We start from the raw sequence: 57,671 nt of genomic DNA on the forward strand, positions 1-57,671 counted from the left end.
GTCGCCGCCCCGCCCCGGCGCGCGGGGCGGTACGCGGGCCCGCCGCTCCGGCGTGGGGGCGAAGTCCCCGGTCTCGGGGGTGCATTGGACGATTTCCGTGCCGAGCCGTTACCAAGGCGGGCCGCGTGCTCGGCGAGCAGATCGGCGAATACCTCGTTCAGCGGACCGACGAACACCCCGTTCGCTGGTGGCGGATGGCCACCGATCCGGTCCGCCGGGCCGGTGGCCATCCGCCACCGCACTCACACCGCGAGCGGCCGGCGGATTCCCGATGCTGGAGCGCCCCGCCATCTTCGTGGCCGATGGCACACCCAGCGAGTCGGCCGCGCACAGCATCGCCGCGGCCGGCTGGTCCTCGGGGCCGAGCTGAAACGGCGTCGGCTCGCGACAACGGCCACATCCGCCGGAGCAGGACCCGGCATCTCAGCATCGAGCTGCCGGGCCGCGCTGTGCAGGAGAGCTGCGGCGTCGGTGTCGTTGAAGGCGGACGCCAGGCGCGCATCGACGCGGTCGGGGAGCGCGGAGCACCCCGAGCCGCCGGAGATCGCCGTCACGCTCACCTTGGCCGGCAGCGGGAAACGGGAGTCGGCGCCGGGCAGTTGCGCCTGGTCGAGGAGACCGACCAGGCGGGCGGCGCGGGAGATCACGCCGGTGACGCTCCTGCTGAAGCCGGAGCGCCAGGGCCGAGATCGCTCCGGCCGCCCCGTACGGGCAGCCGACGCAGCTCGTACGGGGGCTCCACACCGTCGCGGCGTTCCGCCGGATCGCACGGCTCCAGCAGACGATTCAGCTGCTCCCGCAGCACGCCTCGCGCGGAGGCCCGTACAGGACCCGGTAAGGGACGAGGCCGGTCAAGCAACCCCGATTGCCGAGGTCCTACCCGGCCTTCCGGATGCGCCCCGGCGAAACGCTCGACGCGCTGATCTCACCATAAGGAACTCACCATAAGGAAGGGCGGGAAGAACGTAGTTGTGCGATACCCGGCTCTGCGCTGGGAAAATTCGCCCGTGACGTACCGTCGCAGAGAAATGCGAGGGCGAATCCCGGTGCAGGGCCGGGTACGACGACCGTTTATCAGTCAGCCGACGTCCGCCGACTGTGCTACTTGGGCTTCTTGAAGCCGAAGGTCGTGGCGTCCTTCTTCGTGTAGATGGTCCCGTCCGTGTCCTTGTTGAAGTGGCCGACCTTGGCGACGGTGGGAGCCGTGTAGCGCTCCGGCAGCTGCTTGTTCCTGGTCATGGCTTTCTCCCATGCAACTCGGTTGAGCCTGGAATGACGCTGAATCATGTAACCGGCTTCCCTCCGGGGTGTCTACGTGAGCGTGCCGGTTTCCGCCATCTCCGAGTCGGCCTTCTCCCGCACATGCGGATCAGCCAGAAAAAGGACGACCATTCATGTGTGCATCGAACATGCCGTGAAGTGGGCGCGAGTGCGGGCCCCACTGAGCAAAGTGCGGCATGTGGAGAGCGCCGTGGGCGGCGACCGGGAAAGTCTGTGCTACCGCGCCCCCTGGCCTGCAAATTCGCCCGAACGGGACGAGGAGGAAGAGGTTCGATGGATGTCCGGATGACGAATTTCATGGAATTTGAATTATTATCCACATGCGAGCCATTGCCGTGGATCCGTTGTAATTGGCCATCAAAAAACTGACCCCTCAACTCTCTTTCCGTCACAGCAGTGGGCGGCGCCAACCGCCTTTTCCGTCAAAGCAATGGCGCGATGTCAACTGTGCCCAGTTGCACGTCCTTTCTCCGGTGGTGCACGGTTCTGCGGCGGCCGTTGTGCGCAGGCCGAAGCGGTGATCGACCGGGATCGCCGCGCCGGTCGATCGCGTCGGCCAGCTCGGCGGCATGCCGGTCGCAGGGGGCACTCCCTGCGCCGTCGCCAGGCCGGATGCGGCGTTCGTTGCTCAGTACGGGGCAGAGCCGCATCCGGGCACCGTGCTCGTGCGGGGTGCAGGTGTCACTTCCTACGGGTGAGGTGCCGGCGGGGCAGCCGTCCGGTCGGTGGTGCCGGTGCGCGGGCAGGGGTGGACGCGATGCCGACGGCGCGGATGTCGCCTTGATACCTGATGGTGAGGCTGTGCAATTGCTGAACGACAACCTTGTGGTCTTTCCGGACTCCCCGGGCGGCGCGTGGGCTCACCGCCAATTCGGTGCCGAGGCGCCGCAGATGGTGCCCCATGCTTCCGGGCGGCCGTGGCTGGCCGGCTCGTGGGCACCGGAGGATCTGGTGGTGGCCGAGGCGGGCCGGGTACGGGTGGCGGTGTTCGGTTTGAGCGCGATCACGCCGGAACGTCTGGCCGCGTTGATCTCCCCGGTACGCGGCCTGCCGGACGTGGACAGGGTGGCCCGCCGGCTTCCCGGCAGTGCTCATGTGGTGGCATCGGTCCACGGCCAGGTCCGGTTCCAGGGCACCGTCACCGGAACCCGCTGCGTGTTCGCCGCCTGTGTGGACGAGGTGCCGGTCGCCGCCGACCGGGCCGACGTGCTGGCCCGCATGACCGGAGCGGAGCCGGATGAGGAGCTGCTCGCGGCGGGTGTGACGCACGGGATGTTCTTCGCGCCGCTGAGTGAGCGCAGTTGGTGGCGCGGGGTGCACCAGGTGGCTGCGGACTCCTATCTGGCGATCCCCGGCAACGGCGCGGCCCGCACGGTGCGTTGGTGGAACCCTCCGGAGCCGGATGTCCCCCTGGCCCAGGGTGCGGCCCAGGTGCGCGAGAGCCTGCGGGAGGCCGTGGCCCAGCGGCAAACCCACCAAGGCAGGCTGTCGGCGGACCTGTCGGGAGGCATGGATTCCACCTCGCTGTGCTTTCTCGCCGCTGAGCACCACCCCGACCTGCTGACCTTTCGCTGGAACGGCGGCAGTGCGATCAACGACGACCCCCGGTACGCCACCCAGGCCGAGCGTTCGCTGGCGCACGCCGAGCACCTGACCGTGCCGGAGACCGACGCACCGCCCGTGTTCGCCCCGCCGTACTCACTGCCGGACACGGAAGCCCCGCGGGCTCTTACCCGTGGGATGAATGCGATCCGCTCCGAGATCCGGCTGCTGGTCGAGCACGGCGCCACCCGGCACATGGCCGGGCACGGGGCCGATGAGCTGTTCACCGGCAGTGCCGCCTACCTGCACACGCTCTTCCGCCGCAGCCCGTTCGCCGCCCTGCGGCAACTGCGCGCCCACCGGGCCCTGTACCGCTGGCCGCTGGCGTCCAGCCTGTCCGGGCTGCTGCGCGGGGAAGACCTTGGTGCATGGTGGCGACGGTGCGCCGATGGCCTCGGACGTCCCGCGCCGCCGAGCCCGGCTCCCGCCCTGGACTGGGGGGTACAGGTCCCGGCGACTCCGTGGGCCACCGGGGACGCGGTGAAGACCACGCAGACGATCTTCTACGGTGTAGCGGATCAGGTCGCCCCGCTGGCACAGGACCGGGGGCAGCACGAGGCCCTCACGGCGCTGCGCAGCGCAGGGCCCGCGCTCCGGTTGCTCGGCCGCGAGTTCGCCGCCGAGGGGCTGCGCCTGGAGTTGCCTTACCTGGACGACCGGGTGGCCGAGGCCGCGCTGTCGATCGTTCCCCACGAGCGCTACACCCCCTGGCGGTACAAGCCGGTGCTGGCCACGGCGATGCGCGGTCTCGTGCCCGACGTGATCCTGGACCGGACCACCAAGGGCGACTGCGAGGAATCCGTCGACCGCGCCCTGCAGGAACACATTCCCGACCTGCTGGAGCTGTTCACGGACTCGCTGCTGGCGCGTCGCGGCCTGATCGACCCGGCCCGTCTGCGGACCACCTTGCTGACGCCGCCCCGGTCCGGAGACGTCTGGTCCGCCCAACTGGAAGCGACGCTCGGCGCCGAGCTGTGGCTGCGGGAGATCGCGGCCCGCACCACCACGTCGGCACCCGCCGGTCCTGCCCGCGACGACTCCCACCGCCTCCACCGAGTGCCCGACCCCGAGGAGAGGTCATGACCAGTCCGCCCTGCGCGCTGCCGCCCCGCACCCGGCTGCCCCTGCACCGGCGTCTGCTGCCGCTGACCGCCGTGGCCCTCGCCCTGCCGCTGGCCAAACTGCCACCCAGGTACCTGCGCGCCACACTTGAGGCGCTACGCCTCGGCGCCCGTCCGGGCACCGCCGCGCAGGCATCCGCGGCCCGCAGCGCAGTCGTCGCGGTCAGCCTGCACTGCGCCGTCCACAACTGCCTTCAGCGATCGGTCGCAGCAGCCCTGCTGTGCCGCTTCAAGGGAGTGTGGCCCACCTGGCAGACCGGCGTGCGCACGACGCCGTTCGCCGCCCACGCCTGGATCGAAGCCGACGGCCGGGTGATCGACGAGCCGTACCCCGACGGCTACTACCGGCCGCTGCTCACCGTCGCCCCCCGCCCGCCCAAGCGAGCGGCCCGATAGCCGCTCCCCCGCCCGGAGGACCACATGACGCTACGCCTGACCGCCCACACGGTCGCCACCGACACCGACGACGGCGCAGTGCTTCTGAGCCAGCGCACCGGGCACTACTGGCAGCTCAACCGGACCGGCGCCTACGCGCTGCAGCGCCTGCTGGCCGGATGCACCACGGATCAACTCGCCGAGGAGTTCGCGGCCCGGTTCGACATCGCGCCGACGCAGGCACGCGAGGACCTCACGGCGATGACCGAACAGCTCCAGGCATCCGGACTGGCGGAGGCCGGCTGACAACCGGCCCGGCCTACAGCGCCCCGCGCGGTGCCGGTCGTCCTGCCTCGAACCCGCTCGTCGTGACAGCCCGTGCGACGGGCCTGAAAAGGAGCCGCGCGCGCGATGCTTCGACAGCTGTGGATCCTGACCCAAGGGCAGCGGCGCCCCTTGGGGGCCGCCCTGCTCCTCACCTTGACCGCGGCCGCCGTGGGCGTCGCCCAGCCCCTGGCAGCCAAGGGGGTGATCGATGCACTCACCGCACACCGGCCGCTCCTGCTCCCCGTCGCCGTCCTTGTCCTGCTGTTGCTGGCCCAGGCGCTGATCGGTGCCTTCGCCGCCTTCCTCCTGGAGCGCACCGGCGAACGGTTCGTGCTGGGCATGCGCACCGGACTGGTCTCGCACCTGCTGCGGATCCAGATGCGGGCCTTCGACCACCTGCGCGTGGGCGACCTCATGGCACGCGCCTCGACGGACGTGGCCGTCCTGCGCGAGGCGCTGACGCACGTCTCGGTCCAGATCGCCACCAACCTGTGCGTCGCTCTGGGAAGCGTCGGCGCCATGTTCGTGATGGATCCGGTCCTGATGCTGCTCATCCTGGGCGTACTGCTCACCGCCAGCATCGTGATCAACGGGCTGGCGGCGAGGGTCGGCCGCGCGTCGATGACACTGCAGACCGCCGTCGGGGCGATCTCGGCCGGACTGGAACGAGTGCTGTCGGCGCTGCGCACCGTCCGCGCCAACCGCGCCGAACAACGGGAGATCGACCACCTCGCCGCACTGGCCCACCGCGCCTACGACGCCGCGGTGCACAGCGCACGGCTCACGGCGACGATCGCTCCCGCGGCCCAGATGGCCATCAACGCCGCCTTCGTCCTGATCCTCCTGGTCGGTGCGGCCCGTGTCGACCAAGGGGCGCTCTCGCTCGGCGCCCTCGTGGCGACACTGCTGTACGCCACCCAACTCACCGGACCCGTCACCGAGTTGATGGAGGGCATCGCCTCTGTCAACCGGGCCAAAGGCGCCATCGAGCGCATCCAAGAGGTGTACGCGCTCCCCACCGAAGACAGCACCACCCTCACACTCGGCCGCGGCACACCGGGGTGGCAGCCATCCCCGCGCCCGCCCGCGCCCGCAGCGCTGGAAATTCGTGATCTGCGGTTCGGGTACAGCCCCGATTCGCCGGTGCTCCGGGGGCTGTCGCTGACCGTCCCTCCCCACGCGCTGGTCGCCCTGGTCGGCCCGTCCGGAGCCGGCAAGTCGACCGTCCTCGCACTGATCAACCGGTTCTACGAGCCGTGGAGCGGCAGCATCCGCATCGACGGGCGGCCTGCCGCGGAACTCAGCCTCAAGGAGTGGCGCTCACACATCGGCTGGGTCGAACAGGACTGCCCGATCCTGCACGGCACCTTGCGCGACAACCTCTGCTACGCCGCCCCGGACACCACCGACGACAGGCTGTGGCAGGTCCTCGGCCTCGTCAACCTCACGCACAAGATCCACCACCTGCCCGCAGGGCTCAACACCGAAGTCGGTGAGCGCGGAGTGCGCCTGTCCAGTGGCGAACGCCAAAGAATCGCCATCGCCCGAGCGGTCCTGGCCCGCCCCCGGCTGCTGCTGATGGACGAACCCACCGCCCACCTCGATCCCGCCAACGAGGCCGCCCTGACGGTCAACATGCACGACCTGCGCCAGGAATGCGCCCTCCTGGTCATCGCCCACCGGATGTCCACCATCGAAGCGGCGGACACCGTCGTCATGCTCTCGAACGGCACGGCACACGCCACCGGAACGTACGCCGAACTCCTCCGCACCCACCGCGGATTCCAGCAACTCACCGGCCGCTCCCCCGGTATCAACGGAACACGTCGTCCCTAACCGTCAGACATACGCAGAGGCAGCCTGCACATGATCCACCGCGGTGCTGCCGACGCACCAGTTGCACCAAAAATTCTTGGTCTTGCTCACGGGGAGCATCAAGATTCGCAGCGCCTCACCGCGCGGGCGCGAAGATCCGCCGGTTGCGCCCACCGATGTGCGCGTTACCGTGAAGAGGTGACCTCCGACACAGTGCCGCAGGTCCTCGCAGGTGACGCCGCGATCGAGTCCGTCAGCGTCCTCGGCGAGGACTCCCGGCGGCAGATGTTCGCGTTCATCCGGCGTCAGGGCCGCCCCGTGACCCGGGACGAGGCCGCCGCCAGCGTGGGCATCTCGCGCAAGCTCGCCGCCTTCCACCTCGACAAGCTCGTGGACGCCGGCCTGCTGCGCGCCCGGTACGAATCACCCGGCGAGATCCGGAAGGCCGGCCGCCGGCCCAAGGTCTACGAACCGACCGACGGCCACATCCACGTCAGCATCCCCGACCGCCGCCACGAGCTGCTTGCCGACCTGCTGCTGGAGGCCGTCCTGACCGAGGACGACGGCGAATCCGCGACCCACGCCGCCGTACGCACAGCCGACCGGCGCGGACGGGAACTGGGCGAGAGGGAGCGGGAGCGGACACGTCCCGGCCGGCTCGGTGCGGAACGTGGACTGAGCGTCTGCGAGCGGATGCTCGGCCGGCACGGCTTCGAGCCCGTCCGCGAAACCCCCACCCAACTGCGGCTGCGCAACTGCCCGTTCCAGCCCCTGGCAGCCAAGGCTCCCGAGCTGGTGTGTCACATGAACCGCGCCTTCATCGCCGGATACCTGCAGGGCCTGGAGGTCAGCGGCGTGGAGGCGGTCCTCGCCCCGCGCCCCGGGGAATGCTGCGTCCGGCTGGGCCCCACAAGGAGTGATGCGCGACCCTCTTCACCACAGTGACGTCGTCGAGCTGCCGACCGAGGACGTCGCCGACGCCGCCACCGAGCGTGGCCGGCAGGACCAGGACCAAGGTCACGGCGCCGAGGTGGCCGTGGGCGACGCCCACGGGGACCGGCCCGGCGTTCTTGACCGGAGTATTCACATGCCTATCAACCGCACCACGCACCGACCTTCGGCTACGGCAGAATCGACAGCGCAGAACGCCGTCACGGCGACAACGTCCGCATCCGACTGGGGACTTCTGCTGATCAGGCTGTCATTCGGACTGCTGATGGCGGGGCACGGATCTCAGAAACTGTTCGGAATTTTCGGAGGCCAGGGGCTGACGGAAACCGGAAAGGGTTTCGCAGCCCTCGGCTACCAGCCCGGAAAGCTCTTCGCCCTGATCGGAGGTCTGTCCGAATTCCTCGGCGGCCTCGGCCTGGCCTTCGGGCTGCTCACGCCGCTCGCGGCCGCCGCCCTCATCGGCGTAATGATCAACGCCATGGCAACCGTCACCGGGGCCCACGGCCTCTGGGAGACAGACGGCGGAGTGGAGTACAACGTCTGCATCGCCGTGGTCGCCCTGGCCGTCGCCGCCATCGGACCCGGGAGGCTGGCCGTGGACCGGTTCTTCCGCTGGGGCACGGGCGGCTGGCCCGAGGCCGCTGTCGCCCTCGGCCTGGGCGGAATCGCCGCCGCGATCTCCCTGAGTCTCTGAACCTCCGTACCCACGCCCGCCACGGCACAGTTGACACCCGGCACGAGCGGGTGCGGGCTCCGAGGCCGGCAGATCGAGCGGTCGCGAGAGTGGGAGCCCCGCGATACCGGTAGGTGTAACACCCTGGCACCTTCCCGGTAGCGGACCGTTCCCGCAGGTCACAAAGGGTCTGACATGGCTACGTCCACCCTCACGCGGTCCACCGAGCAACCTTCGCTCCCCACAGAAAGTAGGAGGGGGAAACGGTCGAACTCACCGCACGGTGACAACGTCCCCCCTTCCACTACTTCCGAGAGCGGGATTACCGCACCCACCCAACGGGGGAACCTGGCGGTCTGAGTGCCCGCTCTCGGAAACCGGCGCTGCCCGTGCACCACGCACCCTCGCGTTACTCGGGGGTGGCCGCTGGGGTCGTGTGGCACCGCTGCGGGGTCGTACCGCCCATCAGTAACCCACTCCTGCGGGAGTGCGCCGAACGGGGTTGAAAGCCGTACGGCCCCCACGTTGTCCGTCCTCGCCGGCGAGGACGACGACCAGCCCGCCCAGCCCAACGGGGCGAGAGGCACGCGGCCTAGACCCGCGGTGTTCCCGGTTCGAGTCCGGGGGCGGGCACGCAACAACAACGAGCGCCAGGACAACGACCACCAGGGGGTGACCAGGCGCTGTATCGACTGCACCGAGCCCGCGACCCATCGGGGCCGCTGCACGACGCACCACGGGGCGTACGAGGGGCGGGCCAGTGTCCGCACCCGGCGTGCACGGGGCCGGCGACGGGCGGACCGGCGCGCTGCTGCTGCTCGGCTTCGGCGTCGCGTGGATGAGCGGGGGCACGGGTGGTGTGGCTGGTGCTTGGCCACGTTCGCCGCGTGGGCTGTGGACATAGACCACGTGCGGCCGTTGTCGCTCGGTGGTGAGGACGTGGACGGGAATGTTCAGGTGCTGTGCCGCGGGTGCCACGCGCTGAAGACGGCGACGGAGTTCACGAGTTGAAGCAGACCTATTTCGACCGCCTCTAATGCTGCTCAAGCTGGGCAGCTTGATTATAATTTCCGTTCTGATTGCTTTGGTTAGCCTGGTTAATCAAACCGAACTGGTAGGTAGTATTAGATTGCGTCGGCAGATCTGCTCCGCCACAGTGGTTGAGAGGGCTGCTGAGAGGGATTTGCCCGACCAGTCCGCTGATTCCTCCGGAACCGTGTGTGGTGGGTCCGGATGCGCCGCTGCTGTGCCCGTTGGCGCAGGTGTTGTCGTGCGACGGACTAGCGACAACGATGATTCCGCCTGCTGCTGCCGGTGCGGCGGTTGCGAGTCCGGTTGCAAGTACCGCAGCCGTGATCCCGAGAGTGGCGAGTGCCCTGTGTGTGGCCATGCTCAGATAACGACCGGCGGGCCACTGCGGTAACGATGTGTGCGAAGTAGGGGAAGTTAGACCCTCCCTGGGCCTACGGCCAGCCTTTCGCCCTCTTGGGGACTTTCTTTAGGGGTATCGGGGATTTCGAGCCCTTTTTGCAATGGGAGATCCGCGCCCCAGTTGTTCAGCGCAGTTGCTACAGGAACTGCTGCCAAGAGTCCGCCGGCGGTTCCTGTGCCGTACCTTGTTCCACCCGCGCTTTGCGCTGCGGTGCCAAGGTTGGCACAGGTGTTGTCGTGCGACGGGGATGCGATGACGATGATTCCGCCTGCTTGAGCGGGTGCTGCTGTTGCGAGTCCGCTTCCGATGGCTGCTGCGGCAACGGCTAGCGCTGTGACTGTCCTGCGAGCGGTCATGTCCTGCGAACGACAATCAGCGTGCTAGGTCACCCTGTTCCCCCTTGGGTATGGACCACGTGCGGCCGTTGTCCCGCGGCGGTGAGGACGTGGACGGGAACGTTCAGGTGTTGTGCCGGGAGTGCCACGGGCGGAAGACTGCAACGGAGTTCGGGGCTTCTGCCTCTCGCTGACACCGCCTCGCACGGACGCTGACCCGGTCCGTACGGCGCGGAAGGCGTGCGGTGTAGGTGCGCACGTTGCCGTAGTAGGCCCTGCGTTGTTCTGGGGCTGAACACGGCGGTAGAGACGGTTCGTTTCCGTCCGCCCCGCTATCGGTGTTGCCGGCCCGTACTGGCACCTCACCTGAACAACTAGGAGTGTTCCGCATTCAGGCGAGCTATCCCAGCAGGTTATCGAGTAGGCCGTTCTACCCAAGAAGTGCAAGGGACTTCAGAAGCACCCCCACTGTACCGCCGATGTACGCAAGCGCGCTCGCGACAGGAGTAACGGTTCCTTCGATTGCGTTCGATCCCAAAAGGATGTTCAGCACTAAATCCATTTCTCGCCCTTCGGGTGATTTCGCCACTGGTGATGCAGCGATTTATAGATGTCCACTTCTTAGGTCATTACGCACCCATCACTCGAAAGAGGGAACTGTCAGGGCTCACTCAGACCTGAAGATCACGAGGGGGATTACGCCCCGTCTCCGTCAGGAGGTGCCCCATGCCGCGTAAGCCCCGCCCCCGTGCTCGATCCCCGGGTGCCCCGAGTTGACCCGGGCCGGCGGTCACTGCCCCCAGCACGAGCGTGAGGCGAACCAAGACCGTGCATCACGTGGTGGCGCCGTCTACTCGACTCGGTGGCAGCGCATCCGGCGTGCGTACCTGTACGCGAACCCGTGGTGCGTGCTGTGCGGCGCCGGGGCGAACGTCGCCGACCATTTCCCTTTGAGCCGGCGTGAGTTGATCGCAAAGGGTGATCCGAACCCTGACGCTGCTGAGCAGCTTCGGCATTTGTGTGTCGCTTGCCATAACAAGGAAACGGCGAGGAATCAGCCCGGTGGCTTTGCTGCTGAAGCTGTTTCGCGTCGTGAATCGGGTGAGCGTCCGCCTTTTTGACCAGGGGGTAGCCCCCTCCCCTCCTCGCCGTTGAGCGGCAGGGAGGCAAAAGACTCGCATGGCTCATTAGGGCAATCCTGCGGCCCGCAATTCCTTACCAGAGCCGCCCCGAATACTTGACTGGCATTCCCTCAACATCAATTTCGGATAGCGTTTCCGAAATGACAGCGATAGAAATTCTTTCCGGTCCGGAGTTCGATTCTCCGCGCAGGACTACGGGCAGTCGAACCATACCCACATTAAAGATGTGTGCTATCGAGTATTGCGTGACGGTCGCCCGACTGTGGCAGGCCGAGCGCGAGTTGAGTCGTACCGGCCTGGTGGTCGAGACGGAGCGCGGGAACGTCAAGCCTCGCCCGAGAAGGCGCCGAGCGCGACATCGACGGCGGCGTGCAGGGCCAAAAGGCGTCACAACTGGTGTTACTGAGCGCCCAGTTGGCCAATTGAACGGGAAGGCGGCGCCCAGGATCAAGGGATCAACAAGATGAAGCTGTACCGGCCGGTGGCCGGCCAACCGGACGCCTGCCCGCAGCTGATTCCGGCGCTGCCCCGCCCGATCCGCTGGGAGCTCATCGCTCAGCAGTACCACCAGATGATCAAGTATGCGACCGCGATCGTCGCCCGGCGCGGCCTGCCCCCGCCGTTCCGGTCCTGTGTACGTCCGTACGGCTAGGTGGACCTCGGTATGGCGGCCCGCCTCGATCTCGCAGCGGCAACGGCGCCCGGCCCCCGCACCGCAGGCAGTCGGGCACCGGCTGAGGGCGTGTGGACCGTCAGCCCATCCGAGCGGTGAGCACCGGCCCAACCCCCGGCCCGCACCGGGCAATTGCGAGGCGACCGGCCGGTGACATCGGACGCTTTCCGCAGCACGCGCCGCAACCCTTCGCGCCGTTCATCCCACCCGGCCTCGGAATCACCGGCAGAGCAGCACTTCGGCACCGGGAGTCCGGCTCAGATCACGAGGTGGAGATCTTGTGGACGGTGGTGTCGTCGGGGTTCAGCTGTCGCCCATCCGCGGACAGCACTTCCAATGCGCGGAGGCGATGTCCCTGTCGGCGGTCGACCAGCTGTGAGTGTGGTTCGCCGGGGGCGAAGAAGTTCTGTTCGCCCCACTGCCGCAGCGCCACGATGACGGGGAAGAGCGCCTTGCCCTTCGGAGTCAGTACGTACTCGCGGTAGGCGCTGCCGTCCGAGGCGGGGACGGATTCGAGGACGCCGCCGGCGACGAGGGTGCGCAGGCGCGCGGTGAGGATGTTCTTCGCCACGCCGAGGCTTCGCTGGAACTCCCCGAAGCGCCGGCTTCCGTCGAAGGCGTCCCGCACGATCAGCAGGGACCACCAGTCGCCGATCGCGTCCACCGACCGGGCGACGGGACATTCACTGTCGTCGAAGCGCGTTCTGGTCACCATGACGCCTCCCTCACTTTCACATCGGTTGCAACATGCTACCAAAAAGGTTACCGTCACCGTCATTATTGGTAGCAAGATGAAACCAGATATGTGGAGGTGTGCTGATGCCCGGCAACCGTGAGGCTGTGACACGACGGACCGAGGCCCGAAGCGAGGAAGGTTCCGCGTTCGTCCTGTCCCGTGGCGTCGTCATACTGTTCGCCGTCGCCTGCGGGGCCGCGGTGGCCAACGTCTACTTCTCCCAGCCGCTCCTGGTGACCATGGGCCACGACCTCGCCATGAGCCCGGCACTTGTCGGCAGCGTGGTCACCCTCACGCAGGTCGGATACGGGCTTGGGCTCTTCTTCCTCGTGCCGCTGGGCGATGTGACCGACCGCAGGCGGCTCATCGTGGCCCAGTTGCTGCTCCTGGTGGTGGCGCTGGCCGTGGTGGCCGTCGCCCACACCGCAGCGATCCTGCTCGCGGGCATGGCCGCGACGGGGCTTCTCGCGGTCGTCACGCAGACGCTGGTGGCCTTCGCGGCATCTCTGGCCCCTCCCGCCGGGCGCGGACGGGTCGTCGGTCTGGTCACCAGCGGCGTGGTCATCGGAATCCTGCTCGCCCGCACCGCATCCGGCCTCATCGCCGATCTTGCGGGCTGGCGCGCCGTCTACCTCGCCTCGGCATCGCTCACCGCTCTGCTCGCCCTGGTCCTGTACCGCGTGCTGCCCCGCCACAGTGCCGCTCCGCCGACGGCCCTGCGCTACGGACAGCTCCTGCGCTCCACGATCACCCTGTTCGCACGGGAACCACTGCTGCGGCTCCGTGCCCTGTTCGGACTGCTGATCTTCGCCGCCTTCAGCACCCTGTGGAGCAGCATCGCGCTGCCGCTCAGCGACGCCCCGTACTTCATGTCCCACAGCGCGATCGGGGCGCTGGGGCTGATCGGTGTCGCCGGCGCCCTGGCCGCGACCATGGCGGGCCGCCTCAACGACCGTGGACTCTCCCGGCGGACCACCGGCATCGCCCTGGCACTGCTCGCCGCCTCGTGGCTGCCCTTGGCCTTCACTCGCAGCTCGCTCTGGGCCCTGGTCGTCGGGGTGATCCTTCTCGACCTCGCCGTGCAGGCGGTCCACGTCACCAACCAGACCCTGATCTACGCGCTGCACCCGGACGCGGGCAGCCGGCTGATCGGCGGATACATGATCTTCTACTCGATCGGCAGCGCCACCGGCGCCATCGCCGCGACCACCCTCTACACGGTGGCCGGCTGGGGCGCCGTATGCGCACTGGGTGCCGCGTTCAGCTGCCTCGGACTCGTGCTGTGGGCGTTCACTCGACACAGCACCCCGGCCCCCGCCGCCAAGGTGACCTCGCGCAGCGAAGCCTGAGCGTTCCCGCCGGACGTCGACTGACGGGCGCGCCGTGGGCGTCGTCCTCCGGCTCGGTCCGACCTCGGCTCGGGACTCGGATGTCTGTGTCCTCGGGGGACCGGGCTGTCGGCACACAATCCGCCGGCCCGGCTTCCTGGGTGGTGAAGTCGTACGCATCCCCCTCCCCCGGCACCCTGCGGGCCTCTCCAGGCGAGCCGTGCCGACGTGTCCGCTCATGCCGTGAAGGCAGCCGTTGTTGACGGTCCTGTCCGAACTCGGGGGCCTCCTGCCGAGTGCCGGCCTTCGTCGTTGTCAGCACCAGGTAGGTCGCCTCGGGGTCCTCGAAAGGGTTGGTCAGCCGTCATCGGCGCCCGGCCAGGTGGCCGGGGCCCGGCGGCCGGCGCCGCCCGCCGGAGCCCGTCGAAGAAATCGGGGCGACCAGCAGTTCCCTCTCCAAGTACAGCGCCCTCTCGACCGAGCGGCGCAGCGGCTGCGGGTCCGCGGTGCCGTCGTCCGGTGCGCGCCACGCATGGACCGCCGTGGGGAAGCAGCACATCAGCGCATGCCGACGCGCATCGCTCACGAACACGCGGCCGCCTGGGGCCAGCAGGTCCACCGCCGTCCGCAGCACCTCCGTCAGATACGGCGCGCGCGGGAACTACTGCACGACCGGGTTGAGGACCACCGTGTCGAAGTGGCCGACGGGCGGCCCGGCGAAGTCATCTGCCGTGCGGCAGTGCAGCTCGACCCGGCCGGCGAGCGCGGCGTCGGCGGCCATCTGCCCCCGCAGCAGGTCAATGGCCTGTGAGGAGAAGTCCGTCGCACAGTACGTCTCGCAGTGCGGCACGATCCGGGACAGCAGCAGCCCCGTGCCTACGTCGCGGGCGCAGCGTGGGGGTCCGGTCCACCGTGGCGTCCCTCCGTTCGTGCATCTGGTCCTCGGGGATCGCCTGCCCGTCGTCACTGCTGTTCCAGCCGCCCAAGTCGGCGGCCGGCTCCCGCCGGTCCTGCGCCGCGTACAGCGGCTCGTAGGTCTGCCGCCACTCCCCCACCTGCTCGTCGACGGCCGACTCCGGCACGGGGGTGCTGCTGTTGGCGGTGTCCGCGACAGGGACGACATAGCCGACGAGGCGCCGGTCGCCGGGACGGTCCTCGCGGGCGACAGCGACGGCCTGTGCCACGGCCGGGTGCGCGGCCGGCGCGGCCTGCACCTCGCCCAGTTCGATACGGAATCCGCCCACCTTGACCTGATCGTCGGCCCGGCCCACGAAGTCCAGGATGCCGTCGGCCCGCCGGCGCGCCAGGTCCCCGGTGCGGTACATCCGTTCGCCGGGCCCGCCTAACGGGCGGGCCACGAAGCATTCGGCGGTCAGCGCGGTTGGCCTCCGTGGCAGCGGGCCAGCCCGTCACCTGTGACGTAGAGCTCGCGGTGAAGGCGGCCATGGCGAAGCGGTTGCCGTCCTGAGCGGGGGTCACCGCGTGCAGCATGCTGAAGATGATCATGTCTCCGACCGCTGGCCTCCGGGTGGCGGACGTGGACCGGGGGCCCGATGCTGGACGGCTCCAGGCCCGCCACCTCCAGGATCGTCCGGGTCTCGGCCGCCGTGGGGTCGCGCCGCCACAACTGCAGGTCACCGCCCGTCTCGGCTGTCTGGAGGTAGACGTTGGCGACCAACTGCTCGACCAACCCGGCGATTTCGGGCGCGTCGTCTCCTGCTCGATTCGGTCGTCGTGCGGATAGAACTCCGAGGTCGTCGGCTGGAAGACCCGCAGCGCCCCCACGAAGCAGGCCCGGCCGCGCAGCCGCAGCGGATTGGCACCCGCGGGCCAGAACTCCGGTAACAGCAGCCGCACTTGGTCGATGGGCGAGGAATGAGGCGCGAACGGGGATCGGACACCCTGGATGGAGGGAAGAGCGGCACGGGACAGCGCTCGATCCCCAGGCAGTGTCGATATGCGGCACATATGCGCGCCCGACCGTGCTCGTGCACTTCTTGTGATGGTTCCCGAGCGCCCCGTGCTCTACGGCCTTGCGAGCCGCCTGGCGGGCGAGGTCCGATGGTCAGAACTCGCGGACGTGGATCGCGGCGATCTCCCTCTGGGCCAGGCTCACAAGGGTCTCGGGGGTCAGTTCGTCGGCCAAGTCTGCGCTTCGTCGGGCGATGGATTCGCGAGGGGGAAGTGCAGACATAAAGTGCTGCCCTCCACATGAGTTCGATCAACGCTCGGCGACAGCAGACGCTTGTTCAGCTCAGCCGCGGGAGAGGAAGAAGCGCACGCACCCGAGAGTCCTCGGGCACACTCGCACGTCGTCCCCTTATTGCTCGCCGGGCCCGGTGCGCACCGTACGCGAATTTCCGAAGTTAACCCATTCGGGCGAACGCAGCTCTTTTGAAACGCCCATGCACATACCGCAGCCCGACAGAAATGCCACTCGGGAAGCAATCAATAAACACTTCCCCAGACTGCACACCAGTCACATGAATTTTTCACATAATCCTTCTTGATTGAGCAAAGAAAAACCATTGCCAATCTGCCTGAATTCCACCTATGATGAGCCGCGGCCTTCATCTGCCGAAAGATCAAGAATTCACCCTCGGTGACGGCACGACGGTATCACGTGTCAGCGCATGGCCGAATTCTTGACACACACCCTCCATTTTCGTTCGGCATGACATTTGCGCCTCCATGTGAGTCTGCCATCTTGTTGCCGAAAAAATCCCCGAAAGGAACCGGAAAATGTCCCCGTTCCCTCCCTTCCTGGTCGGTATGGCCATGGTGCCCCTGGTCAAGCGGGCCGCGAAGCCCGTGGTGCGAGGCGCCGTGAAGACCTCCATGAGTCTGGCCTGGGAAGTGAAGAAGGCCGCGCGCGAAGCCGGCGAGGGAATCCAGGACATCGCCGCCGAAGTGACGGCTGAAATGATCAACGCCGAAATCGACGACGAAAAGGGAAGCGTCGGCACCAAGAGTACAAAGCCCCGGTCGGCCACCCACGTCCGGTCACGCATAAAACGACACCACTGCCCTGTCGCACCACTCTTCAGCATCTGCGAAATCTGCTGTCACAGGACATCCACGAAGTTGAGGACAGACGATTTCCCGAAATCGCCTTCTATGGCCGCCGCAGCAGGCCATAGTAAACTGCCCGCGAAAATCCGACCCCGGTCGATCATGGCAGGTCGGCAACGCTGGGATGTCGGAATTCTCTTGGGGCGTCCACGGGCCGCCGCATTACTCGCCGACCTGCTCTGCAAGACTCCGGAGATCACCGCCGTACAGGCAAGCCCGGTGACCGGAAGCGTTCTCATTTTCCACGACCCCGTGATCAGTCCGGGGGACGTGCATACGCATCTCCGGCAGGCGCTCGTGCGGATTCTCGACCTGCTGGGGGAAAAGGAAGGTCTCAGCAGCCCGCGGCGGCAGGCCGCGAGGCCGGTCGAAGAACGCCGAAGACGGATTCCCGACGACGGCCGGCGGCGGGCCAGGGGTGGCTCCGGCCGGGCACTGCTCCTCATCGGCGGCGCGGCGGCAGCTGTTGCTCTGGGTGGGGCGCGACTGCTGTACCGACCGTGGGTGAGCCTGGGTGCGGTCTTCGGAGCGACAGCCCTTCTCGTCCGCCGTGTCCGGCGGAGATCCAAGGCCCCGGGCAGGACCGGCGCTTCCCCGGCCGGAGTCTCCCCGTACCGGCGACGGGTCCTCGCCCTGATCGCCGAGCGGCACAAGGGCAAGCTCTTCCTGGCGTCCCTGCTGTCGGTGGCCGCCCAACTCACCGAGGTACTGGTCTACCTGCTCATCAGCTGGATGCTCGTGGTGCTCTTCCGGGGCGCGATGCCGGTGCTCTCCGGCCTCGGACTGGGCGGCGCCGACACGCAGTTATGGACCCTCGCCGGTGCGGCGGCCCTCCTGCGCGCCGCGGTGACAGCCCTGTCGTACGGCGCCTATGTCTCCTGGCGGACGCTGGGCGAGGAAGTGGCACACGAGTGGCGGTCCACGATCTACCCGCACGTACAGCAGCTGGAACTGGGCCGGCTGGAGAGCGGGCGGGCCACACGGATAGCCGGTGTGCTCACCGATGACATCAATCAGGTGGGCAGCTTCCTCGCCACCGGTCCGCACGAGGTGCTCCAACTGGTCACCTGTCTCCTCATCATGGTCCCGGCCTTTGTGCTCCTCGCACCACAGATCGCCTGGGCCGCCGTCCTGCCGGTCCCGCTCGTCGTATGGCTGTCCCTCCGCCATCGAAAACGCTCGGCAGCCGGATATGCGGCGTCCGCCGAGAGCAAGGCGCGACTGAACAGCCGGGTGGCCAACAACCTGGAGGCGAGCGCCACGGTCAAGAGCTTCTGCACCGAGGGCTACGAGGCCGCCCGGATCCGGGAGTTGAGCGACGACTACCGCCAGGGCAGCCATCGGACCGGCCGCACCGCCGCCCGGTACGCACAGAGCGTCCACGCATGCGCCGCCACGTCGTTCATGGGGACCATCCTCCTCGGTGGCAATGCGGTGCTGAGCGGCACGCTCTCCCTTGTGGTGTTCAACGCGCTGGTGGGCCTGCCGCAATACGTCGCCTGGAAACTGACCACGTTCGGCAGCACCCTTGAGCAGTACCAACGGGCCGTGGCCGCCGTCGACCGGGTCGAGCGACTTGGCGAACTGCCCGCGGAGTCGGACATCGACGACCGTCGGCTGAACACCCGTCGGATGAGCAGCGAAATGGCCCTCGACCGGGTCACCTTCTCCTACGCCGGGCGCCCGCCCACCGTCCGCGATCTGTCGCTGCGCACCCCACCCGGCCGGATCACCGGCATCGTGGGTGCCACCGGCGCCGGGAAGAGCACCGTCGCCAAGCTCCTGATGCGTTTCCAGGACCCCAGTCCGGACGCGTCCTGCTCGACCAGCGGGACATCCGGGATCTGAGCCTCGAAGACCTGCACAGCGCCATCGGATTCGTCGCTCAGGACACCTTCCTCTTCGACGGCACGATGCGCGACGACATCAGCTACGGAAGTTTCGACGCCGGCCATGACGCGGTCGTCCGGTCCGCGCGAATGGCCGCGACGGACGAATTCATCGAAACGCTCCCCGCGCAGCACGACACGCTGGTCGGGAAACGCGGAGCCAGACTCTCCGGCGGCCAGAAACAGCGGATCGCATGGGCCCGCACTTTCCTCAAGGACCCACCGATCCTGATTCTCGACGAGGCGACCTCAGCCCTGGACAACGAGACCGAAGCGGCCGTTCAGCGCACCCTGCACGGATTCGCCAAGGGCCGCACTCCGGTCGTCATCGCCCATCGCCTCTCCACCATCCGCCATGCGGACCGGATGTACGTAATGGACAGGAACGGCTCCCTGGCCGAAGAGAGCACCCACCACACCCTGCTCGAACGCGACGGACTGTACGCGTCCCAACGCCGATCGCAGACCGGCGCGACCCACCACAGGGCCGTCGCCCTCACCGCCATCGCGCTGACCTGCAACACCGCGGGAGGCAAGGGGCGGTGGCATCCTCAACGGCTCACACGGCTCGCTGAGCTCCACCGGCAGCGCGGTCAGGAACCACACCACGAATACCGTGTCCCGTGCGGGCGGTGGGGCGTTCGTACGCGTCCTCCACAGGCCGAACCGCGCAGACAGATCCCGCCTCGGAATGCCCGCACGACACCGGAAGAGGATCCCGTTGATCACGCTGCGGTGATCACGCCAACGGCCATCACATCGCCTGGCCTGGGCAGTTGCCGTTCCAGCCGTGCCCATTCCTCATTCGTCGGATCACCCCGCCCCCCATCACTGGCCCCCTGGCTGGTGTTCTGCGCCCCGTCCGCCCCCTCAGTCGGCCCGCACCCAGGCGTACAGGTGCTCGGGCCGCCCGGTGTCGCCGTACTTGAGGGTCAGCCGGATACGGCCGGTGCGTTCGAGGTGTTTGAGGTAGCGCTGGGCGGTGGAGCGGCTGACACCGGCGCGCTCGGCGACCTCGTGGGCGGAGAGCGGGGGCCCGGCCTCGTCCAGGATGCGGCGGATCAGGTCGACGGTCGCCGCCGAGTGGCCCTTGGGCAGTTCGGAGTGCGGGGACTCGGGGGCCCGGAGGGCGGCGAAGATCCGGTCCACCTGCTCCTGCCCGGCCTCGCCGCGTCCGCTCACGCCCTCGACGGTACGGCGCAGCGCGGCATAGCCGTCCAGCTTGGCGCGCAGCCCCGCGAACCCGAACGGCTTGACCAGGTATTGCAGCGCGCCGTACCGCATCGCGGCCTGGACGGTGGCCACGTCGCGGGCGGCCGTCACCATGATCACGTCGGTGTGGTGGCCGAGCTGCCGCAACCGCCGCACCAGGGTCAGGCCCGTCTCGTCCGGCAAGTAGTGGTCGAGCAGCACCAGATCGGCCGGGGTGCGCTCCAACGTGGCCAGCGCCTGGGCCGCCGTATGGGCCCGGCCGACGACACGGAAGCCGGGCACCTGGGACACATACGCGGCGTTGATCTCCGCAACGCGGAAGTCGTCGTCCACGACAAGGACATCGATCACGGTGACTCTCCTGTGGTCGTGAGCTGACGAATGGCTGGGGCGGCGCGTAGCGCTGTCATCTGGGGGTGGAGGTCGGGTGGCGGGAGGGAGGGCCGGCGCGTAGCGCCGTCTTCTGGGGGCCGAGGTCGGGTGACGGGAGGGCAGAGACGGGGGCGTGGTCCCGAGCGAGCCGCTCGGGCGCAAGCGCTTCGGGCAGCACGACGGTGAAGACCGCGCCGCCGCCCGCGCGGGCGGTCACCCGGGCCATCCCGCCGTAGCGCTCGGACAGTCGGCGCACCAGGGCGAGGCCGATGCCGCGGCCCCGGGAGGAAACGGTGACGCTCTTCGTGGACCAGCCCTCGGCGAAGATCCGCTCGCGCATCTCGGGCGGTACCCCGGGCCCGGTGTCGCTGACCCGTACGACCGCGGTGGTGCCTTCTGCGCGGAGCTCCGCCTCGACGAAGGGCTCCGCGCAGCGGTGTTCCGCGGTGGCGTCCAGCGCGTTGTCGATCAGGTTGCCCAGGACGGTCACCAGGTCGCGCGGGTCGACCACCGTGTCGGGCAGCAGCGTCGCCGGGGAGATCCGCAGCGCGACACCACGTTCGGCGGCGATGGCCGCCTTGCCGACCAGCAGCGCGGACAGCAGCGGGTCGTGCACCCGCTCGGCGATCTGCTCCGCGGACGCCCGGTGCGCGCTGGCGACCTCCGCGACGAATTCCACCGCCGTGTCGTACCGGCCCAGTTCGAGCAGCCCGCGGACCGTGTGCAACTGGTTGGCGTGCTCGTGGTCCTGGGCCCGCAGGGCGTCCAGCAGGCCCTGAGTGCTGTCGAGTTCCCGTCCCAGCAGCTCCAGTTCGGTGCGGTCGCGCAGGGTCACCACGGCCCCGCCGTCGCGGGTCGCCACACGGTTGGCGACCAGCACGCGCCCGCCGCTGACGGCCAGCAGATCACTGCCGTCCACCCGTCCCGCCAGGACGTCCGTGGTGCGGCCCGGCGGCAGCACCTCGTCCAGGGCGCGGCCGGCGGCGTCCGCGCCCAGCCCGAGCAGTCGCCCGGCCTCGTCGTTGACCAGGCGGATTCGGCCCTTCCGGTCGAAGGCGACCACGCCCTCCCGGATGCCGTGCAGCATCGCCTCGCGCTCGTCCAGCAGCGCGGAGATGTCGGCGGTGGCGACCCCGTGCGTACGGCGGCGCAGACTGCGGGCGACCCCCACCGCGGCCAGCACGCCGACCGCGAGCGCGGCGCCCGCGTACCGCAGCAGCCCGGGGATGGCGCTCAGCAGCAGCCCGTGCACGCTGTCGTAGGCGATCCCTACCGAGACCGCGCCGACGATGGCGCCGCCGGGGTCGCGCAGCGGCACCTTCGCGCGGGCCGAGCGGCCCAGTGTGCCGGTGTCGATCTGCCGGACCTCCTGACCGGCCAGGGTCCTGCGGGGGTCGGTGGAGACGTGATGGCCGATCTCGGCGGTGTTGGTGTGCGACCAGCGCACGCCGTGAGTGTCCATCACCACGACGTACAGCGCCCCGGTGGACCGGCGTACCCGCTCCGCGGCGGACTGCACCGGGCCACGCGGCGCGGGTGCGGAGGCGACCAGATTGCGGGCCAGCTCCGGGTCCGCGGCGGCGGTCTGGGCGATGGACAGCGCCCGGCGCATGGCCTGATCGTCCAGCGCATGGCTGAACGGGGCGAGGAACAGGCCGGTGGCCAGCACCATCACCCCCGTCGTGATCGCCACCTGCGCGATCAGGACCTGAGCGAAGACGCGACGGGGCCAGTGGAGCCGCATCCGGTCCCCCTTGTCTCGGCGGCCCTGCGCAATCCTGCGGAACCGACTCTTCCTGTTGGTTTCGAACCAACGCAACGTAAGCCGCCTCAGCCCGGCTGCCCAGCCCCCGTCGAACTTTTGTTGTTCCAGCGTGAGCAAAATGGGCACAACAGGGTTTGCGCGCAGAAAGACAGCTTGCGCCCACAAGGCTGCCGCTGTGGCCCGGGTCACTCCTAGCCTTCCGCTCCATGAACAGCCACACGAGCCCCGCCATCGAGCTACGGGGAGCGAGCAAGACCTTCCGCACCCCATCGGGCGGACTGCACACTGCCGTCCGGGACTTGGACCTGACCGTCGGCCGCGGCGAGTTCGTCGCCGTGGTCGGCCCCACCGGATGCGGTAAGTCGACCACCCTGACCCTGGTCAGCGGACTGGAAGAGCCCACCGAAGGCGACGTCCTGGTCGCCGGCGAACCGGTCCGCGGCATCGGCGACAAGGTCGGCTTCGTCTTCCAGCAGGACGCCGTCTTCCCCTGGCGCACCGTGCTGTCCAACGTGATGGCCGGCCCGCGCTTCCGCGGCGTCCCCAAGGCCGAGGCCAGGGAACGGGCCCGCGAATGGCTCGCCCGGGTCGGCCTCACCGCCTTCGAGGACCGCTACCCGCACCAGCTCTCCGGCGGCCAGCGCAAGCGCGTCGCCCTTGCCGCGACGTTCGTCAACGACCCCGAGATCCTGCTCATGGACGAGCCGTTCTCCGCGCTCGACGTCCAGACCCGGGCCCTGATGTCGGACGAGCTGCTGGACCTGTGGTCCGGAACCGGCGCCTCCGTCGTCTTCGTCACCCACGACCTCGAAGAGTCCATCGCCCTCGCCGACAAGGTCGTCGTCATGACCGCCGGCCCGGCGACCGTCAAGGAGGTCTTCGCCATCGACCTGCCGCGCCCCCGCCGGGTCGAGTCGGTGCGGCTGGAGCCGCGGTTCATCGAGATCTACCGGGAGATCTGGTCCTCGCTCGGCGAAGAGGTCCGCATCACCCGCGAAAGGGGCGCCGCACATGCCGCCTGAGACCGCCATCGCACCGGCCGCCACCACCAAGGTCGACACCGCCGGCTCCCGTACGCAGGCCAGGGCACGGGCCGCCCGGAACCACAAGCTCCTCGTCTACGGCACCCGGATACTGCTCCTCATCGGCCTGCTCGGCCTCTGGGAAGGGCTGGCCCGCGCCGCCGTCATCGACCCCTTCAACTTCTCGATGCCGTCGAAGATCTGGGACCAGATCACCCAGTGGGCCGTCAACGGCACCCCGCAGGGCCCCCTCGTGGAACAGATCTGGTACACGCTCTACGAGGCGCTGCTCGGCTGGGTCATCGGCGTCATCGCAGGTGTCGTCCTCGGCATCGCGCTCGGCCGCATCCGCTTCCTGGCCGATGTGCTCGGCCCCTACATCAAGGTCCTCAACGCCTTGCCGCGGATCGTCCTGGCCCCCATCTTCCTCATCTGGTTCGGCCTCGGACCGGCCTCGAAGGTCGCCTCCGCCGTTGTCCTGGTCTTCTTCCCGGTGTTCTTCAACGCCTTCCAGGGCGCCCGCGAGGTCGACCGCAACCTCGTCGCCAACTCCCGGATCCTCGGCGCCAGCAACCGCCAGGTCACCCTCCAGGTCGTCATCCCCTCCGCCACCTCCTGGATCTTCACCAGCCTGCACGTCAGCTTCGGCTTCGCCCTGATCGGCGCCATCGTCGGCGAGTACATCGGCGCGACGAAGGGCCTGGGCCTGCTGGTCTCCGCTTCCCAGGGCACCTTCAACGCTGCCGGCGTCTACGCGGCCATGGTCATCCTCGCCGTCGTCGCCCTGCTCGCCGAAGGGCTGCTGGCCTTCCTCGAAAAGCGGCTCTTCCGCTGGAAGCCGGCCGACCCCGGCGAAGCCCGCTGAGCCCCCTTCCCCTCCGCCCCTCACAAGGACGTGACCATGCGTACCCAGCTCAAGATCTCCGCCGCCGTGGCCGCCGCGGCGCTCGCCCTCACCGGCCTGACCGCCTGCGGCGGCTCCTCCTCGGGGGCGTCCGCGGACGGCAAGGACGGCAAGCTCAAGATCATGGTGGGCGGCCTCGACAAGGTCATCTACCTCCCCGCCCGACTCACCCAGCAGCTCGGCTACTTCGAGGCCGAGGGCCTGGACGTCACCCTGCTCACCGAACCGGCCGGCGTCCAGGCCACCACCTCCCTGCTCTCCGGTGACGTCCAGGGCGTCGTCGGCTTCTACGACCACACCCTCGACCTCCAGGCGAAGAACAAGCAGGTCGAATCGGTGGTCCAACTGGCGCGGACCCCCGGCGAGGTCGAGGTGGTCTCCCACAAGGCCGCCGGCGACATCACATCCCCCAAGGACTTCAAGGGCAAGACGCTCGGCGTCACCGGCCTCGGCTCGTCCACCGACTTCCTCACCAAGTACCTGGCGGTCAAGAACGGCGTCAAGACGGAGGAGTTCCACTCGGTCGCGGTCGGCGCCGGGCAGACCTTCCTCTCCGCCCTCCAACAGGGCTCCATCCAGGGCGGAATGACCACCGATCCGACTGTGGCCCAGGTCATCGACAAGAACCTCGGCAAGGTACTCGTCGACATGCGCACCCCCGAGGGCTCCAAGCAGGCACTCGGCGGCCTCTACCCCTCCTCCAGCCTCTACATGAACACGGACTGGGTGAACAGCCACAAGGACACCGTCCAGAAGCTCGCCAACGCCTTCGTCAGGACGCTCAAGTGGATGTCCGCCCACACGCCCGAGGAGATCGCCGCGAAGATGCCCGCCGACTACGCGCAGGGCGGCAAGGAGCTCTACGCCAAGGCCATCAAGGACACCCTCCCGATGTTCACCAAGGACGGCGTGATGCCCGCCGACGGCCCCTCGACGGTCGAGCGCGTCCTGAAGTCCTTCAACCCCAACCTCAAGAACGCCACGATCGACCTGAAGAAGACCTACACCACCGAATTCGTCAAGAAATGACGACGGGCGCTGCGACATCCCTGATGCCGTAAAGGGGGTTGGACGAGAGAGGTGCTGGGCTCGGAGACGGCCGCAGGGGCCTGGCCGGTCGTACGGAGACGGCGATGCCACCGAACAGGAAGCCCAGCGGTGTTGCGGGCAGCTGCCGAGGCGCGACGCTACCCCCAACCTTCTTGGCGGCCCCACCGATGGGGCGCCCCGCCTCCGGGGCCGGCATGACTGCTCCCCCTCTGTTGAACGCACCGCCTGGGGGTGTCACCAGCCCCGGAGGCATCGGCAGACCGCTGATCAGAGGCATGGCCCCTGGCTTCTTCGGAGGCAGGGAGGCTCTTCGCAAGGAGACGGAAGCGAGCATTCTGTTGGGCCCCTTAGGAGCGGTAGCGGACCAGGTGCTCGAACCCCGCGCGGTGGTCCATCAGCCAGGAGAGAGAACAGCCCCTGGTTGATGACGCCGGCATCCGTACCTCGCTTGTACTCGACGACGACCGGCGCACCGTTCTCATCGAGACCGAGCGAATCGATCCGGCCGCCATGGACCGGCCCGGTGCTGTACTCGCTCGCCAGCGCCACATCAGGCTTCGCCCTGTCGTGACGCACTGCCGCGGTGATCGCCGTGGCAGTGTCATTTCCCCGGGTCGGCTCACGTATTGAGGCCGGCCTGAGTATGCGGGCAAGGCCTGCCGGGCGGTCGATCGGTAAATGCGTAGCGTGTTGTCGCGGGTGTCGGGATACTGCGTCGGTGACTCGTGCTGCACTGCCTCAACCGCTTCGGCCTCGCGCCCTGACGCCCGGTGATCTCGTCGTCATCGCCTCGCTGTCCGGGCCGCTCGATACCGATCAGGTGCCCGGACTCAAGCGGTCGGTGGCCGTGCTTGAGCGGATGGGATTCCGCGTGCGCCGGTCGCCGCTACTCGAAGCGGGGCGGCACCATTGGTGGAGCGCTGCTCCGCCGGCGGAGATCGCCGAGGAGTTCAATGCTCTGCTGCGTGATCCTGAGGTCCGCGCGATCATCGCGCATGATGGCGGCCAGACGGTGCTCGGTTACCTCGACCTGATCGACGTTGAGGCGATCACTGCCGATCCCAAGCCGATCCTCGGCTACAGCGACATCTCGCTGCTGCATCTGGTGCTCCACGCGCGCACGGGTCTGGTCGGGTTCCATGCCGACTTGGCCACGCCTGGGCTCGGCGAGGCGTGGCAGGCTGCGCCCATAGCTCGTAGAGCGGAACTTGAGAAGCTCTACTCGACGCTGCTGACCGGTGCGGAGGCGATCGGTGCGCTGCCTGCCGGCCCGTCGTGGGAGTGCTGGCGTGCCGGTCGTGCCGAAGGCCGGCTGATCGGCGGGGTGCTCAATCGCATCGTGCTGGCGCAGGCGACGCGCTTCGCGCTGCCGCTCGAACGGTTCGACGGCGCGGTGCTGTTCTGGGATGAGATGGGCGGCCACGCATCGCATGTGTGGAGCTATCTGCAGGTACTGCGGCACTGCGGCATCCTCGATCGGATCTCCGGCATGGTCGTGGGCATTCCGCGCGAGATCGGCGGACTCGCGCCCGACGCGTCCCCGACCCTCCCCGAGATAGTCCTCGACGTCCTCGGCGACCGTGATATCCCGGTCCTGGGCAACGTCGAGTTCGGACACGCCGGCCCCAACCTGCCGATGCCGGTCGGCATCCACGTCGGCCTGGATGCGCAGCAGCGGACATTGTCGCTGCTCGAACCGGCGGTACGGCCGCACATGGTGACGGGACCGGCCGGCTGAGCAACGCCGATCAGTGAGCCGACGGCCTCGGCAGCACCCCGGGGCCGACTCAGCCTTGGTGACCGGCCCTTGGGTCGTCCGGCCGGGTGTGGAACTGTGCTCACGGCGCCATACAGCGCCCTTCGCGGGGTGGTCGCTGTTGGGGCGCCGGACGGACCGTCAGCGACCGAGGAAAGGGCCTGGCGGGCGGCTCCTGGTGCCACTCGAACGCTTCCGTCACTGCGGCGGTGGAGCCGCCCCACCGGGGTCGCTCCACCGCCGCAGCCGGGCGGGTCTTCACTTGTGGGCGCTGATCACACCGCCGTCGCTGAGCACGATGTACACACCGTTGGCGTCGACCCCGACGTCGTGCCCCTTCGTCTCCAAAGTGGCGGCCACACCCTCGAAACCGATGATCTGCGCGCGGTACCGCAGCTCGCCGACCTTCGTGACCTTGGCCTTCCAACCGCCCGCGAGCTTGAAGGTGCCCGGCCCCTGGTGCCCACCGCCCATCCAGGAATGGACCTCGCCACCCATCGTGAGCACGATGAACATGTCGTTGGCGTCGAGCCCGGCGTCGGCGTCCTCGCCGGTCGTCTCCATCGTGGCCAGGACCGAACCGTTGCCGACGATCTTGGCACGGTAGCGCTGACCGCCGAGGTCATAGATCTCGGCCTTGCTGATGCCGTCCGCCAGACGCTCGGTACGGACCGGGGACGCCGCCCTGCCACCGGCGTGCGCGCTGCCCGGCCGCTCGCCCGCAGCGCCCGCCTTGGTGTCGCCCTTGGCATCGGGGCTCGCCTTGTCATCGGTGCTCTGCACTCCGGACCAGCCCGAGGCGGTGGAATTGGCGGCGGCAGAACTCGTGCCCGTGTGGCCCGCGGACTTCGCGTCGGCGTCCGAGCCGGAGCAGGCGGTCAAGGTGAGGCCGGCAACTGCGGTCAGCGCCGCGGCGGCGATACGCAGGGTACGGCGACGGGCGGTGCGGCCAGTGATGCTGGAGCTCGTGCGGGAACGGCGCCCATGGGCTGCGGGTGTTCGACTGGGCCCGTGTCGAAGTCCGCCCCCGGCATCGCGAAGACCGCCGCCACTGGGTTGTTGCCCGTCGCAGTGTCCGCCGGCCCGAGGAGATCTCCTACTACATCGCCTACTGCCCGGCCGGCACCACCCTGGACGAGTTGATCCGTATCACCGGCACCGCCGGACTGCGCACACAACGGTGTGCGTCTGTTCAACGTGGCCGCCACCCGCGGAAATCGTGCAGCAGCAGGACGAGTTGTCATTGCTGCCGCCTCGTCCGGGCCCTCGCGTGAAGCCGGTGATCACCGACGGGGCGCCGGGCACAGCTCCGGACTCGGTACCCAACGCCGGGTCGGAGGGCTCGCGTTCGCCCCGCTGCGCCGGTACCGCCGCCTGCGGATCTGTGGGGAGATCCGCGACGACATCCACGAAGCCTTCCCCGCCTCGGTTGGCAGCAAGCCCCTCGCGTTCTGCACGAGACGCCTGCCACCCCGCGACAGCCGAGCACGGAGGAAATCCTGACCACGTCCTGCCTGCACGTGGATCGGAGGGCTTGGATCAGCATCCGGCCTGGACCTGCTGCGGTGCACAACAGCCGTGCCACCAGCGCAGTCATCGAAATGTCATCGCGATGTGAACAGCCCTGCCTAGCGTCTGGTGCGTTCATTGCAAGGCACGTCCATCACCCCAGGGGGAGATCAGGAAATGTCGAAAACGAGCAGGATGACACGGGCTCTTCGCACCGCGGCCATGACAGTGGTGCTGACCGCCGGCACCGCCGTCGCGTTCCCCGCCGCCGCGCACGCGGCCGACGCGGAGCACTACTACATCGAGATCGGCGGCACGGGCCCCACGGACAACCAGGACGGCTGCCCCACCACCACGCGTTCCTACACCCCCGCGAACGACGCCCTCGGCCTCGGCGCCTCCGCGATCAAGGTGTGCTACCCGGCCACCGCCGGTCCGCTCATCGGCCCCACCGGCGGACTCATCGAGCCCCCCTCGAAGGTCAACCCCGAGGCCCTCACCGCGCCGACCTACGACGCCAGCGTGCAACTGGGCTACCAGAGGGGGCTGCAGGCGGCACAGGACACCCACAAGGCTCATCCCGACGCCCGGATCACGATCACCGGCTACTCCCAGGGCGCTCAGGCCGCGGACCTGGTGCTCCAGGCAATCGCGGGCGGCAGCACCGGCGTTCCGCGCTCCCAGGTCAACGGCATGCTCTATGCCGACCCGATGCAGCCCGACACCGGCTTCGGGGCGCATCTCCCCAAGGGTCTTGGCATCCCCGGGGTGGCCACCGCTCCCGGCACCGGCCCGGCGGAGTTCAACGGCATTCCGGTCAGGCGGTACTGCATCGTCGGTGACCCGGTGTGCGACTTGAGGTCCCTCACGAACGCGCCCGGCTACTTCAGCAAGCACCCGAGGTACCCGGAGTTCGTCATCCCCAAGAACCTCACCCAGGACGGTCAGGACGGCGTCCAGTGGGTGAATGACAACGGAGACCCCGTGTAGGGCTCCTGCTGGATCGGGGGCAGGGGGAACTCCGTCCCGGCCGGGCACGTCCCGGCCGGGACGGCTCCGTCCGAGGGGTCAGGAGTCGTCGGCGCTCGGCTGACGTCGCCGGGCGAGATCGTCCAAAGCCCGGGAGATTCTGGCGCGGTTGGCGTCGGCAGCGGGGAGGGCGGTGGCCCGTTCGAAGAAGTCGCGTGCTCCGGCGAGGTCTTGCGCCGCGGCACCGTGCCAGAGCAGCCGATGGCGTATCGCGATCTCCGACTCGGTGCCGGTCTGCTCGTCCAGCACCTCGCGTGACCGGCGGTGGAGTTCGGCAGCCGCCTCCGGGTTGCCCAGGTTCAGTTCGGCTGTGGCCAGCCTGCCGAGGACAGCGGAGTACAAGGGGACATCCCCGAGACGCCTGGCCAGGTCCTCGGCCTTCCCCAGTGTGCCGACGGCGTCGGCGGGCCGGCCGAGGTCGAGCTGGAGACTCCCGAGGCGGAGCAGAGTCTTGCCGTGGAGCCTGGGGCTGCCGGTCTTCTCGGCGAGGGTGATCGCCTCCGTGTAGCGGTCGTACGCCTTGTCGTACTCTCCGAGCTGGTGGTGCATATCGCCGACCCGGGTCATGACCGAGCCCGTGAGCCAGTCGTCGTGTTCCAACTTTCCGGCCAGGCCGGCGACTTCGGCGAAATGAGTCATGGACTCGGCTATCCGCCCCTCCAGATTGGCGAATGTCCCGAGACCAGCCGCGGCTCTGGCCTGCTCATGCAGGTCACCGGCCCGGCGACTGACGTCCAGCGCTTCCGTGAACCAGGTGCGGGCCTGCTGGTAACGGCCCTGCAGGCCGTACATGATGCCCAGGCCCGTGCGCAGTGCGGAGACCATCCGCCGGTCGGCGGCCTGCCCGACCAGCGGCAGCAGCATGTCCAGCGCCGTGCGGCACTCGTGGAACCTGCCCTGTCGGGTGAGGTAGTCGACCAGGCCCTCGGCGATCCAACAGGCGTCGTCCAGACGGCCCACGGCCACCGCCTGGCCGATCACGTCGACCAGCTCACTGCCCGCCGCGTCCAGCCAGGTCGTCGCCTCCTCCCAGTCCGCGAAGGGCCCGGTACCCTGCGGGCCGGTCAGGAAGGAAGAGGCGCCCCAGTCGGCGGCGCAGCGGGCGGCGGCCACGTACAGCCGGAACACACCGCTCCGGGCTGCCGCGACCTCGTCGGGAAACGCGGCGGCGACGCGACGGGCGTAGACCGCCACCAGGTCGTGCAACCGGTAACGGTCGGCGGCCACCTGCTGCACCAGACTCGCGTCGGCCAGGCGTTCCAGGGCGTGCTCGGCGTCGGAAGGCGTCCAGTCGAGCAGGGCGGCCAGCGCCAGCCGGTCGAGATGCACGGTGGGCGACAGGCCCAGGGCGCGGAAGGCACGCTGCTCGGCGGCCGGAAGGTGAGCGTAGGAGATCCGGAAAGCGGCTTCGACGCTGCGGTCCTCCACGGCCAGCTCGTCGAGTCGGCGCTCGTCGTCGGTCAGCCGCGCTGCGAGGGCCTCCACCGCCCACAACGGCCGGTTCTGCATCCGCGCCCCGACGATGCGCAACGCGAGCGGGAGTCGACCGCACAATCCGGCCAGCTCGCGCAGGGCCACACGCTCGCGGTCGAACCCCTCACCACCCACGATGCGGGCCAGCAGCCCCGCCGCCTCGTCGATGTCGAGAGGGGACAGCGAGACCCTACGGTCCGCGTCCAGCCCCATCAGACGCTGACGGCTCGTCACTATCACCATGCTGCCGGAACCGGCGGGCAGCAGCGGTCGCACCTGCTCGGCGCAGGAGGCGTCGTCGAGTACGAGGAGCAGCCGGAGTGGAGCGGTCGCCGCCCACCATGATGCGGCCAACTCGTCCAGATCCTCGCAGTCCTCCCCTTCACCGGCTCCCACCGTCCGCAGCAACCGGCGCAGTACTCGTTGCTGCCCCGCCGTCTCACGGTCCTCGCGGTGCCCGTGCAACTCCACGAACAGGCAGCCATCGGGGTACTGGTCCCGCAGTGCTCGCGCCGCGCGCACCACCAATGCGGTCTTCCCGACCCCAGCCATGCCGTCCACCGCACGGACGGTGACCACTTGGGGATCGGCAGGCGCGACGAGGCGTTCGACCTCCTGGTCCCGGCCCGTGAAGTTACCGATCTCGACGGGTAGTTCATGGCGTACTCGACGCTCGGGGCGAGCAGGACCCGGATGGTGCGGGGCGGCCGGCTGTTTGGGCAGCTGTTCCCTCGCCAGGTCCCGCCGTACGGCGGTGCCGAGGACGGACGTGTCATCGCCACGGAGGACTGCCTCGTGCGCTCGTCGCAGCTCGGCGCCGGGCTCCACCCCTTGCTCACTCACCAGCCGGCGGCGCACCGCGGCGTAGACGTCCAGCGCGTCGGCCTGCCGGTCGCCGGCACGGAGGGCACGCATGAGCAGGGCGGCCAGCGCCTCGTTGTAGGGGTGGGTCGCCGTCAGGGAGAACAGTTCGCCCACGGCCTCGGCATGCCGTCCCAACCGGAGCTGGCAGTCCACCTTGTCCTGCACCAACGCGAGCCGATGCTCCGTCAGCCGCAATCGCTCTCCCTCCGCGAAGGGCCCGGGGATTCCGGCCAAAGGTTCGCTGCGAAACAGCCCCAGTGCCTTGGACCATGCCTCCACGGCTGCGTCCAGGTCTCCGGAATCCCTCGCCGAACGCCCTTCAGCGGCGTTCTCCTCCCATCGCGCCACGTCCACACATGCGTTCCGTGGGACGAAGCGGTAGCCGCCGCTGACGGTGACGATCACGGAATCCGCTGAGCCTTTTCCGCGAGCATCCAGACGTCTGCGCAGTCGGTGCACATAGACCGGGATCACCCTGGCCCCCGTCCCGGGAGGCTCCGAACCCCACACCCCGTCGAGTAGCTGCTGCCGGGTGACCGCCCTGTCCGGTCTCAGCAACAAAGCCGCCAGCAAAGCCTGTTCACGAACCGGCCCGAGCTCCAGATGCGCGTCGCCGCGCCAGGCTTGGATCGGACCGAGCACAGCGAATCGGAGTTGTTGGTTTGCATCCGTGGATAACTCGCACGTCAACGGCACACGGGGAGCTTATAGGGACTTCTGGTGCCGCATCAGGGAACCCTTGGTACAAGGCCGGGTAGTTGACGTTCTCGGGCCCCGGGCACATGAGTTGGTGGGCATTTCGTGGCGATGTAGACACTGGTTCCGGCTTTGCGAATGCGCCCGCTTTCGGCGCAAGCGCCATGGTCAGGTCGGTGTCCTCGGCGAGGATGTGCTCGCTTGGGACAAGAGCTCTCACGTCGGCACAGAGCCGCGTTACGGAGCCCGTTCCGCCTCGGCGCCTCAGTCCCCGAGTGCCTCGGCGCTTCAGGCGGACCGTTTCCCGGTACGCCGCGCCGTTCCCTTGGTTCCGGCCGAGGAGGCGCTGCCACCGCCGGCCCACAGGGAGCGGACATGGCCCAGGTGCTTGGCCATGCACTTCTCGGCCATCTTCGCGTCACCCGCGAGCATCAGCTCAAGCAGCTCCAGGTGTTCCTCGGCCGAGGGGATCAGCTCACCCCGCTCGTCCAGGGCGGTGAGCCCGTACAGGCGGGAACGCTTGCGCAGGTCGCCGACGGTCTCGACGAGGCGGCCATTGCCGCAGAGCGCGAGGAGCGAGAGATGGAACTGCCGGTCGGCCTCCAGATAGCCGATGAGGTCGTGGTCACGCGCCGCCCGCACGATCTCCTCGGCGACCGGGCGCAGCGACTCCAGCTCCTCGCGCCCGGCACTGCGGGTGACCCGGCCGACCATGGGAATCTCGATCAGCGCGCGGACCTCGGCGTACTGATCGAGATCGCGCTCGCTGACCTCGGTGACCCTGAAGCCCTTGTTCCGGACGGGCTCGACCAGGCCCTCGCGGACCAGGTCGAGCATCGCCTCGCGTACAGGGGTGGCGGAGATGCCGAAGTCCTCGGCGAGCGTGGGCGCTGAATACACCACACCCGGACGCAGTTCGCCGGAGATCAGGGCGGCCCGCAGGGCGTTGCTCACCTGGTCGCGCAGCCGCTCCCGGCCGACGTTGAGGTCGCGGTGCTGCAGGTGCCCCATAGCGGTTCGTGATCCCTTCGGTCTGGCCTGGAACCATCACCGTACAATGTCACGTTGCTCCAGTGGGTGACAGGGGGTGGGTCCGGCCTGCGGTGGAGAACTCCGGCGCCACCCGGCCCTGTTCGCGCGGACCGTGACGGGAGACCTTGTCGCCACCGAACGGCAGGTGGAAGTCGACGCCGGTGGACGGTGCGTTGATCCGGCTCATTCCGGTGTCGATCCGGTCGAGTCCGCACAGCGCCGCGTCGAGTCCGGCGGTGTGGACCGAGGCGACCGGGCTGTACGGCACGGAGTTGGTGATCCGCACCGCGTGGGCCAGGTCGGTGGCGGGCAGCAGGGCCGCGAGGGGACCGATGGCGGGCAAGTGATCCGGCAGATCCGGGCGGCAGCCGACGTACGTACGCATCGCCCGGCCCCCCGGCCAGGACCGGGAAGCGCGCGGTGGCCTGGTCCGCCGGCCGCATCGGCGTCATGGTCGGCCGCCTACACCTTGCGGCGCACGACGCGCGGCAGCGGTTCGGAGACCAGGAGGTTGCCCTCGCCGACCCCCGTCGTACCGCCCGCCACAGGGCCGCGGCCGAGCACGGTGACGCGGAGGCCGGACCGGGCGGCGTGGTAGGCGCAGGCCACACCGATCACACCCGCCCCGACGACGATGACGTCTGCGGAGTTCCTCGCGAGCACAACGGGGATACTTCACTCTGCACTGTCCGGGCCAAGGTGTCGCGGTCAATTGCCGTCAACACGCCTCAACTGCCGAGGAGTTCTCCCATCCACTGCTCGACCGCGTCGGGTGTACGCGGCAGCGCACCCGACAGCGTCCGTGCGCCTTCCGCCGTGATGATCAGGTCGTCCTCGATGCGCACGCCGATGCCGCGCAGCTCGGCGGGGAGCGTCTCGTCGTCGGGCTGGAGGTAGAGACCGGGCTCGACGGTGAGCACCTGCCCCTCTTCCAGCACCCCGTCGAGATACGCCGTCGCGCGCGCCTGGGCACAGTCATGGACGTCCAGGCCGAGCATGTGCCCACTGCTGCAGAGGGTGTAGCGGCGGTGGAGGTCGCCGTCGGCGCTCTTCAGTACGCCCCAGTCGGCGAGCCCTTCAGCGATCACCCGCATGCCCGCCTGGTGGAAGTCACGGAAGCGGGCGCCGGGCTTCAGCGCGGCGATGCCCGCTTCCTGTGCGGCGAGGACGAGTTCGTACACTTCCCGCTGGACGGGCGAGAAGCGGCCGGAGAGCGGCAGCGTGCGGGTGATGTCCGCCGTGTAGAGCGTGTCGGTCTCCACCCCCGCGTCGAGCAGCAGCAGCTGGCCGGGGTCCAGGGGGCCGTCGTTGCGAATCCAGTGGAGCACGCATGCGTGGGCGCCGGAGGCGGCGATCGTCTCGTAGCCGGTGCCGTTGCCCTCGGCGCGGGCACGCAGATTGAAGATCCCCTCGATCCAGCGCTCGCCGCGCGGATGGGCGAGGGCCCGCGGTAGTGCCCGCACCACGTCCTCGAAGCCCGACGTGGTGTGGTCGACGGCCAATTGCAGCTGCGCGACTTCCCAGGCGTCCTTGATCAGCCTCAACTCGCTCAGTGCGGAGGCGAGTTCGGGGTCGGACGAGGCGTCGCGCCCCGGCGGCACCGCGCGGTACGAGTCCAGGTGCACGCACCGGATGCCGGTCATCCGCTCGGCCTCGGCGAGGTCGGGGCGGCACCCGACCCAGAACTCCCCGTAGCGGCGGTCCCGATAGAACTCGTCTCCGTCGTCGCGCGGTGAGCGGGGGCGCACGTACAGCACCGGCTCGTGCCCCCGCGGCCCGTCCGGCTCCAGGACCAGCAGATGGCCGGCCTGGTCCTCGCCGGTCAGTCCGGTCAGCCACGCGTAGGCACTGTGCGGCCGGAAGCGGTGGTCGCAGTCGTTGGAGCGGACCTTGAGCTCGCCCGCGGGGATGATCAGCCGCTCGCCCGGGAAGCGGGCGGAGAGGCGCGCACGGCGGGCGGAGGTCAGCTCGGCGACGGGGTTCCGGATGTCACCGGGCGGCGGCGTCGCGGCCCAGTGGCCGGACAGGAACGCGGCGAGTTCCGCCGAGACCGGTAGGTCATGACTCGCCGTACGGATTCCGGACATTGCGGTGTTTCTGGTGGCGATGGAGTCGTCCATGGCAGTGGCCCCCTCGGGCTCGGGTGGGTGACGGAGTCACCGACACCTCTTCAGTGCAATTTCACATTGTTATGCTACCGGCCACTCTCCCGCCCGGTACATCCGAGCCGACGAAGACAGGCGACCGGCCCGTGGTAGTCCACGATCCAGCGGACGGCGGCACCCAGGCGCCGTCGGTCGGCCTCCGGTCCGATGACCCCAACTGCCGCTCCCCCCAAGGAAATACCTCCCGTCCTGACGCACCATCAGCTCCCTCCGTTGCTTGCCACCCTCTTTTACTGCCATGTGAACTGTGAAATTGTACGGTCACGCTTTCCGCGAGCATGACAGCTCCGAGAGTGCGCAACTTCCGCGCCATCACGGTCCGTATCCCCCACCGCCGTGCTCCGCGCACGGCTGCCGACCGGCCTGGAGGCCATCGCTATGCGTAGACCCCCCACCTGCAAGAGACTCGCCCAACTGCTGATACCTACCGTGGCCGCCGCCTGCCTGGGGCTCACCACGCTCGCCCCCACAAGCGGTGCGGCACCGGTCGGCGCCGCGGCGTCCAAGCCCGCACCGAGGTCGGCCTTCGGCCCACAGCCCGCCTCCGCCACCGTGCTCGCCGCCGATCTCGCACCCGGACACGCCGCCACCCCCGCGCGATCGGGCACGAAGGCCGCGAACTCCGCGCAACGTCCTCCGCTCCCCGCGGCCCAGAACGCCGCAGAGCGCAAGCGGGCCCGCTCCGCGTCGAAGGCCGCGGCGGACTGCAACGTCAGCGACTTCACCTCGAAGACCGGCGCTGCCCTGGTCGAGCAGATCAAGCAGTCGGAAACCGCCTGCATCAACACGCTGTTCAGCGTGGCCGGTGAGGACTCCAAGGCCCTCTTCCGCGAGGAACAGATGGTCACGGTGGCGAACGCACTCAAGGATGCCGCGACCAACTACCCGGGGGACAACAGCACTTCCGCAGCCCAAGAGGTGCTGTACCTGCGCGCCGGCTACTACATCCAGTACTACCAGCCGGAGAACGTCGGCGCATACGGCCCGACACTGAAGAGCGCCATCGAGGGCGCCCTGGACGGCTTCTTCGGATCGTCCCACGCCTTCGACGTCACCGAGGCCAACGGAGAAACCCTGGCCGAGACGGTCACTTTGATCGACAGCTCCGAAGAGAACGCCCGCTACCTCGACGTGGTCAAGCGTCTGCAGAAGGACTACAACTCGTCGTACGACCAGTTCTACGGGATGCTCGCGGCGGTCAACAACACCTACACCGTGCTGTTCCGCGGCCACCAGCTGCCGGAGTTCACGGAAGCCGTGAAGGCTGACCCGAGCGTCCTCACCGGACTGCGGGACTTCGCCGTTGCCCACGATGATCTGCTCGGCACCGACAAGTCCTACCTGGCCAGCAACGCCGGACGCGAACTCGGCCGCTTTCTGCAGCACGCCGGCCTCAAGGACACTGTCAGGCCGCTGGTCAAGGAACTGCTCGGCCGCAGCGAGATCACCGGGCGCACCGCCCCGCTCTGGGTCGGCCTCGCCGAGATGACGGACGCGTTCGACAAGGGGAACTGCGCCGATTACGACACCTGTGACCTGCAGAACCGCGTGCGCGACGCCGTGCTGACGGTCAAGCACACCTGCGGTCCGAGCGCGAAGATCCTCGCGCAGGAGCTGACCGCGGCCGAGCTCTCGGCCACCTGCGACAGCATCCTCAAGCAGGACACCGTCTTCCACGGCATCGTCAAGGACAACGGCCCGGTCAAGGACGACAACAACACCAACATCGAAATCGTCGCCTTCAACTCCAGCACCGACTACCAGACTTACGCCGGTATCGTCTTCGGTATCGACACCAACAACGGCGGTATGTACCTGGAGGGCGACCCGGCCGCCGAGGGCAACCAGCCGCGCTTCATCGCCTACGAGCAACCGGACCAGGACGGCGCCTTCCAGATCTGGAACCTCAACCACGAGTACACCCACTACCTCGACGGCCGCTTCGACATGTACGGCGACTTCGCAGCCGGGCAGACCACTCCGACCGTGATGTGGATCGAGGGTTTCGCCGAGTACGTCTCCTACTCGTACCGCGGGGTCACCTACGACAGGGCGATCGAGGAGGCGGGCAAGGGCACTTATCGGCTGAGCCAGCTCTTCGAGACCACCTACGACAACGCCGACACCACCCGCATCTACCAGTGGGGCTACCTGGGCGTCCGGTACATGCTCCAGTCACACCCCGAAGACGTGGCCACCCTGCTCGGCGACTACCGCGCAGGCGAGTACGACGCGGCCCACACCCTGCTCCGCGACACCATCGGCACCAAGTACGACGCCGACTTCGCCGACTGGCTGAGCAAGTGCGCCGGTGGCGACTGCGGCCAACTGCCGGCCCGGAGCAGCCGGTGACCGGGGCCTCGGCCACCGGCAAGAACTGAGCAGGTACTGAGCCAGGAGCCTGGTGTCCGGCGCATCGTTCGTGCGCGACCTGGGCAAGGGTACCGGCCGCACCGGGAGGGAACTCTCCGCCCGGTGCGGCCGGCACCCCGCCAAGACCACCCGCATCCACAAGTGCGAGGCCATACTTTGAGAACCGGAGAATCCGAAATGCCCGAACAGGCCGACGAGATGCAGGGACCGGTACAGCCACGAGCATCCCTGCCGCCTGGGATGGGACGGAGAACAGGGGGGCACTTGCCGGGCGTTGGGATTCTCGCGGGCGAAGGACGTGCATTCCGGCGGGTCTTCGTCGTCTCACGACTCTCACGCAGATCTCACCGACTGTGTGGACGCCCCCAGGCACGACGCCCTGACCTGGCGTTGAAGCGCCTGTCCTGGACCTGCCGGATGCCCCTGGACGGTCGCTACGACCTGTGCCGGGCAGAAGCGCGTCGCCGCCCGCTTCAAGTCCAGCGCGACACTGATCAGCTCACCCGTGCATCACCGTACGAACCTGCTGAATTCCTCGTTCCACGAGCCTGACGTGCTGTGCCGTCGGCAAGGTCTTCCTCCGCCGCTCGTGGCAGCGCCCGTCACGACAGGCCGTCCCGACTACAAGCCCGCCTGCTGTGTGACCTCGCCGAGGGGCCTGGGCCGAGCCCCGAAGCCGTCGCCGCGAAGGGGAGGCCGGGGACGTGGCCGGTGCTCATATGCCCCAGCCGCCGCCGACGGCCCTGCTTGACAGGAACGAGTCGCGCAGTGCCTTGCGCAGACCGGGAACGAGTTCGTCGAAGCGTTCGGTGAGTGCCTTGAGCGTGTGCTTGTGCTCGCGCAGCTCATCCCTGGTGAACACGCTGGTCACCTCGCATTCGGCGGGGAGCACGGCCAGGGTCAGCTCGTCCGCCGGGATGGCTGCCGGATCGAGGCCGGCCAGCACGGCGTTGCGTGCCGTCTCCTGCAGGGCGAGGATCTGCTGCGGGTCATTGACGGTGACCTGGTGGGAGGTGATCGGCGACAGATTCCGTTTGCTCGGGAGCGTGATGCCCCCCGCCGTGGCGAGCTGGTCACGTACGGGTTCTTCGGCCGCGTATGCCTTGTTGTGCACGAACTGAATCCAGTTCTTCGGCTTTTCCGTGGGTGTGTCGCGCCACACCTCGGCGAGGAAGGAATCGCTCGGCGGCTTGGCGGCGCGTCGTGCGACCTTGCCTTTCTCTACGGTGAGCAGCCCGTCGAGGGACAGCTCGGTCAGCGCCCCGGCGCGCAGCAGCTGGCCACGCCCCCGGAGATCGGCGACCTCGAACTTCCCTTTGTCCACGGTGTAGCAGATCAGGTACAGCCGCTGCGGCAGTGTCTGGTTCATTTCACTTCCTGAGTGCTTTCGCCGTTGAGTACTTGTGGTGCGGGGCTACAGCCATCCGCGCTCGCGGGCTACGCGGGCCGCTACGTGGCGGTTCTCCGCGCCGAGCTTCGCTGCCGCCGCCGACAGGTAATTGCGTACCGTTCCGGGGGACAGTGCCGCCCGCGCCGCGATCTCCGCTACCGGCGCTCCGTCCGCGGCCAGCGCCAGCAGTTCCGCCTCCCGGGAGGTCAGCGGTGACTCGCCCGCGGCGATGGCGTCCGCCGCCAGCTCGGGGTCGATGTAGCGGCCCCCTTCGTGCACCGTGCGGATGATCTCTGCCAGTTGCTGCGCGGAAACGGTCTTGGGGACGAAGCCGCGGACCCCGGCGGCCAGCGCCCGCTTCAGCGCTCCGGCCCCGGCGTGGCTGGTGACGATCATCGGCGTGCACTCCGGCACCGTTTCGCGCAGTAGCGCCGCCGCCGCGACGCCGTCGGGTCCGGGCATCTGCAGGTCCAGGACGGCGACATCGGGGCGGTGGGCGCGGGCCATGGCGAGGGCCTCGTCGCCCGAGCCGGCCTCGGCCACGACGGCTATGTCGTCCTCCAGAGCGAGGAGAGCGGCGAGGGCGCCGCGGATGAGGTGTTCGTCCTCCGCCAGCAGGATCCGGATCATGCGGGGGCCTCCCCTGGGATCCTCGCGGTCAAGCGGAAGGCGCCGTCCGGGCGCTGTTCCGTGGACAGCGTGCCGTCCAGGTCGGCCAGGCGCTCGCGCAGACCCGGCAGGCCGGCGCCGGCGGCCGATGGCTCGGCGCCCGCCCCGTCGTTCTCCATCACCAGCACCACCGAACCCGAACCCGTCGCGCGCACCGACACCTCGCAGCGCGAAGCGCCGGACGCGTGCCGGAGCACGTTCGTCGTCCCCTCGCGGACCACCCAGCCCAGCGCCGACTGCACATCGGTGGGCAGCCGCCCGGCCGGGCCGTTCTCGATCCGGCAGGCGATCCCGGCCGCTTCGAGTACCGACCGGGCGCCGACGAGTTCGGTGTGCAGATCGGCGGTGCGGTAGCCGCGGACCACCGCCCGGATCTCGCGCTGCGACTCCTGCGCGATGCGTTGCACCTCCACCATCTCGTCCACCGCTTCTTCCCTTCCCCGCCGCGCCAGTTGGGCCGCGAGTTCGCTCTTCAGGGCCACGACGGCGAGGTTACGGCCGAGTACGTCGTGCAGGTCGCGGCCGAAGCGCAGCCGTTCCTCGGCCACGGCGAGGCGGGCCTCCGTCTCCCGGGCCGCAGCCAGCTCCTCGACGTGGCGCACGCTCCAGCCGGAGAAGCGGAACGCGACCGCCACGAGCGGCACCAGGAGCAGGCCGCCGCCGCCCACGAGGACCAGCAGGTAGCCCGTCAGCCCACTCGCGGTGGCCGCTCCGATCGTCGCCAACGTCACCGCCGTGACCAGCACGGCTCCGGTGCGGCGCGGGAGCGCCAGGACCGGCGGGCCTGCGTAGTACATCAGCATCCACAGCAGGTACGGCGTCGCTTCCCTGTCCTCGATACGGCCGGTGGCCAGCAGTACGCAGCCCAGGGCGACCACCGTGACGGTCACGGCGGTGTACAGCGCGACGAGTCGGCGGGGACACGGGGCGGCGCCGAGGTAGTGGCACAGGGCGGCGCGGTTGAGCAGCGCCTGGAGGATGACGTGTGCGGCGACCAGCGCCGCCACCAGGGCAAGCCAGGCCGGGCCTGCGTCCACCATCGCGACCCAGAATGCCCACAGTCCTGCCTCGAAGAGGGCGAAGAGGGTGATGCTGGAGAGCGTGTAGTGGCGGAAGCGGTCGGGGCTGTCCCGACCCCCGAGCCGCTCCCTCCAGCGCGCCATGCTCATCGCGGTCTCCGTGGTGTTCAATTCCGTGGCTCCCAGCGGAACCACCGGTACACAGCAAACACCGCCGCGCCCGTCCACATCAAAGCGAAGAGCGTCAGCCGACCCTGATCCACAGCGCTCAGCCCGCCCGTCCAGCCGCCCCGCAGCAGGTCCATCACCGGCGAGAACGGCAGCCAGGCGCCGACCTGTCCAGCCGTGCCCGGCAGCAGCTCACGCGGCAGGAACAGCCCCGACCCGGCCATGGTCACCAGCATGAACGGCAGGAACGTCAACTGCGCGCTCTCCGCGGTGCGGGTGAAGGCGGCCGTCAGCGCCGCCCCGGCGACCAGCAGCGCCACGCCGGTGAGCAGCCCGAGGGCCACCAGGTGCGGGGCGGCCGGCGCGGGCGCGTCCAGGGCCGCCGTCAGCCCGGCGATCAGCAGCACGCACTGCACCAGCGCCAGCAGCACCGCCGGAAGCGCGCCGCCCGCGAGGACCTCCCAGTCACGGACCTCGCCGGTGCGCAGCCGCTTGAGTACCAGGCCCTCACGGCGCAGCACGTACACGCCGACCAGGTTCGTGTAGACGGCGAAGAACAGTGCCATCGCCAGCGCACCGGGCAGCAGGACGGTCGCGACCGACAGGCCGGTGCCGCCCAGATCCAGGCTCTTGACCATGCCGCGCATGGCGAAGGCCATCGTGACGGGCAGCGCCAGCGCGGTGAACATCGACGCCTTGCTGCGCAGCAGCAGCGTCAGCTCGGCGCGGCCGAGGGCGGCAAGGCGGCCGACGGCGTCGGTGGGCCGGGGAGCCCGGATGGTAGGGGTCGTAGCGGTCATCGTGCCGCCTCCAGGTCCTTCGCGATGTGCATGAACGCCTCCTCCAAAGTCGCCGAACGGGCGTCGAGGCCGCGCAGCGAGACGTTCTCCTCCCGGGCCCACAACAGCAGCCCGGTTGCGGTGTGTTGGAGGTCACCGGTCTCCATCCGGACCGTCCGGCCGGCTTCCTCGTAGCAAGTCACCCCGAGCGGCGCCAGCGGCGGCAGTTCCCCCAGGCGCCGGCCCGGGGGCAGCTCGAAGCTGATCTGCGAAGGCCGCTCGGCAACGACGTCGGCGACCCGGCCCGAGGTGGCTATGGCCGCCTGGTGCATGATCGCGAGCCGGTCGGCCAACTGCTCGGCCTCCTCAAGGTAATGGGTGGTGAGCAGCACCGTCGTGCCCTGCTCCTTGAGCTGCCGGATCAGCTCCCAGGTGTCGCGGCGGGACTGCGCGTCCAGACCGGTCGTCGGCTCGTCGAGGAACAGCACCTCCGGCCGCCCGAGCAGCGCCAGGGCGAGGTCGAGGCGGCGGCGCTCGCCGCCGGAGAGCTGTTTGACCCGTACTTTCCCACGCTCCACCAGACGCACGAGCTCCAGGGCCTCGTCCACGGGACGGGCACCGCTGGTGCAACCCGCCCACATCCGCACGGTCTCCACGACCGTCAGCTCCGTCGGGAAGCCGCCCTCCTGCAGCATCACCCCGATGCGGGGACGCACGGCGGCGCGCTCACGGTACGGGTCGCGGCCGAGCACCCGGACGGTCCCGGCGGCGGGGGCGGCCTGCCCCTCCAAGAGTTCGAGGGTGGAGGTCTTGCCGGCGCCGTTGGTGCCCAGGAGAGCGAACAGCTCACCACGTGCGACGGTGAGGTCGATGCCGCGCACGGCCTCGAAGCCCTGATAGCGCCGCCGCAGGTCCGCGGTCTCAATGACTGTGTCCATGTGATCCAGGGTTCCGGCATGCCGGGCCCGGCGGGAGTGCGGTCTGTCATGAGGCGGAATGACATCTGTCATGCAGTCCCCGGAGAGAGCCCGGCCCTACGCCGCAGCGCCCTGCAAGCACGAGATCCGCGGGAACCTCAAGGCCGTTCCGGCGACGGGTGACGCCAGGCGCTGTTGACCTGGGGAGAAGTCCCATACGGACCAGCACCATGCTGACCACCACGGCCCCGCCCACATGACGCACCAGGCAGCGGCCTCCCATACCGATTCGTACCGGAAGACGCGCGGCGGCCAACGCCCGGCGAGTGGCCGGTTCGTCGTCCGCGCCCCGCCGTGGTCTCGGCCATCTCCCGGTAGGCCCACGGCCGGACGTCCCTTCAGCGGCGCAGCCGTGCGGTCCTCGAACTCGGTCTTGATGATGACGGGTTGGGTGATCACGACGCCGATGCCGAACGGCGCTGCCTCCTTGCGGAGCGTGTCGGAGAATGCACGAAGGCATCACTACTGCCGACTTCGTCACCACGATCAACGTCCTGCGCCGCATGGTCGCCAACCCGGGCGGCAACGATGGTTCCGACGACGGTGCCGGCGGGAGTTCCGCGAGGGGTGTCGGCTGCGTTCCGGTCGGCAGTACCAGGGCGTCGCGGGGGGCTTGCCGCGTGAGGACCGCGCCGATTTCGACGGTGGCCGCGCCGGCACTTCGTTCCCCCACAGCTCTGGGTCCAACGGGACCACCGCCGGTGCCGCATCGACCGGCACAGGCACCCTGCCCGCTGGTGCTTCCTCGTCCACTCCGACAAGAGCGTCGTCACGCAGCTCGACGAAGGCGACCGCAAGGGCCCCGGCCTGGTCACCGCGTCCGGCGTCCAACTCACCACCGTGGCCGGGCAGTTGATCCAGCTCGGCCTGCGCCCCGGCACGCGGGTCCTGGAGATCGGCACCGGATGGACGACTGCCCTGCTCTGCGGGATGGCCGGCGACCACAACGTCACCGGTGTGGAGATCAACCAGCAGATCACCGACGTCCACCGTGCGCTCCTTGACGCCCGGAGCTCCCGCCACGAGATCCTCTGCGCCGACGGCCTCCGCGAGGCAGCCGGCCGCGCACCGTACGACCGGATCCTGGTCACCTGCGCCCTGCATGACGTTCCCCGGCTCCCGATCGACCGCAGTCGTCCCGGAGGGCTGATCAGCCTGCCGTTCCCTTCGTACGGGCTGATCACCCGGGCCGACGCCGACGACCGCCGGTCCGCCGCCGGCGCCTTCCGCTCCCCCGCCCGCTTCCCGTGGACCTACGGACACCGGCAGCTTCTAAGGACTTACCGGCTCGGCGGGCGTGCTCCTCCCCTGCATCGGCTTGCTGCGGGCGATGCCGATCCCGGTGTATCCGCAGATCACCGCGAACACGGCGCCCAGGTAGCAGAGGAAGGCGTACGGCGCGTAGGAGAGGGTCGCGACGCCCAACGTGGTCGACATGTACATCCCGGCCTCGCTCCAGGGGATCAGCGGCACCATCACGGTGCCGGAGTCCTCCAGGGTGCGTGAGAGGTTCTTCGGCTCAAGGCCGTGCTCGGCGTAGACCTGTTTGAACCCCTCGCCGGGGATGAGGATGGTCAGATACGAGGTGCCGGTGGCCAGGGCCACCCCGACCGACGCCCCCACGGTCGCCAGCACGATGCCGCCGGTACGCTGCACGCGCCTGAGCAGACGGGCCATCAGGACGTCCATGCAGCCGGCCTCGGTGATGATGCCCGCGAAGGCGAAGCCCGCAAGGCCGATCAGCACGACGCTCGTCATGGAGGCGAGTCCGCCGCGGTTGAGGAGGGTCTGGGCTGCGGCCGGAACCGACTGCGGTGCCCCTCCGTGGGCGGCGAGCATGTCGACGTGGAAACCGTCGGACGCAGCCGTGCTCAGGTCGCTCAGGGAGAAGCCCTGCACCACGCCGCCGAGCACCGCCGCAACCATGGACGACAGGATGATCGTCGGCAGCGGCGGCTTGCGCAGCACCGCGCCGACCAGGACCACGAGCGGAGGCAGGAGCAACAGCGGGCTGAACGTGAACGCCTTGTCCAGGAAGGTGAGAAGTTCCTGCGTCGTGTGGCCCGGTTCCTGCGCTGCGCTCGTGTGCTGAGTCAGGCCGAGGAAGAAGTAGATGATCAGCGAGAGGACCGCGGCCGGGACCGTCGTGTAGAGGAGGTGGCGGATGTGCGCGAAGAGGTTGGCGCCCGCGACGACCGGGGCGAGGTTCGTGGTGTCCGACAGAGGGGACATCTTGTCGCCGAAGTACGCGCCCGCCACGACCGCGCCCGCCGTCATGGGGAGCGAGGCGCCCAGTCCGCCCGCCACGCTGATGAGGGCGACACCGACCGTGCCGACCGAGCCCCACGACGTCCCTGTGAGTGTGGAGACGACGGCGGTGATCAGGAATGACACCGGCATGATCCAGTGCGGCTCGATCGCTCGGAGCCCGAGGTCCACCATCATCGGGATGGTCCCGCTGATCATCCAGGTGCCGGTGAGCATCCCGATGGATATCAGGATCAGGAGCGCCGGCATCGTCGAATCGATCTTGCGGCAGATGCCGGCCAGCATCTGCTCCCAGCTCAGGCCGAGCCGCAGGGCGAAGGCCCCTGCGAAGGCTCCGGCGATGATCAGCAGGATCACGGGGTCGAGGTCCAGCCAGACCGTGCCGGTGACGAGAAGGGCGATCATCACGACGACGGGGGTGAGGGCCTGGAGGAAGGTCGGCCTGCGCCGGGGCGCCTCGGCCGGAGCGGTTTCTGGCATGAGTCGCTCATTTCGGGGTGGTGGAGGGCAGGGTTCAGCCGGCCGCCGGGTGGCCTGGCGCGCCGAAGATTCCTGTGACGAAGGTGAGGTGCGGCTACGACGTGTACGTCGGGTGTTCCGGCGTACTGCGAGGTGCGCGGGATGCCGGGTGGTGGACGAGGTGGGCGATACGGTCCGCGGGAAGTGCGGGGGCGTGGTGGCCGCGTACGCCGGTCACCGGGCGGGCGGCGAACAGGGAGCCGAGGACGGCCTCTTCGGTGGCTTCGGCGGCGGCCCGGAAGAACAGGTCGATCAGGGGGCCGTTCTCGGCAAGGGCCGAGGCCGGGCGGACGGGGCCCGATGGGCGGTGCGGGATGCGGTGTGTCGTCGACCAGGCCAGGGCGTACTCGCCGCTGCCGTGCTGGACGATGCCGCCGGTGCGGGCCAGGCCGACCGTTGCGCGCTTGGCTATGCGGCGCAGCTGACGGGCGTCGGCCGGGGCGTCCGTGGCGATGAGGACGACGCAGGACCCGGCACCGCGCGCGAACTCGGCCTGCTCCCCGGACTGTTGTGGGGTGAGGGTGCGGCCCACCGGGATGCCGAGCACGGTCAGGTCGTCGGCCAGACCGAAGTTGGCCAGGACCAGGGCGCCCACGGTGAAGCCGGTGCCGCCGTCAGCATCGACGAGGCGGGAGCTGGAACCGATGCCTGCCTTCCAGCCGAAGGCCACCATGCCGGTGCCTGCTCCCACCGCCCCTTCCTGCACAGGGCCGTCGGACGCCGCCTTCAGCGCGTCGAGAACGTGGTCCGGGCGCACGTGCAGGCCCCGGATGTCGTTGAGCCAGCCGTCGTTGCACTCGAAGACCACCGGATTGACGGTGCCCGTGGTGGTGCCGATCTCCGGGTGCCCGTCCAGCGCATGCCGGACCAGACCTTCGAAGGCGGAACCGACACCGAGCGTGTTCGTCAGCGCCAACGGCGTTTCCAGGACGCCCAGTTCGGCTATCTGGCTCAGGCCCGCCGCTTTCCCGAAGCCGTTGACGACCTCCAGACCCGCGGCCGGCTTCTCACGGAACAGCGAGCCGGGTGCCGGGACGACGACGGTCGCCCCGGTGCGCACCGGGAGCTCCGCGTCGTGTTGATCGAGCGTGAGGTGGCCGACGCGGACACCGGGGACGTCGGTGAGGGAGTTCGACGGCCCGGGTGGCAGGATGCCCGGGGCGATGCCCAGGTCGCGGGGGCGGGGCGCGCGCGTCACGGTGCGCTACGTCCCGTACGTTGCGCCCCCGGAGCCTCCTCGTTGCGGGCTTCGGATTGCATGGTCTGCAGCAGTTCGGTTTCCACCAGCGCGAGATGGGCCTCCATCAGGCTCGCCGCGCGATCGGCGTCGCCCTCCGCAACTGCCCCTGCCATCGCTTCGTGATCAGTCAGCGACGTCTCCGTGTGCGTGGTCCGCGAGGTGAGGCCACTGCGCAGCACGATCACCTGCTGTTGCACCAGCCACACCTGCTCGGCGATGCGTGGGCTGTGCGCCGCGTCCATCAGCGAACGATGGAAGTCCAGGTCCAAGTCGTACGGCAGCTTGCGTCCCGTCTCGCGGGCCTTGCGGGAGCGCTCGCACACCTTGCGCAGGCGGATCACCTCCTGCGGGCGGCGGCGGTGTGCGGCCATGCGTGCGGCTGCGCATTCGAGAGCCGCGCGCAGTTCGAAGAGCGCCGCCACGTCCTCGGGGCGGGCGGCGAAGACAGCAGCGCCCTTGTTGGGCACGTGAACGAGAAGGCCCTCGCTCACCAGTTGCCCGATGGCTTCACGCAACGGGCCTCGGCTGATGCCCAGATCGCGGGCGATTTCCACCTCGTTGAGGCGGGAGCCGGGCGGTAGCACGCCGGTGAGGATCTGCTCGCGCAGCATCTCCACGACTTGTCCCGCCAAGCCGCGGTGGACCAGTCCGGTCACGGGAATCTCCAAGGGGGCAAGGGGCCGGTGTGGTGCTCGCAGTACAGCACTTCCGGGGCCACGAAGTGTCGACAGTCACCACCGCAAGTGGTGACAGACGACAGTGGACAGGCGGCGCGGACCCGCTGTCAACGGTTCTCCGCGATCGTCTTTCATCGTGGCCGGCCGTCGACACCGGCGCCAAAAACTGATAACTGTCGACAGTTCGACGGGCCCGTACCGCACCTTGGCACGGCCCGCACAAACCGAAGGAGACGAGTATGAGCACCGCAGACACCAAGGAATCCCCTGCTCCCTCACGAGCATCACAGGACGCCTACCCCGTGCTCGCAGAGGTCTGGCGCGGCGACTTCCTGGAGTCCGTGCACCACGGATCGGTCGTGGCCCTCGACGCCGACGGCAACGCCGTGCTGACCGCGGGCCCCGTCGATGCGCCCGTCTACCCGCGCTCTTCCAACAAGCCCATCCAGAGCGTCGGCATGCTCCGCGCGGGACTCGGCCTCGACAGCGAACTCCTCGCGCTCGCCTGCGCGAGCCACTCCGGCGAGCCCTTCCATCTCGATGGCGTACACCGCATACTCGCGGGCGCGGGCCTGACCGAGGACGCCCTGCAATGCACCGCCGCACTGCCCATCGGCGCCGAGTCGCAGCCCGCACACCTGGCCGCCGGACTCGGGCCGACCCGCATCACCATGAACTGCTCGGGCAAGCACGCCGCGATGCTGGCCACCTGCGTGGCGGCAGGATGGTCCGTACGGGACTACCTCGACCCCCATCACCCCCTCCAGCTCACCCTGCGTGACGCACTGGAGGACCTCGCCGGGGAGAAGTCGACCGCGGTCGGCGTCGACGGCTGCGGCGCGCCCCTGTTCGCGCTCACCCTCACCGGCCTCGCGCGCGCCTTCGCCACGATCGCGACCGCCCCCGCGGGCAGCCACGAAGCGCGCGTGGCCTCCGCGATGAACGCCCACCCCGAGTACGTCGGCGGTACCGGCCGCGATGTCACCACCCTCATGCAGGCCCTTCCCGGCGCCGTCGCCAAGGACGGCGCCGAAGGCGTGTACGCCCTCGCTCTGCCCGACGGTTCCGCCGTCGCCCTCAAGATCGCCGACGGCGGACAGCGCCCCCGGCCCGTCGTCATGGCCGCGGCCCTGCGCCACATCGGCGTCGACGTCGACGCCGACCCGCGACTGTCCGCGCTCACCACGGCCCCGGTCCTCGGACACGGCGAACCCGTCGGTTCCGTACGGCCGTCGGCCGCACTCGACCTGCGCACGCCCACGCCTGGACACCTGGCCGGCCGACCGGTCCGCTGACCTGCCGAAGACACGCGGGCGTTGACGCATCCTGTGCCGTGACCGCACCCACAGTCGGCGGCCCGAAACCCTGGCGGCCGCAGTGGTGGATGCTGCGGTACGGAGCCACGGCGCCTTGCTTCGGAGGCATCCGTGCCCCGTCGACGCCGGGTACGTTCCCGCGTTCCTTCACCCACAGGCATGCTCTGCAACGGCGCCGCCACCCTGCAGCGCAGCCTGCTGCCGCGGGCGCTGCCCGCCTCACCACCGTCGTGGTTGCCCACCGGTACCTGCCGGCCCAGGCCGGGGTGGGGTGGGCGCGGCGACCGGTTCGACGTCATCGGCCTCTCCGGACCTGGGGTCGCCCTCGTCGGCGACGTCGTGGGGCACGGGCTGCGCGCCGCCGCGACCATGGGCCACCTGCGTACGGCCGTCCACAACTTCTCCCCCTCGGCCTCGCGCCCGACGAGCTCCTCACGCACCCGACGAACTGGTCGACCACCTCGACACCGAAGGGTCCAGGAAGGTGAACTCAGCGGCGCCACCTGCCTGTACGCCCTCTACGCCCCGGCCACAGGAGTGTCCACCCTCACCCGGCCACCCCGGGCCCGCCCTCGTAGCCCCCGACGGCGGCGTCACGGGACGCTCGCGCTGTGGGGCTGGGCGGGGCGCCTGCGACAGGTTGCGCACTGCGGCCGAGGAACGAACGATGACGCTGGAGAGTTCACCGGAGGACGACCACCAGCCGCGGCCGGTGTGGCCGCACGACAGGGCGCGCAGATGCCCGTGGCATGGAGTGAACATGACCGACCTTCCGCCGCCGATCACCCCTTACCTCGAACCCGCCGCGAAGGAGCTGGCCGAAGCGACCGACCCGCACCCCCGGATCTACGAGGTCCCCCCGGAGCAGGGCCGTGACATCCTGCTCGGCCTGCAGAGCGGCGCCGGTGTGACCCGCCCGGACGTCGACGAGGAGTGGGTCGACGTGGACGCCGGCCAGTGGGGCACGGTCCGCACCCGCATCATCCGGCCCAAGGGGTCCAGCGGGCCACTGCCGGTGGCGCTCTTCCTCCATGGCGCCGGCTGGGTCTTCGGCGACGACAAGACCCACGACCGCCTCTTCCGCGAACTGACCGTCGGGGCGGGAGCCGCGGGCGTCTTTCCCGTCTACGACCGGGCACCGGAGGCGAAGTACCCCACCCAGGTGGAACAGAACTACGCCGTGGGCCGGTGGGTCCTGGAGCACGGCGCGGAGCACGGTATGGACACCTCGCGCATCGCCGTCACCGGCGACTCGGTCGGCGGCTGCATGTCGGCGGTGTTCGCGCTGATGAACAAGGAGCGCGGCGGCATCGACCTCAAGGCCCAGGTCCTGCTCTACCCGGTGACCAACGCCGACTTCGACACCCCCTCCTACCTACAGTTCGCCGAGGGCTACTACCTCACCCGCGACGGCATGAAATGGTTCTGGGACGCCTACACCACCGATCCCGCCCAGCGCGCCGAGGTGTACGCCTCCCCGCTCCAGGCGCCCCTGGAGCAGCTCCGGGGACTGCCCACCACCCTGGTGATCACCAACGAGGCCGACGTGCTGCGCGACGAGGGCGAGCAGTACGCCAACAAGCTGCGCGAGGCCGGCGTGGACGTCACCTCGGTCCGGGTGGCCGGCGCGGTCCACGACTCCCTCCTCCTGGACAGCCTGCGCGACACCCGCGCCGCCAACGTCGCCCGCAAACTCGCTGTCGACGCCCTGCGGACGGCGCTGCACGACAGCTGAAACGACATCTGCGCGCGCATTCCTCTGCACGGACGGTACGGCGGGCCCGACGCCTCGGCCGGGCACTCAGGAGGTCGCGCTGCTCCTCCCTGGACGGTCTCGTCGGCCTCAGGATCGCGTTCCGGCGCCGGGGCGCTTCCTCGGGCACGCCGAGAAAGACCCCGCCGCTCGGCCGTGGCCGATCAGGTCAGTTCAGCGGTGATCTGCCAGAACGGCAGCAGAACTCTGCCGTGTTGGTCGACGGCCACGGCGTCATCCCGCTCCGAGGCACCTGGCACGGCGGGCACCAAGTTCTGCCATGCCTGCCGGGTCAAACCCGTGGTGTAGTGGCGGGGCTTCATGCGCCGGATCGTCCACCCGTCGCGGAAAGCCTCGCGCAGGCTTCGTTCGTCCATGTGGGCCGGCATCTTCAGGCGAGCGGCCAACTCGTCGCGGAAGCACAGGGCATGAAGCCTCGCACCGGGCGCGCACACCCGACGCAGCCCAGCGAGGTACGCCCGCCGCTGATCGGCGTCCAGGCAGTGCAGCATGGCGCTGTCGACGACGGTGCGGAAGCCTCCGGGGACACCGATGCCGTGCAGTTCCGTCGCGTCGGCGACCGTGAAGGTCACCGGGCTGCCGGCGGCGGTGGCCTTGGCCCGACTGCGCTCGATCGCGGATGGTGCGGCGTCGAAGGCGGTCACCTCGTAGCCCCGGCCGGCCAGGAACAGGGCGTTGTCCCCGAGCCCACAGCCGCATTCCAGAACCGGACCGGTGATCTCGCCCGCCGCTTCCAGCTCGACGACCAGCGGCTGGGGAGCGTCCAGTTCCCACGGGATCAGGTCCGACCGGCGGTCGTCCGCTCCGTAGGAGATCTCGTGCCCCTGGTACACCGCCTCGAAATTCAGTGCCGGCTCCCGGCTGCCTTGGTGGTCACTCGCAGGATGCAGATCAACCATCCAACCCTCACCTCTTCTAGTAGACGGGGTTGTTCACTAAAGCGAGTGTAGGCAGTAAGGAACGCCATCGTCTACTGTTGGATCCATGGCAGAGAGTGCGACACCCGGCCGCCGCCGCCGAGGTACGGAACTGGAACACGCGATCTACGTCGCGACGCTCGACGAGCTTGCCGCGAACGGTTACGGCCGACTCGCCATGGAGGGCATCGCCGCCCGTGCCGGCACGGGCAAGGCCGCGCTCTACCGGCGGTGGCCCGGCAAGCAGCCCCTCGTTCTGGACGCCCTGCGCTACGCCCTTCCCCCGCTGCCCGAGCCGGACCCGGAGCACTCGACCCGGGAAAACCTCGCCGCCGCACTCGCCGCCTTCAGTGGTGTGCTGGCCGGCAGAACTCTCGTACCAGGCATCGAGTTCATCGTCGACCTGCTGCGCGAGCCGGACCTGCGTGCCATGTTCGCCGACGGGATCATCGCGCCGCGTCTTGAGCGCATCGAAGGCATCCTCCACGAGGGCGTGCGCAGCGGCGAGTTGGGCCCCGAGGTCGTGCACCCGCTGGCCGCTCGCACTGGTCCCGCTCTGATACTGCAGACCTTTCTGCTCACCGGCGAGCCACCGAGTTCGCGGGAGATCGACCTCATCATCGACACCGTGCTCCATCGGACCGAATGAGATGACTTCTCATGGGAAGCGGTGGTTGAACGACCATTGATCGCTTCTTCCTCATGTGAGGGGCACTCCCCCTGGCCATCGAGGCTCCCGAGCTGATCGTCACCGTGGTGCTTGCCAGGCGGCGGCTGCGGGGTGGCGACGGCCAGGGCGGACTGCTTGTCGGCAAGGGCGCTCCATCCGCAAGTACGCCGGCGACCTGCGGGGCTCGTCCTGCTCTAGAGCCGGATTCCTCTTCGACGGGGTGGGCACAAAGGTGGTGCGGGCTGCTGATTCGGGCCGTTCGGGGGCAAGTTGCCGTGCCGAAGCAGAGCGGCAGTGCCTTCGTTCCACTCCGCCTGGCCGATCTCCCCGACCTCCGGAGCGGCATACAGGCGGCGCCCCTCGGATGGTCGTTGAGAGTGTTGCGCCACGCCTCCGGGCCAGACCTTCGGATACGCACCACACACGGTGAACAGCCAGAGGGTCGGCGGTGAGCACACCGGCGAAGTCAAGGATGCGGCCGAGCTGTTCGTGCCCGTAGCCCCAGCGCAGCCCGGTGTGGACGCCGAGCAGGCACATCGTGCGCCACACGGCAGGGAGTTCGTCGAGGATGCTCTGCGCCTGGTCGAGCGTGAACCACTGCGGCGGCGTGACCGCGATCTGGGGCAGGTCGATGCTGCTGCAGGGGCTCACCGCGATCACGTCGTCGGCAGCCGCGCACATGATGGAGGACGTCAGGCTGTAGGCCCGATTGATGACGGCTGCCCCTGCCCCCTTCTCCACCAGGACGCGGATCCAACTCCGTGCGCCCATGCGGGTGATGGCGCGCATCCCCCAGCCTGCCCAGCAGGGCAGAACGTGCGCGCGACGCTACGCACTGCCACTTCCCCTCGCCGGACCTGGCGCCGGCGGAACTCCACGTCGCGCGCAACGGGTACCGGACGCGTGCATGAATCCGCCGACGGCGCAGGCGCAGCTTTCGCCTACCTACCGACACACCTCATGCCGGAAGTACCGGCATCGGCAGTCAGAGCCCGCCGGTGTTCTCGTGTCGGCCCACGCCCTCCAGCGCCAGACACACATGCCCCGCGTGGCCAACTACGGCCGGAATGGCCTTCCAACGATCGACATCGCACAAAGAACCATCCGGACACCCACTAGAATCGCACGTGCGAACGATTTGTTGTTGCCTGTGGATCTCCCACGGCCGAGGGTGATCGCCCGAGCTGATTCCACGTAACTTACCTGCCTCCAGCTGGAGCTGGACCACGCCCGCCGACGCACCGCCGAGGCGGCTACCGCCGGGAGCGCCCTCCAGCACGCCGTGAAGGCCCGCCGCTCGGCGTCCGGACAGGGCTGCCCTCCCGCGAGCCGGCGGATCTCCAACTCGCCGGGAGCATCTCGTGGTCCGCCCCTGCTTCCTCCTGCACTGCCTCGAAGAAAGGACATCCGCGTGCTGTTTTCAGCCGAGCCGTACACCGAGAACTGCGCTCGCATCTCTGCAGACGCCGAACACGCCCTCATAGGTCTGTCCCCCTTCAACAGCTATTACAAGACACATGTCATCAAGTCCCTGACAGCGTGGGCGGCAGCCACGTTCAAGCGAGTGGACGTGCTGGTGCCCGGTGCGGAAGGGGCGCTCACTTTGACCGCATCGGGCTGGACCCACGAACATGCCGAACGCCGCCTGCGCGAGGCCCGCAAGCGGCTTTGCGGCCCGGCACGCCGGGCGTTGGCCGAGGCGGGGGTGGAGAACCCGAGCGAGCACGTGCACACATGGAGTGAGCTGCTGGAACGGGCGGCGTACCGGGAGCTGCGCGAGCAGGTGGGCGACGGCTGCCGCACGGACCCGGGGCTGCGTCGCCGCGTGCGGGAGATGACCCGGAGGGCCGTCGACGCCCTGACTCCGGGCGAACCGGACGAGCAGCAGGTCAACACGGCTCTCGGCTATGTGCTCGCGGAGCTGCCGTTCATGGTGGACAGCCCGTCGATCTTCGACGTGAAGTCATCGGTGTTCGTCTATCACCAGCAATTCGACCTGGCCCACTCTCTCCTGAACGGTAATGAGATCTCGGCTGTGCGCATCAATCCGGAACAGGGATTCCTTGTGGTCCGGCCCCAGGAGAACCACTGACCCCTGCCTCCATCATGACCGGTGCAGGACGGTCCGGCTGCTGCCGAACAGCACGGCGAGGGGGTCTAGGGCCAGGGCGAACCGCAGGTGTAGCGCGATGGCCAGGATCTGTTCGGGGAAGCCGAGCGGGGCGGGCGGCCGTGTCGGGTATTGCCGTCGGAGGGCAACGCCGACGTGGAGTCGTCACCGGCGCTGCGGTCGGAAGCCGACCCCCGGTGCCCGGCAATCCGCTGACTGTGCGCTGCGGACGCTTCATGCTGTCGATGGCTCGGCGCCATTTTCGTGTGGAAGCCGGCGCCGAGAGGGCGCCGGCTTCCACTCGGCGGGCGCGGGCCAACGCGTCTGCCGGGCCCTGAAGCGGTTTCGGGTTTGCGACCAGTAGCCGTCAGGAGTCACCGACGGCTGCCCGTCGGTGTTGTACTGGGCACTGTCTTGGCGAACGGGCATGCACCGCAAGCCCGTTGGAACAGGCGGTGAGCCACTGCCAGCATGATGGGTGCTCAACTTGCCGCAGTAGAACCGGTTGTCGCGACGCAGAAGGCCAATGATCTCCGTGACGGAGAGAGAAACGCTGGCGGGGGCCGGGATGCCGTAAAAGGGACATAGGTTCTGAGGCGCTGGGGCGCTCGCGGGGCGGGCTGAAAGGAACGAGACGGTGATCGACGCCAGCGGCGCCAGCCCGGCGGGACTGCCTGAACGCCAGGCGGTCAAGGGGACGTCGCCCGGTCGAGTTGAAGTCTTCATGGCACACGTCACTGCACCGCTGCGGGTTCCGGGGCCGAGGACCCCGGAACCCGCGCAACGGTCTACCGGGCCGCGTTGTCGGGGTAGGCGGCGGTCGCCTGTATCTCGACGAGGAGTTCCGGGCTGGCGAGGCCGCTGACGCCGATGATCGACCAAGCAGGGTACGGCGCCTTGACGAGGCGCTGCTTGGCCTCAAGGAAGCCGGGCATGTTCTCGCGGATGCCGACGTGGTAACTGGTCACGTCCACCAGGGCGCTGAGGTCGAGGTTCTCCAGTCGCAGGATCTCCTCGATGCGCCGGATGGCGATCTCGGTCTGCTCCTCGACGGTCTCCCCGGCGACACCGTCGGGGCGGCGACCGATCTGGCCGGAGATGAACAGGTGCCCGTGCGAGCGGATCGCGGCGGCGTGGCCGAAGCGGGCGAAGGCGGTGGTGGTCCCTCCGAAGACCGGCGAGTCGTCGGGGACCTCTACGGGGTAGCTGGGCATTGCGGTGTGTCCTTTCTCTGTCGTCTCTGTCGATCGAGGGCGGGGCGGGTCGGTCAATCGCCCCATCGGGAGGAGTTGCAGGCGTGCTCCATCCTGGTCCGGCCGAATGCCTCGCGTTCGCGCAGGAATTCACCGGGTATCGAGTAACGGGGGCCGTTCGCCGGGTTCTTGGCGGCTTGCGCGACGATCGCGTCGGTGAGTGAGCGGATCATCTCCAGCCGTGGATAGGCGGCGTGGACGGCGTCGGCCTGCTCGTCGCTGAGGGCGTCTACGTGGGTGGTTCCCATCGGGCCGCCGAAGTCGAGCGCGACGCCTTCGCGGACGAGTACGCACAGCGTGCCGCGGTGCTCCGTGATGCCCGTGGAGGTGTGCAGGGCGATGGCCTGCCAGACCTCGTCGGCGTCCACCGCGGACCGTCCGTGTTCGATGAGGAACGCGGCGGCCCGGTCGGCGCCCTCGACCTCGAACCGCTGGGTGTGCGGGCCGTCCGACGCTACGCCGAGGTCGTGCATCGTGCACGCCGCGAACAGCAGGTCGTCGTCGTAGTCCTGCCCGGCGGCCAGCGCGAGGCGTGCGGCCACGAGCCGGGCGAACAGGTAGGTGCGGATGCTGTGGTTGAACACGGACGGCGTTTCCACCGGCTTGATGAGTTGCACGACAGCGCCGGTGAGCGGTGTGTCGGGCAGCGTGATCAGGTCGGCGGCCGCCTCGTGGGCCACCTGGCTGTGGGTCGTTCCGGTCATGTCCTCCAGACTGGCATTCACCGCCCTGACCAGGTGAGTGGCAATAATGACGGGGATCATTAGAATATTGCCATGCTGATGCATCGAGTCGCGGTCCTGGCGTTGGACGGCGTCACTCCGCTCGATCTGGCGATCCCGGCACAGATCTTCACCGCCCGCCCGGAGACCCCCTATGAGGTGACCGTATGCGGGCTCGACTCCACGGTTGCGACCACCGCGGGCTTCTCCCTGGTCACCGATGGGGGCCTGGACCAGGTGCGCGCCGCCGACACCGTGATCGTGCCGGGACACGAACCGCTGATACGGCCGCCGCAGGACGTGCTCGACGTGCTGGCCGAAACACGCGACCGGGGCCGGCGGGTGGTGTCGATCTGCACGGGCGCCTTCACACTGGCCGCGGCGGGCGTACTGGACGGGCTGCACGCCACGACCCACTGGCAGCACGTTGACGAGCTCGAACAGGACTTCCCGGCCGTCAGGGTCGACCGCGACGTGCTCTACGTCGACGAGGGGGACGTGCTCACGTCGGCCGGGGTGTGCTGCGGCATCGACCTGTGCCTGCACCTCGTGCGCCGCGACCTGGGGGCGATCGTGGCCAACCGGATCGCCCGCAGCCTGGTGGCCGCACCGCACCGCGACGGCGGGCAGGCCCAGTACGTACCGGCTCCGGTCACCGTGGCCGGAGAGGCGTCGCTCTCCGAGACCCGGGGATGGGCCCTGCACCACCTCGACGAACCGCTCACACTCCGTGTGCTCGCCCGGCACGCGGGCGTCTCACCACGCACCTTTATGCGCCGGTTCGCCGCGGAGACGGGCACCACCCCCTTGCAGTGGCTTCTGAGCGCCCGCCTCGGCAAGGCACGTGAACTGCTGGAGACCACGAGCCACTCGGTGGACCAGGTGGCACGCGACTGCGGCCTGGGCACAGCAGACAACCTGCGTCTGCACTTCCGGCGAGCACTCGACACCACCCCCACCGCCTACCGGCGCACCTTCACCCGTTGAAATCATCCGCGCCTTGGACACCACGGTGGGCCGACTCGTGGAGACCGCCGCTGACGACGTGGTCACCGGTTTGACGACCGGCCGCGCCCACGACTTGCCGCACCGACCCGTGAAGAGACGACGGTGTGCGGCAGGCTGTTCGCGATCGAGCCGAGCCCGAAGTAGCCGCCGCTGCCGCAGCCGGGCCCACGCACGTCGATCCCCCATCCGAGGACGGAACGGCCGCACCGATGACCAGGCCC

General features: G+C 69.1%; 45 protein-coding genes and 9 pseudogenes. 27 read left to right on the forward strand and 27 right to left on the reverse strand.

Annotation, left to right across the window (positions count from 1 at the left end):
* Positions 1-1,101: 1,101 nt before the first annotated feature.
* The gene (locus LIU39_RS09735; protein WP_227046229.1) at positions 1,102-1,239 is read right to left on the reverse strand and encodes a hypothetical protein; all 138 of its coding nucleotides are present in this window, start codon (positions 1,237-1,239) and stop codon (positions 1,102-1,104) included.
* A gap of 933 nt (positions 1,240-2,172) precedes the next feature.
* On the opposite strand from LIU39_RS09735, the gene LIU39_RS09740 reads away from it, so the two are divergent.
* From LIU39_RS09740 to LIU39_RS09780, 9 genes are all read left to right on the forward strand, one after another.
* Positions 2,173-3,966, forward strand: coding sequence for an asparagine synthase-related protein (locus LIU39_RS09740; protein WP_227046230.1), 1,794 nt, complete (start codon positions 2,173-2,175; stop codon positions 3,964-3,966).
* A complete protein-coding gene (locus LIU39_RS09745) occupies positions 3,963-4,400 on the forward strand; it encodes a lasso peptide biosynthesis B2 protein (protein WP_227046231.1) in 438 nt (145 codons plus the stop codon). Before LIU39_RS09740 ends, LIU39_RS09745 begins: the two co-directional genes overlap by 4 nt.
* 24 nt (positions 4,401-4,424) lie before the next feature.
* Complete coding sequence (locus tag LIU39_RS09750; RefSeq protein ID WP_227046232.1) at positions 4,425-4,685, forward strand: lasso peptide biosynthesis PqqD family chaperone; 261 nt, start codon at positions 4,425-4,427, stop codon at positions 4,683-4,685.
* Positions 4,686-4,790: 105 nt separating this feature from the next.
* Positions 4,791-6,542: an ABC transporter ATP-binding protein gene (locus tag LIU39_RS09755; protein ID WP_227046233.1), complete on the forward strand. Its 1,752-nt coding sequence runs from the start codon at positions 4,791-4,793 to the stop codon at positions 6,540-6,542.
* 177 nt (positions 6,543-6,719) lie between these two features.
* Complete coding sequence (locus LIU39_RS09760) at positions 6,720-7,466, forward strand: helix-turn-helix transcriptional regulator (protein WP_227046234.1); 747 nt, start codon at positions 6,720-6,722, stop codon at positions 7,464-7,466.
* 142 nt (positions 7,467-7,608) lie between these two features.
* Positions 7,609-8,166: a DoxX family protein gene (locus LIU39_RS09765; protein WP_227046367.1), complete on the forward strand. Its 558-nt coding sequence runs from the start codon at positions 7,609-7,611 to the stop codon at positions 8,164-8,166.
* 813 nt (positions 8,167-8,979) lie between these two features.
* A complete protein-coding gene (locus LIU39_RS09770) occupies positions 8,980-9,156 on the forward strand; it encodes an HNH endonuclease (protein WP_227046235.1) in 177 nt (58 codons plus the stop codon).
* Between the two features lie 758 nt (positions 9,157-9,914).
* Positions 9,915-10,106: an HNH endonuclease gene (locus tag LIU39_RS09775; protein WP_227046368.1), complete on the forward strand. Its 192-nt coding sequence runs from the start codon at positions 9,915-9,917 to the stop codon at positions 10,104-10,106.
* 1,411 nt (positions 10,107-11,517) lie between these two features.
* The gene (locus LIU39_RS09780; protein WP_227046236.1) at positions 11,518-11,706 is read left to right on the forward strand and encodes a Tn3 family transposase; all 189 of its coding nucleotides are present in this window, start codon (positions 11,518-11,520) and stop codon (positions 11,704-11,706) included.
* Positions 11,707-11,989: 283 nt separating this feature from the next.
* Here LIU39_RS09780 and LIU39_RS09785 read toward each other — a convergent pair whose 3' ends face one another.
* Positions 11,990-12,442 (reverse strand): winged helix-turn-helix transcriptional regulator, encoded by a 453-nt coding sequence (locus tag LIU39_RS09785; protein WP_227046237.1) that lies wholly within the window; start codon positions 12,440-12,442, stop codon positions 11,990-11,992.
* Between the two features lie 104 nt (positions 12,443-12,546).
* On the opposite strand from LIU39_RS09785, the gene LIU39_RS09790 reads away from it, so the two are divergent.
* A complete protein-coding gene (locus LIU39_RS09790; protein ID WP_227046238.1) occupies positions 12,547-13,812 on the forward strand; it encodes an MFS transporter in 1,266 nt (421 codons plus the stop codon).
* A gap of 343 nt (positions 13,813-14,155) precedes the next feature.
* On the opposite strand, the gene LIU39_RS09795 is transcribed toward LIU39_RS09790, so the two are convergent.
* A complete protein-coding gene (locus tag LIU39_RS09795) occupies positions 14,156-14,377 on the reverse strand; it encodes a hypothetical protein (RefSeq protein WP_227046239.1) in 222 nt (73 codons plus the stop codon).
* Positions 14,378-14,804: 427 nt separating this feature from the next.
* Positions 14,805-15,220: pseudogene (locus LIU39_RS35750) on the reverse strand (hypothetical protein); the annotation flags it as partial.
* Positions 15,221-16,569: 1,349 nt separating this feature from the next.
* On the opposite strand from LIU39_RS35750, the pseudogene LIU39_RS09805 reads away from it, so the two are divergent.
* Positions 16,570-18,944 (forward strand): annotated as a pseudogene (locus LIU39_RS09805) (ABC transporter transmembrane domain-containing protein); the annotation flags it as partial.
* Positions 18,945-19,400: 456 nt separating this feature from the next.
* Here the strand turns inward: LIU39_RS09805 and LIU39_RS09810 are convergent.
* The 3 genes and pseudogenes from LIU39_RS09810 to LIU39_RS09820 all read right to left on the reverse strand — a co-directional run.
* Positions 19,401-19,540: pseudogene (locus LIU39_RS09810) on the reverse strand (transposase); the annotation flags it as partial.
* 82 nt (positions 19,541-19,622) lie between these two features.
* Positions 19,623-20,315, reverse strand: a complete 693-nt coding sequence (locus LIU39_RS09815) for a response regulator (RefSeq protein WP_227046240.1) — start codon at positions 20,313-20,315, stop codon at positions 19,623-19,625.
* Between the two features lie 55 nt (positions 20,316-20,370).
* Entirely contained in the window at positions 20,371-22,080 is a 1,710-nt protein-coding gene (locus tag LIU39_RS09820; RefSeq protein WP_227046241.1) for a sensor histidine kinase, read from the reverse strand.
* A gap of 227 nt (positions 22,081-22,307) precedes the next feature.
* Here LIU39_RS09820 and LIU39_RS09825 point away from each other — a divergent pair, with 227 nt between their 5' ends.
* Genes LIU39_RS09825 through LIU39_RS09835 form a run of 3 tightly spaced genes read left to right on the forward strand, consistent with a single transcriptional unit; the run spans position 22,308 to position 25,056 of the window.
* Positions 22,308-23,123, forward strand: a complete 816-nt coding sequence (locus tag LIU39_RS09825) for an ABC transporter ATP-binding protein (RefSeq protein ID WP_227046242.1) — start codon at positions 22,308-22,310, stop codon at positions 23,121-23,123.
* Positions 23,113-23,988 carry an ABC transporter permease gene (locus tag LIU39_RS09830; protein WP_227046243.1) on the forward strand — a complete coding sequence of 292 codons (876 nt, stop codon included), beginning with the start codon at positions 23,113-23,115 and terminating at the stop codon, positions 23,986-23,988. The genes LIU39_RS09825 and LIU39_RS09830 overlap by 11 nt, the downstream gene beginning before the upstream one ends.
* A gap of 36 nt (positions 23,989-24,024) precedes the next feature.
* Entirely contained in the window at positions 24,025-25,056 is a 1,032-nt protein-coding gene (locus LIU39_RS09835) for an ABC transporter substrate-binding protein (protein ID WP_227046244.1), read from the forward strand.
* A 374-nt stretch (positions 25,057-25,430) separates the two neighbouring features.
* On the opposite strand, the pseudogene LIU39_RS09840 reads toward LIU39_RS09835, so the two are convergent.
* Positions 25,431-25,665, reverse strand: a pseudogene (locus LIU39_RS09840) (hypothetical protein); the annotation flags it as partial.
* 130 nt (positions 25,666-25,795) lie between these two features.
* On the opposite strand from LIU39_RS09840, the gene LIU39_RS09845 reads away from it, so the two are divergent.
* On the forward strand, positions 25,796-26,815 hold the full coding sequence (locus LIU39_RS09845) for a S66 peptidase family protein (RefSeq protein ID WP_227046245.1): 1,020 nt from the start codon (positions 25,796-25,798) through the stop codon (positions 26,813-26,815).
* A gap of 276 nt (positions 26,816-27,091) precedes the next feature.
* On the opposite strand, the gene LIU39_RS09850 is transcribed toward LIU39_RS09845, so the two are convergent.
* On the reverse strand, positions 27,092-27,790 hold the full coding sequence (locus LIU39_RS09850; RefSeq protein ID WP_308409361.1) for a hypothetical protein: 699 nt from the start codon (positions 27,788-27,790) through the stop codon (positions 27,092-27,094).
* Positions 27,791-27,798: 8 nt separating this feature from the next.
* Here LIU39_RS09850 and LIU39_RS09855 point away from each other — a divergent pair.
* Both LIU39_RS09855 and LIU39_RS09860 read left to right on the forward strand, forming a co-directional pair.
* Positions 27,799-27,993: pseudogene (locus LIU39_RS09855) on the forward strand (IS701 family transposase); the annotation flags it as partial.
* A 544-nt stretch (positions 27,994-28,537) separates the two neighbouring features.
* Entirely contained in the window at positions 28,538-29,332 is a 795-nt protein-coding gene (locus tag LIU39_RS09860) for a cutinase family protein (protein ID WP_227046246.1), read from the forward strand.
* A gap of 78 nt (positions 29,333-29,410) precedes the next feature.
* Here LIU39_RS09860 and LIU39_RS09865 read toward each other — a convergent pair whose 3' ends face one another.
* The 5 genes and pseudogenes from LIU39_RS09865 to LIU39_RS09885 all read right to left on the reverse strand — a co-directional run bounded on the left by LIU39_RS09865 (position 29,411) and on the right by LIU39_RS09885 (position 35,556).
* Positions 29,411-32,404 carry an AfsR/SARP family transcriptional regulator gene (locus tag LIU39_RS09865; protein ID WP_308409358.1) on the reverse strand — a complete coding sequence of 998 codons (2,994 nt, stop codon included), beginning with the start codon at positions 32,402-32,404 and terminating at the stop codon, positions 29,411-29,413.
* Between the two features lie 288 nt (positions 32,405-32,692).
* A complete protein-coding gene (locus tag LIU39_RS09870; RefSeq protein WP_227046248.1) occupies positions 32,693-33,415 on the reverse strand; it encodes a GntR family transcriptional regulator in 723 nt (240 codons plus the stop codon).
* Between the two features lie 49 nt (positions 33,416-33,464).
* A complete protein-coding gene (locus LIU39_RS09875; protein ID WP_372463835.1) occupies positions 33,465-33,821 on the reverse strand; it encodes an aldehyde dehydrogenase family protein in 357 nt (118 codons plus the stop codon).
* Between the two features lie 101 nt (positions 33,822-33,922).
* Positions 33,923-34,099: pseudogene (locus LIU39_RS09880) on the reverse strand (FAD-dependent oxidoreductase); the annotation flags it as partial.
* A 65-nt stretch (positions 34,100-34,164) separates the two neighbouring features.
* Positions 34,165-35,556 carry an aminopeptidase P family protein gene (locus LIU39_RS09885; RefSeq protein ID WP_227046249.1) on the reverse strand — a complete coding sequence of 464 codons (1,392 nt, stop codon included), beginning with the start codon at positions 35,554-35,556 and terminating at the stop codon, positions 34,165-34,167.
* A gap of 423 nt (positions 35,557-35,979) precedes the next feature.
* Here LIU39_RS09885 and LIU39_RS09890 point away from each other — a divergent pair, with 423 nt between their 5' ends.
* Both LIU39_RS09890 and LIU39_RS09895 read left to right on the forward strand, forming a co-directional pair.
* Positions 35,980-37,953, forward strand: coding sequence for a collagenase (locus LIU39_RS09890; protein WP_227046250.1), 1,974 nt, complete (start codon positions 35,980-35,982; stop codon positions 37,951-37,953).
* A 52-nt stretch (positions 37,954-38,005) separates the two neighbouring features.
* A complete protein-coding gene (locus LIU39_RS09895) occupies positions 38,006-38,134 on the forward strand; it encodes a hypothetical protein (RefSeq protein ID WP_308409359.1) in 129 nt (42 codons plus the stop codon).
* Between the two features lie 555 nt (positions 38,135-38,689).
* On the opposite strand, the gene LIU39_RS09900 is transcribed toward LIU39_RS09895, so the two are convergent.
* The 5 genes from LIU39_RS09900 to LIU39_RS09920 are packed head-to-tail and all read right to left on the reverse strand — an operon-like array spanning position 38,690 to position 42,937.
* On the reverse strand, positions 38,690-39,343 hold the full coding sequence (locus LIU39_RS09900; protein ID WP_227046251.1) for a GOLPH3/VPS74 family protein: 654 nt from the start codon (positions 39,341-39,343) through the stop codon (positions 38,690-38,692).
* Positions 39,344-39,388: 45 nt separating this feature from the next.
* A complete protein-coding gene (locus LIU39_RS09905; RefSeq protein WP_227046252.1) occupies positions 39,389-39,994 on the reverse strand; it encodes a response regulator transcription factor in 606 nt (201 codons plus the stop codon).
* Entirely contained in the window at positions 39,991-41,223 is a 1,233-nt protein-coding gene (locus tag LIU39_RS09910; RefSeq protein WP_227046253.1) for a sensor histidine kinase, read from the reverse strand. The genes LIU39_RS09905 and LIU39_RS09910 overlap by 4 nt, the downstream gene beginning before the upstream one ends.
* Positions 41,220-42,020, reverse strand: coding sequence for an ABC transporter permease (locus tag LIU39_RS09915; RefSeq protein WP_227046254.1), 801 nt, complete (start codon positions 42,018-42,020; stop codon positions 41,220-41,222). The genes LIU39_RS09910 and LIU39_RS09915 overlap by 4 nt, the downstream gene beginning before the upstream one ends.
* On the reverse strand, positions 42,017-42,937 hold the full coding sequence (locus LIU39_RS09920; RefSeq protein WP_227046255.1) for an ABC transporter ATP-binding protein: 921 nt from the start codon (positions 42,935-42,937) through the stop codon (positions 42,017-42,019). Before LIU39_RS09920 ends, LIU39_RS09915 begins: the two co-directional genes overlap by 4 nt.
* Positions 42,938-43,783: 846 nt before the next feature.
* On the opposite strand from LIU39_RS09920, the pseudogene LIU39_RS35520 reads away from it, so the two are divergent.
* Positions 43,784-44,128: pseudogene (locus LIU39_RS35520) on the forward strand (hypothetical protein); the annotation flags it as partial.
* 120 nt (positions 44,129-44,248) lie between these two features.
* Here LIU39_RS35520 and nhaC read toward each other — a convergent pair.
* The 3 genes from nhaC to LIU39_RS09940 form a co-directional block, all read right to left on the reverse strand.
* A complete protein-coding gene (nhaC, locus tag LIU39_RS09930) occupies positions 44,249-45,724 on the reverse strand; it encodes a Na+/H+ antiporter NhaC (RefSeq protein WP_227046256.1) in 1,476 nt (491 codons plus the stop codon).
* A gap of 94 nt (positions 45,725-45,818) precedes the next feature.
* A complete protein-coding gene (locus tag LIU39_RS09935) occupies positions 45,819-46,961 on the reverse strand; it encodes a DmpA family aminopeptidase (protein ID WP_227046257.1) in 1,143 nt (380 codons plus the stop codon).
* The gene (locus LIU39_RS09940; RefSeq protein ID WP_227046258.1) at positions 46,958-47,659 is read right to left on the reverse strand and encodes a GntR family transcriptional regulator; all 702 of its coding nucleotides are present in this window, start codon (positions 47,657-47,659) and stop codon (positions 46,958-46,960) included. The genes LIU39_RS09935 and LIU39_RS09940 overlap by 4 nt, the downstream gene beginning before the upstream one ends.
* A 260-nt stretch (positions 47,660-47,919) precedes the next feature.
* On the opposite strand from LIU39_RS09940, the gene LIU39_RS09945 reads away from it, so the two are divergent.
* From LIU39_RS09945 to LIU39_RS09955, 3 genes are all read left to right on the forward strand, one after another.
* Positions 47,920-48,975, forward strand: coding sequence for an asparaginase (locus LIU39_RS09945; RefSeq protein WP_227046259.1), 1,056 nt, complete (start codon positions 47,920-47,922; stop codon positions 48,973-48,975).
* Between the two features lie 390 nt (positions 48,976-49,365).
* Positions 49,366-49,872, forward strand: a complete 507-nt coding sequence (locus LIU39_RS09950; protein ID WP_264482611.1) for a hypothetical protein — start codon at positions 49,366-49,368, stop codon at positions 49,870-49,872.
* On the forward strand, positions 49,757-50,731 hold the full coding sequence (locus tag LIU39_RS09955) for an alpha/beta hydrolase (RefSeq protein ID WP_227046261.1): 975 nt from the start codon (positions 49,757-49,759) through the stop codon (positions 50,729-50,731). The genes LIU39_RS09950 and LIU39_RS09955 overlap by 116 nt, the downstream gene beginning before the upstream one ends.
* A 182-nt stretch (positions 50,732-50,913) precedes the next feature.
* On the opposite strand, the gene LIU39_RS09960 is transcribed toward LIU39_RS09955, so the two are convergent.
* Positions 50,914-51,669 (reverse strand): class I SAM-dependent methyltransferase, encoded by a 756-nt coding sequence (locus LIU39_RS09960; protein WP_227046262.1) that lies wholly within the window; start codon positions 51,667-51,669, stop codon positions 50,914-50,916.
* Positions 51,670-51,754: 85 nt separating this feature from the next.
* Here LIU39_RS09960 and LIU39_RS09965 point away from each other — a divergent pair, with 85 nt between their 5' ends.
* Positions 51,755-52,336, forward strand: a complete 582-nt coding sequence (locus LIU39_RS09965) for a TetR/AcrR family transcriptional regulator (RefSeq protein ID WP_227046263.1) — start codon at positions 51,755-51,757, stop codon at positions 52,334-52,336.
* Between the two features lie 302 nt (positions 52,337-52,638).
* Here LIU39_RS09965 and LIU39_RS09970 read toward each other — a convergent pair.
* Positions 52,639-52,894 (reverse strand): annotated as a pseudogene (locus tag LIU39_RS09970) (hypothetical protein); the annotation flags it as partial.
* A gap of 1 nt (position 52,895) precedes the next feature.
* Here LIU39_RS09970 and LIU39_RS09975 point away from each other — a divergent pair.
* Together LIU39_RS09975 and LIU39_RS09980 are read left to right on the forward strand one after the other, a co-directional pair.
* Positions 52,896-53,060, forward strand: a complete 165-nt coding sequence (locus tag LIU39_RS09975; protein ID WP_227046376.1) for a hypothetical protein — start codon at positions 52,896-52,898, stop codon at positions 53,058-53,060.
* Positions 53,061-53,768: 708 nt separating this feature from the next.
* Positions 53,769-54,449: a tRNA-dependent cyclodipeptide synthase gene (locus tag LIU39_RS09980; RefSeq protein WP_227046264.1), complete on the forward strand. Its 681-nt coding sequence runs from the start codon at positions 53,769-53,771 to the stop codon at positions 54,447-54,449.
* A gap of 15 nt (positions 54,450-54,464) precedes the next feature.
* Here the strand turns inward: LIU39_RS09980 and LIU39_RS35525 are convergent.
* The 3 genes and pseudogenes from LIU39_RS35525 to LIU39_RS09990 form a co-directional block, all read right to left on the reverse strand.
* Positions 54,465-54,634, reverse strand: a pseudogene (locus LIU39_RS35525) (ISAzo13 family transposase); the annotation flags it as partial.
* 621 nt (positions 54,635-55,255) lie between these two features.
* Positions 55,256-55,681, reverse strand: a complete 426-nt coding sequence (locus LIU39_RS09985; protein ID WP_227046265.1) for a Rid family hydrolase — start codon at positions 55,679-55,681, stop codon at positions 55,256-55,258.
* Between the two features lie 53 nt (positions 55,682-55,734).
* Positions 55,735-56,424 carry an HD domain-containing protein gene (locus LIU39_RS09990; protein ID WP_227046266.1) on the reverse strand — a complete coding sequence of 230 codons (690 nt, stop codon included), beginning with the start codon at positions 56,422-56,424 and terminating at the stop codon, positions 55,735-55,737.
* Between the two features lie 72 nt (positions 56,425-56,496).
* On the opposite strand from LIU39_RS09990, the gene LIU39_RS09995 reads away from it, so the two are divergent.
* A complete protein-coding gene (locus LIU39_RS09995; protein ID WP_227046267.1) occupies positions 56,497-57,429 on the forward strand; it encodes a GlxA family transcriptional regulator in 933 nt (310 codons plus the stop codon).
* Positions 57,430-57,671: the final 242 nt, after the last annotated feature.

The sequence above is a fragment of the Streptomyces pinistramenti genome, assembly GCF_020564935.1.
In the GTDB taxonomy this organism is placed as follows: Bacteria; Actinomycetota; Actinomycetes; order Streptomycetales; family Streptomycetaceae; genus Streptomyces; species Streptomyces pinistramenti.

Bases quoted from the DNA above. Each gene is read 5' to 3' on its own strand.
- LIU39_RS09735 (WP_227046229.1), bottom strand. From the start codon at position 1,239: ATGACCAGGAACAAGCAGCTGCCGGAGCGCTACACGGCTCCCACCGTC.
- LIU39_RS09740 (WP_227046230.1), top strand. From the start codon at position 2,173: ATGGTGCCCCATGCTTCCGGGCGGCCGTGGCTGGCCGGCTCGTGGGCA.
- LIU39_RS09745 (WP_227046231.1), top strand. From the start codon at position 3,963: ATGACCAGTCCGCCCTGCGCGCTGCCGCCCCGCACCCGGCTGCCCCTG.
- LIU39_RS09750 (WP_227046232.1), top strand. From the start codon at position 4,425: ATGACGCTACGCCTGACCGCCCACACGGTCGCCACCGACACCGACGAC.
- LIU39_RS09755 (WP_227046233.1), top strand. From the start codon at position 4,791: ATGCTTCGACAGCTGTGGATCCTGACCCAAGGGCAGCGGCGCCCCTTG.
- LIU39_RS09765 (WP_227046367.1), top strand. From the start codon at position 7,609: ATGCCTATCAACCGCACCACGCACCGACCTTCGGCTACGGCAGAATCG.
- LIU39_RS09780 (WP_227046236.1), top strand. From the start codon at position 11,518: ATGAAGCTGTACCGGCCGGTGGCCGGCCAACCGGACGCCTGCCCGCAG.
- LIU39_RS09785 (WP_227046237.1), bottom strand. From the start codon at position 12,442: ATGGTGACCAGAACGCGCTTCGACGACAGTGAATGTCCCGTCGCCCGG.
- LIU39_RS09790 (WP_227046238.1), top strand. From the start codon at position 12,547: ATGCCCGGCAACCGTGAGGCTGTGACACGACGGACCGAGGCCCGAAGC.
- LIU39_RS09820 (WP_227046241.1), bottom strand. From the start codon at position 22,080: ATGCGGCTCCACTGGCCCCGTCGCGTCTTCGCTCAGGTCCTGATCGCG.
- LIU39_RS09825 (WP_227046242.1), top strand. From the start codon at position 22,308: ATGAACAGCCACACGAGCCCCGCCATCGAGCTACGGGGAGCGAGCAAG.
- LIU39_RS09830 (WP_227046243.1), top strand. From the start codon at position 23,113: ATGCCGCCTGAGACCGCCATCGCACCGGCCGCCACCACCAAGGTCGAC.
- LIU39_RS09835 (WP_227046244.1), top strand. From the start codon at position 24,025: ATGCGTACCCAGCTCAAGATCTCCGCCGCCGTGGCCGCCGCGGCGCTC.
- LIU39_RS09860 (WP_227046246.1), top strand. From the start codon at position 28,538: ATGACACGGGCTCTTCGCACCGCGGCCATGACAGTGGTGCTGACCGCC.
- LIU39_RS09870 (WP_227046248.1), bottom strand. From the start codon at position 33,415: ATGGGGCACCTGCAGCACCGCGACCTCAACGTCGGCCGGGAGCGGCTG.
- LIU39_RS09875 (WP_372463835.1), bottom strand. From the start codon at position 33,821: ATGCGTACGTACGTCGGCTGCCGCCCGGATCTGCCGGATCACTTGCCC.
- LIU39_RS09885 (WP_227046249.1), bottom strand. From the start codon at position 35,556: ATGGACGACTCCATCGCCACCAGAAACACCGCAATGTCCGGAATCCGT.
- LIU39_RS09890 (WP_227046250.1), top strand. From the start codon at position 35,980: ATGCGTAGACCCCCCACCTGCAAGAGACTCGCCCAACTGCTGATACCT.
- LIU39_RS09900 (WP_227046251.1), bottom strand. From the start codon at position 39,343: ATGAACCAGACACTGCCGCAGCGGCTGTACCTGATCTGCTACACCGTG.
- LIU39_RS09905 (WP_227046252.1), bottom strand. From the start codon at position 39,994: ATGATCCGGATCCTGCTGGCGGAGGACGAACACCTCATCCGCGGCGCC.
- LIU39_RS09915 (WP_227046254.1), bottom strand. From the start codon at position 42,020: ATGACCGCTACGACCCCTACCATCCGGGCTCCCCGGCCCACCGACGCC.
- LIU39_RS09920 (WP_227046255.1), bottom strand. From the start codon at position 42,937: ATGGACACAGTCATTGAGACCGCGGACCTGCGGCGGCGCTATCAGGGC.
- nhaC (WP_227046256.1), bottom strand. From the start codon at position 45,724: ATGCCAGAAACCGCTCCGGCCGAGGCGCCCCGGCGCAGGCCGACCTTC.
- LIU39_RS09945 (WP_227046259.1), top strand. From the start codon at position 47,920: ATGAGCACCGCAGACACCAAGGAATCCCCTGCTCCCTCACGAGCATCA.
- LIU39_RS09950 (WP_264482611.1), top strand. From the start codon at position 49,366: ATGGGCCACCTGCGTACGGCCGTCCACAACTTCTCCCCCTCGGCCTCG.
- LIU39_RS09955 (WP_227046261.1), top strand. From the start codon at position 49,757: ATGACCGACCTTCCGCCGCCGATCACCCCTTACCTCGAACCCGCCGCG.
- LIU39_RS09960 (WP_227046262.1), bottom strand. From the start codon at position 51,669: ATGGTTGATCTGCATCCTGCGAGTGACCACCAAGGCAGCCGGGAGCCG.
- LIU39_RS09965 (WP_227046263.1), top strand. From the start codon at position 51,755: ATGGCAGAGAGTGCGACACCCGGCCGCCGCCGCCGAGGTACGGAACTG.
- LIU39_RS09985 (WP_227046265.1), bottom strand. From the start codon at position 55,681: ATGCCCAGCTACCCCGTAGAGGTCCCCGACGACTCGCCGGTCTTCGGA.
- LIU39_RS09990 (WP_227046266.1), bottom strand. From the start codon at position 56,424: ATGACCGGAACGACCCACAGCCAGGTGGCCCACGAGGCGGCCGCCGAC.
- LIU39_RS09995 (WP_227046267.1), top strand. From the start codon at position 56,497: ATGCTGATGCATCGAGTCGCGGTCCTGGCGTTGGACGGCGTCACTCCG.